At 70.7% G+C, this 57,394-nt stretch carries 53 protein-coding genes and 1 pseudogene (2 of these 54 cut by a window edge); 14 read left to right on the forward strand and 40 right to left on the reverse strand.

All coding sequences use genetic code 11. The features are described from left to right. Positions 1-484 carry the 5' portion of a tRNA dihydrouridine synthase DusB gene (gene dusB, locus AB0P25_RS17315; protein WP_363809006.1) on the reverse strand. The gene continues 707 nt to the left of window position 1, outside the view, so only the first 484 of its 1,191 coding nucleotides appear in the window; the start codon lies at positions 482-484; the stop codon falls past the left edge of the window. A gap of 32 nt (positions 485-516) precedes the next feature. Between dusB and AB0P25_RS17320 the strand changes: the two genes are divergently transcribed. Next, entirely contained in the window at positions 517-1,044 is a 528-nt protein-coding gene (locus AB0P25_RS17320) for a YbaK/EbsC family protein (RefSeq protein WP_363809007.1), read from the forward strand. Positions 1,045-1,166: 122 nt separating this feature from the next. After that, entirely contained in the window at positions 1,167-2,093 is a 927-nt protein-coding gene (locus AB0P25_RS17325) for a DUF559 domain-containing protein (protein ID WP_363809009.1), read from the forward strand. Between the two features lie 24 nt (positions 2,094-2,117). Here AB0P25_RS17325 and AB0P25_RS17330 read toward each other — a convergent pair whose 3' ends face one another. The 4 genes from AB0P25_RS17330 to recO are packed head-to-tail and all read right to left on the reverse strand — an operon-like array spanning position 2,118 to position 4,520. Continuing rightward, on the reverse strand, positions 2,118-2,267 hold the full coding sequence (locus AB0P25_RS17330) for a hypothetical protein (protein ID WP_363809011.1): 150 nt from the start codon (positions 2,265-2,267) through the stop codon (positions 2,118-2,120). Continuing rightward, positions 2,264-2,935 carry a DsbA family oxidoreductase gene (locus tag AB0P25_RS17335; protein WP_363809012.1) on the reverse strand — a complete coding sequence of 224 codons (672 nt, stop codon included), beginning with the start codon at positions 2,933-2,935 and terminating at the stop codon, positions 2,264-2,266. Before AB0P25_RS17335 ends, AB0P25_RS17330 begins: the two co-directional genes overlap by 4 nt. Before the next feature lie 29 nt (positions 2,936-2,964). Then, positions 2,965-3,783 carry an isoprenyl transferase gene (locus AB0P25_RS17340; RefSeq protein ID WP_363809013.1) on the reverse strand — a complete coding sequence of 273 codons (819 nt, stop codon included), beginning with the start codon at positions 3,781-3,783 and terminating at the stop codon, positions 2,965-2,967. Then, a complete protein-coding gene (gene recO / locus AB0P25_RS17345; protein WP_363809015.1) occupies positions 3,780-4,520 on the reverse strand; it encodes a DNA repair protein RecO in 741 nt (246 codons plus the stop codon). Before recO ends, AB0P25_RS17340 begins: the two co-directional genes overlap by 4 nt. A gap of 144 nt (positions 4,521-4,664) precedes the next feature. On the opposite strand from recO, the gene AB0P25_RS17350 reads away from it, so the two are divergent. After that, positions 4,665-5,414, forward strand: a complete 750-nt coding sequence (locus AB0P25_RS17350; RefSeq protein WP_363809017.1) for a TRIC cation channel family protein — start codon at positions 4,665-4,667, stop codon at positions 5,412-5,414. Between the two features lie 101 nt (positions 5,415-5,515). Here the strand turns inward: AB0P25_RS17350 and leuA are convergent, their stop codons facing one another. The 16 genes from leuA to hrcA all read right to left on the reverse strand — a co-directional run bounded on the left by leuA (position 5,516) and on the right by hrcA (position 24,736). Further along, positions 5,516-7,288 (reverse strand): 2-isopropylmalate synthase, encoded by a 1,773-nt coding sequence (gene leuA / locus AB0P25_RS17355; RefSeq protein ID WP_363809019.1) that lies wholly within the window; start codon positions 7,286-7,288, stop codon positions 5,516-5,518. A 227-nt stretch (positions 7,289-7,515) separates the two neighbouring features. Further along, positions 7,516-10,014: a DUF2156 domain-containing protein gene (locus AB0P25_RS17360; protein WP_363809020.1), complete on the reverse strand. Its 2,499-nt coding sequence runs from the start codon at positions 10,012-10,014 to the stop codon at positions 7,516-7,518. Further along, positions 10,011-11,180 carry an alpha/beta hydrolase-fold protein gene (locus tag AB0P25_RS17365; RefSeq protein WP_363809021.1) on the reverse strand — a complete coding sequence of 390 codons (1,170 nt, stop codon included), beginning with the start codon at positions 11,178-11,180 and terminating at the stop codon, positions 10,011-10,013. Before AB0P25_RS17365 ends, AB0P25_RS17360 begins: the two co-directional genes overlap by 4 nt. Positions 11,181-11,450: 270 nt before the next feature. Continuing rightward, positions 11,451-12,899 (reverse strand): ABC transporter permease, encoded by a 1,449-nt coding sequence (locus AB0P25_RS17370; protein ID WP_363809022.1) that lies wholly within the window; start codon positions 12,897-12,899, stop codon positions 11,451-11,453. After that, positions 12,896-13,651, reverse strand: coding sequence for an ABC transporter ATP-binding protein (locus AB0P25_RS17375; protein ID WP_363809023.1), 756 nt, complete (start codon positions 13,649-13,651; stop codon positions 12,896-12,898). Before AB0P25_RS17375 ends, AB0P25_RS17370 begins: the two co-directional genes overlap by 4 nt. 10 nt (positions 13,652-13,661) lie before the next feature. Further along, positions 13,662-14,705: an acyltransferase family protein gene (locus AB0P25_RS17380; RefSeq protein WP_363809024.1), complete on the reverse strand. Its 1,044-nt coding sequence runs from the start codon at positions 14,703-14,705 to the stop codon at positions 13,662-13,664. Between the two features lie 145 nt (positions 14,706-14,850). Continuing rightward, positions 14,851-15,546, reverse strand: coding sequence for a response regulator transcription factor (locus AB0P25_RS17385; protein ID WP_363809025.1), 696 nt, complete (start codon positions 15,544-15,546; stop codon positions 14,851-14,853). Next, the gene (locus tag AB0P25_RS17390) at positions 15,543-17,489 is read right to left on the reverse strand and encodes a histidine kinase (protein WP_363809026.1); all 1,947 of its coding nucleotides are present in this window, start codon (positions 17,487-17,489) and stop codon (positions 15,543-15,545) included. The genes AB0P25_RS17385 and AB0P25_RS17390 overlap by 4 nt, the downstream gene beginning before the upstream one ends. Positions 17,490-17,586: 97 nt before the next feature. Beyond that, positions 17,587-18,480: a GTPase Era gene (gene era, locus AB0P25_RS17395; RefSeq protein WP_363809027.1), complete on the reverse strand. Its 894-nt coding sequence runs from the start codon at positions 18,478-18,480 to the stop codon at positions 17,587-17,589. Next, the gene (locus tag AB0P25_RS17400; protein ID WP_363809029.1) at positions 18,477-19,838 is read right to left on the reverse strand and encodes a hemolysin family protein; all 1,362 of its coding nucleotides are present in this window, start codon (positions 19,836-19,838) and stop codon (positions 18,477-18,479) included. The genes era and AB0P25_RS17400 overlap by 4 nt, the downstream gene beginning before the upstream one ends. Positions 19,839-19,846: 8 nt before the next feature. Then, a complete protein-coding gene (gene ybeY / locus AB0P25_RS17405) occupies positions 19,847-20,308 on the reverse strand; it encodes an rRNA maturation RNase YbeY (protein WP_064109068.1) in 462 nt (153 codons plus the stop codon). Positions 20,309-20,316: 8 nt separating this feature from the next. Further along, positions 20,317-21,405 carry a PhoH family protein gene (locus AB0P25_RS17410; protein WP_363809030.1) on the reverse strand — a complete coding sequence of 363 codons (1,089 nt, stop codon included), beginning with the start codon at positions 21,403-21,405 and terminating at the stop codon, positions 20,317-20,319. Then, complete coding sequence (locus AB0P25_RS17415) at positions 21,392-21,748, reverse strand: histidine triad nucleotide-binding protein (protein ID WP_064109070.1); 357 nt, start codon at positions 21,746-21,748, stop codon at positions 21,392-21,394. The genes AB0P25_RS17410 and AB0P25_RS17415 overlap by 14 nt, the downstream gene beginning before the upstream one ends. A gap of 71 nt (positions 21,749-21,819) precedes the next feature. Continuing rightward, on the reverse strand, positions 21,820-22,548 hold the full coding sequence (locus AB0P25_RS17420; protein ID WP_363809031.1) for a 16S rRNA (uracil(1498)-N(3))-methyltransferase: 729 nt from the start codon (positions 22,546-22,548) through the stop codon (positions 21,820-21,822). Positions 22,549-22,550: 2 nt separating this feature from the next. Next, positions 22,551-23,663: a molecular chaperone DnaJ gene (gene dnaJ, locus AB0P25_RS17425; RefSeq protein WP_064109072.1), complete on the reverse strand. Its 1,113-nt coding sequence runs from the start codon at positions 23,661-23,663 to the stop codon at positions 22,551-22,553. Between the two features lie 50 nt (positions 23,664-23,713). Next, positions 23,714-24,736 (reverse strand): heat-inducible transcriptional repressor HrcA, encoded by a 1,023-nt coding sequence (gene hrcA / locus AB0P25_RS17430; RefSeq protein ID WP_363809034.1) that lies wholly within the window; start codon positions 24,734-24,736, stop codon positions 23,714-23,716. Between the two features lie 158 nt (positions 24,737-24,894). On the opposite strand from hrcA, the gene AB0P25_RS17435 reads away from it, so the two are divergent. Together AB0P25_RS17435 and AB0P25_RS17440 are read left to right on the forward strand one after the other, a co-directional pair. Further along, a complete protein-coding gene (locus AB0P25_RS17435) occupies positions 24,895-25,329 on the forward strand; it encodes a DUF4870 domain-containing protein (protein ID WP_363809035.1) in 435 nt (144 codons plus the stop codon). Positions 25,330-25,420: 91 nt separating this feature from the next. Beyond that, positions 25,421-25,804 carry a DUF4870 domain-containing protein gene (locus AB0P25_RS17440; RefSeq protein ID WP_363809036.1) on the forward strand — a complete coding sequence of 128 codons (384 nt, stop codon included), beginning with the start codon at positions 25,421-25,423 and terminating at the stop codon, positions 25,802-25,804. Between the two features lie 12 nt (positions 25,805-25,816). Here AB0P25_RS17440 and hemW read toward each other — a convergent pair whose 3' ends face one another. Continuing rightward, positions 25,817-27,052, reverse strand: coding sequence for a radical SAM family heme chaperone HemW (gene hemW / locus AB0P25_RS17445; protein WP_363809038.1), 1,236 nt, complete (start codon positions 27,050-27,052; stop codon positions 25,817-25,819). Then, on the reverse strand, positions 27,052-27,699 hold the full coding sequence (locus AB0P25_RS17450; protein ID WP_363809041.1) for a DUF1990 domain-containing protein: 648 nt from the start codon (positions 27,697-27,699) through the stop codon (positions 27,052-27,054). The genes hemW and AB0P25_RS17450 overlap by 1 nt, the downstream gene beginning before the upstream one ends. 104 nt (positions 27,700-27,803) lie before the next feature. On the opposite strand from AB0P25_RS17450, the gene AB0P25_RS17455 reads away from it, so the two are divergent. Continuing rightward, entirely contained in the window at positions 27,804-28,412 is a 609-nt protein-coding gene (locus AB0P25_RS17455) for a dihydrofolate reductase family protein (protein ID WP_363809042.1), read from the forward strand. Positions 28,413-28,415: 3 nt separating this feature from the next. On the opposite strand, the gene lepA is transcribed toward AB0P25_RS17455, so the two are convergent. Further along, positions 28,416-30,266, reverse strand: a complete 1,851-nt coding sequence (gene lepA / locus AB0P25_RS17460; RefSeq protein ID WP_363809043.1) for a translation elongation factor 4 — start codon at positions 30,264-30,266, stop codon at positions 28,416-28,418. Positions 30,267-30,336: 70 nt separating this feature from the next. Further along, on the reverse strand, positions 30,337-31,557 hold the full coding sequence (locus tag AB0P25_RS17465) for an amidohydrolase (RefSeq protein WP_363809045.1): 1,221 nt from the start codon (positions 31,555-31,557) through the stop codon (positions 30,337-30,339). Positions 31,558-31,645: 88 nt separating this feature from the next. Here AB0P25_RS17465 and AB0P25_RS17470 point away from each other — a divergent pair, with 88 nt between their 5' ends. Together AB0P25_RS17470 and rpsT are read left to right on the forward strand one after the other, a co-directional pair. Beyond that, complete coding sequence (locus AB0P25_RS17470; RefSeq protein WP_363809047.1) at positions 31,646-32,524, forward strand: NAD-dependent epimerase/dehydratase family protein; 879 nt, start codon at positions 31,646-31,648, stop codon at positions 32,522-32,524. Positions 32,525-32,674: 150 nt separating this feature from the next. Continuing rightward, on the forward strand, positions 32,675-32,935 hold the full coding sequence (gene rpsT / locus AB0P25_RS17475) for a 30S ribosomal protein S20 (protein WP_363809048.1): 261 nt from the start codon (positions 32,675-32,677) through the stop codon (positions 32,933-32,935). 173 nt (positions 32,936-33,108) lie between these two features. On the opposite strand, the gene holA is transcribed toward rpsT, so the two are convergent. The 6 genes and pseudogenes from holA to pabB all read right to left on the reverse strand — a co-directional run bounded on the left by holA (position 33,109) and on the right by pabB (position 42,351). Further along, a complete protein-coding gene (gene holA / locus AB0P25_RS17480; protein ID WP_363809050.1) occupies positions 33,109-34,149 on the reverse strand; it encodes a DNA polymerase III subunit delta in 1,041 nt (346 codons plus the stop codon). 602 nt (positions 34,150-34,751) lie between these two features. Continuing rightward, a pseudogene (locus tag AB0P25_RS17485) lies at positions 34,752-36,629 on the reverse strand (ComEC/Rec2 family competence protein); the annotation flags it as partial. Next, positions 36,629-37,276 carry a ComEA family DNA-binding protein gene (locus tag AB0P25_RS17490; protein ID WP_363809051.1) on the reverse strand — a complete coding sequence of 216 codons (648 nt, stop codon included), beginning with the start codon at positions 37,274-37,276 and terminating at the stop codon, positions 36,629-36,631. The pseudogene AB0P25_RS17485 and the gene AB0P25_RS17490, both read right to left, overlap by 1 nt. 105 nt (positions 37,277-37,381) lie before the next feature. Beyond that, positions 37,382-38,239 (reverse strand): PHP domain-containing protein, encoded by an 858-nt coding sequence (locus AB0P25_RS17495; RefSeq protein WP_363809053.1) that lies wholly within the window; start codon positions 38,237-38,239, stop codon positions 37,382-37,384. A 14-nt stretch (positions 38,240-38,253) separates the two neighbouring features. Then, positions 38,254-40,839, reverse strand: a complete 2,586-nt coding sequence (gene leuS, locus AB0P25_RS17500; RefSeq protein WP_363809054.1) for a leucine--tRNA ligase — start codon at positions 40,837-40,839, stop codon at positions 38,254-38,256. A 138-nt stretch (positions 40,840-40,977) separates the two neighbouring features. Next, the gene (gene pabB / locus AB0P25_RS17505; RefSeq protein ID WP_363809056.1) at positions 40,978-42,351 is read right to left on the reverse strand and encodes an aminodeoxychorismate synthase component I; all 1,374 of its coding nucleotides are present in this window, start codon (positions 42,349-42,351) and stop codon (positions 40,978-40,980) included. Between the two features lie 17 nt (positions 42,352-42,368). Between pabB and AB0P25_RS17510 the strand changes: the two genes are divergently transcribed. Continuing rightward, a complete protein-coding gene (locus AB0P25_RS17510; protein WP_363809057.1) occupies positions 42,369-43,166 on the forward strand; it encodes an aminotransferase class IV in 798 nt (265 codons plus the stop codon). A 136-nt stretch (positions 43,167-43,302) separates the two neighbouring features. Here the strand turns inward: AB0P25_RS17510 and cydC are convergent, their stop codons facing one another. Genes cydC through AB0P25_RS17530 form a run of 4 tightly spaced genes read right to left on the reverse strand, consistent with a single transcriptional unit; the run spans position 43,303 to position 49,088 of the window. After that, the gene (gene cydC, locus AB0P25_RS17515) at positions 43,303-45,009 is read right to left on the reverse strand and encodes a thiol reductant ABC exporter subunit CydC (protein WP_363809059.1); all 1,707 of its coding nucleotides are present in this window, start codon (positions 45,007-45,009) and stop codon (positions 43,303-43,305) included. Next, positions 45,002-46,636 (reverse strand): thiol reductant ABC exporter subunit CydD, encoded by a 1,635-nt coding sequence (gene cydD, locus AB0P25_RS17520; protein WP_363809061.1) that lies wholly within the window; start codon positions 46,634-46,636, stop codon positions 45,002-45,004. The genes cydC and cydD overlap by 8 nt, the downstream gene beginning before the upstream one ends. A 1-nt stretch (position 46,637) precedes the next feature. After that, positions 46,638-47,666, reverse strand: a complete 1,029-nt coding sequence (cydB, locus tag AB0P25_RS17525) for a cytochrome d ubiquinol oxidase subunit II (RefSeq protein WP_363809062.1) — start codon at positions 47,664-47,666, stop codon at positions 46,638-46,640. Between the two features lie 12 nt (positions 47,667-47,678). Then, on the reverse strand, positions 47,679-49,088 hold the full coding sequence (locus tag AB0P25_RS17530) for a cytochrome ubiquinol oxidase subunit I (protein WP_363809063.1): 1,410 nt from the start codon (positions 49,086-49,088) through the stop codon (positions 47,679-47,681). 92 nt (positions 49,089-49,180) lie between these two features. Here AB0P25_RS17530 and AB0P25_RS17535 point away from each other — a divergent pair, with 92 nt between their 5' ends. The 3 genes from AB0P25_RS17535 to AB0P25_RS17545 all read left to right on the forward strand — a co-directional run bounded on the left by AB0P25_RS17535 (position 49,181) and on the right by AB0P25_RS17545 (position 51,310). Then, positions 49,181-49,549: a BlaI/MecI/CopY family transcriptional regulator gene (locus AB0P25_RS17535; RefSeq protein WP_363809064.1), complete on the forward strand. Its 369-nt coding sequence runs from the start codon at positions 49,181-49,183 to the stop codon at positions 49,547-49,549. Further along, on the forward strand, positions 49,546-50,502 hold the full coding sequence (locus AB0P25_RS17540) for a M56 family metallopeptidase (RefSeq protein ID WP_363809065.1): 957 nt from the start codon (positions 49,546-49,548) through the stop codon (positions 50,500-50,502). Before AB0P25_RS17535 ends, AB0P25_RS17540 begins: the two co-directional genes overlap by 4 nt. Before the next feature lie 115 nt (positions 50,503-50,617). Further along, positions 50,618-51,310 (forward strand): DedA family protein, encoded by a 693-nt coding sequence (locus AB0P25_RS17545; RefSeq protein WP_363809066.1) that lies wholly within the window; start codon positions 50,618-50,620, stop codon positions 51,308-51,310. A gap of 3 nt (positions 51,311-51,313) precedes the next feature. Here the strand turns inward: AB0P25_RS17545 and AB0P25_RS17550 are convergent, their stop codons facing one another. The 5 genes from AB0P25_RS17550 to AB0P25_RS17570 form a co-directional block, all read right to left on the reverse strand. After that, positions 51,314-52,240, reverse strand: a complete 927-nt coding sequence (locus AB0P25_RS17550; protein WP_363809067.1) for an ABC transporter substrate-binding protein — start codon at positions 52,238-52,240, stop codon at positions 51,314-51,316. A 62-nt stretch (positions 52,241-52,302) separates the two neighbouring features. Then, on the reverse strand, positions 52,303-53,043 hold the full coding sequence (locus AB0P25_RS17555) for an ABC transporter permease (RefSeq protein WP_363809069.1): 741 nt from the start codon (positions 53,041-53,043) through the stop codon (positions 52,303-52,305). Then, positions 53,040-53,729, reverse strand: a complete 690-nt coding sequence (locus AB0P25_RS17560; RefSeq protein ID WP_363809070.1) for an ABC transporter permease subunit — start codon at positions 53,727-53,729, stop codon at positions 53,040-53,042. The genes AB0P25_RS17555 and AB0P25_RS17560 overlap by 4 nt, the downstream gene beginning before the upstream one ends. After that, positions 53,726-54,616, reverse strand: a complete 891-nt coding sequence (locus tag AB0P25_RS17565) for an ATP-binding cassette domain-containing protein (protein WP_363809072.1) — start codon at positions 54,614-54,616, stop codon at positions 53,726-53,728. The genes AB0P25_RS17560 and AB0P25_RS17565 overlap by 4 nt, the downstream gene beginning before the upstream one ends. 263 nt (positions 54,617-54,879) lie before the next feature. After that, complete coding sequence (locus AB0P25_RS17570) at positions 54,880-55,536, reverse strand: TetR/AcrR family transcriptional regulator (protein ID WP_363809073.1); 657 nt, start codon at positions 55,534-55,536, stop codon at positions 54,880-54,882. Between the two features lie 201 nt (positions 55,537-55,737). Between AB0P25_RS17570 and AB0P25_RS17575 the strand changes: the two genes are divergently transcribed. Together AB0P25_RS17575 and AB0P25_RS17580 are read left to right on the forward strand one after the other, a co-directional pair. Continuing rightward, entirely contained in the window at positions 55,738-56,835 is a 1,098-nt protein-coding gene (locus AB0P25_RS17575) for a phosphatase domain-containing protein (protein WP_363809074.1), read from the forward strand. A gap of 34 nt (positions 56,836-56,869) precedes the next feature. Further along, positions 56,870-57,394, forward strand: partial view of a winged helix DNA-binding domain-containing protein gene (locus tag AB0P25_RS17580; protein ID WP_363809075.1) — the start only. Its footprint extends 585 nt past the window's final position; the window shows 525 of its 1,110 coding nt (coding positions 1-525); its start codon is at positions 56,870-56,872; its stop codon lies beyond the right edge, outside the window.

The raw sequence follows: 57,394 nt of genomic DNA on the forward strand, positions 1-57,394 counted from the left end.
GGTCGCTGTCGATGCCCTTGCGCATCTTGATGGTCAGCGGGATGTCACCCGCCGCCTTCACGGCGCCCTCCACGATCTCGCGGAACAGGCCGAGCTTCCACGGGAGCGCCGCTCCCCCGCCCTTGCGCGTGACCTTGGGCACCGGGCAGCCGAAGTTCAGGTCGATGTGGTCGGCGCGGTCCTCCGCGACGAGCATCGTGACGGCTTCGCGCACGGTGACGGGATCGACGCCGTAGAGCTGGATGGAGCGCGGCGTTTCGGACTCGTGGTGCGTGATGAGCCGCAGTGATTCGGGCGTGCGTTCGACGAGCGCGCGCGACGTGATCATCTCGCTGACGTAGAGGCCCGCGCCGAACTCGCGGCACAGCCTCCGGAAGGCGGTGTTGGTGATCCCGGCCATCGGCGCCAGGACGACGGGCACGTCGAGTCCCAGCGGACCGATGGTCAGCTGCGGGGCGTGGCTTAGGGTGGCTGTGGTAGACATCTCATTCGATTCTCCCAGAAACGTGCTGAGCCATGGCCGAGAGCCCGGAATCGGTGGACAACTCATCCACTTCACCCATCGGTGTAGAACTCCCGCCCGGCCGCGAACGTGTGAGCGCGGACGCGGCAGCGCGCGGTGTGGACATCCGCATCGTCGAGCGCCCGGCCGCCCGCAGCCTGGAGGAGGCGGCCTCCCTCCTCGGCCTGCAGCCGTCGGACATCGTCAAGACGCTGGTCGTCAAGCGCAGCGACGACACGTTCGTCTTCGCGCTGGTGCCGGGCGGACGCAAGATCGCGTGGCCGAAGCTGCGCGCGGTCCTCGGGGTCAACAAGCTGCAGCTGCCGGATGCGTCGGTCGCCCTCGCCGCCACCGGCTACGAGCGCGGCACGATCACGCCCTTCGGGAGTACGACCGCGTGGCCCGTCGTCGCCGACGCGACCATCCCGGGCCGGACGGTCTCGATGGGCGCCGGCGAGCACGGCTACTCCCTCTTCGTCGACGCCGACGCCCTCATCGCCGCCTACGGCGCCACCGTCGCCGACATCACCGACCCCGAATAACGTCTCACCTACTCGTCCCAACACGCCGTTAAAGCCTGGCCCATAACGGCGTGTTGGGCCCAGTAGATGATGGCCTGTGGATACTTCCGGCGCGCTTTCCGCGCGTCGGGCAGGGTGGCGGGATGAGAACCGCCCAGCCTCTTCCCCCGGCGTTGCAGCTGTCCGCCTTCTCGGTGGCCGCGGCGCGGCGCCAGGGCGTCCCCCTACAGCGCCTAAGGCGCACCGATCTGGCATCGCCCTTCCACGGCACGCGCCTTCCCGCAGAGGTGGTTCCGGACGTCCACCTCCGCTGCGAGGCGTACCGGACGGTGATGGTTCGGGGAGCCTTCTTCAGCCATGCCACCGCTGCTGCGCTGTACGGTCTGCCGCTCCCGACCCGTTTCCGCGATGCCGCGATAGACCTCGGCTGTGTGCTCCCCGCGAGAGCGCCGAAGGGACGCGGGGTGAAAGGGCACGCCCTCGCGATCGGCCCGGCACTGACGGCGATCGATGGTCTTCCCGTTCCGGAACCAGCAGAGGTGTGGTGCCAACTGGCAGCCGTCTTGACAGTCGACGAGTTGGTGATCGCCGGCGACGCGCTTGTCCGTCGCACTCACGCGCTGTGCGAGCTGCAAACGCTGCAGGATGCCGTGGACGCCGCCGGATTCCGGCCGGGAGTACGGAAGCTTCGACAGGCGATCGAGCTGGTGCGGGCTCGGACGGATTCGCCGATGGAGTCCATCCTCCGCCTGGCGATCATCCGCGCCGGATTGATGGAACCGGCCGTCAACTACGCCATCGCGGACGCAACGGGACGGATACGGGCCTCAGGCGACCTCGTTTTCCCGGCTGCGCGGGTCGTCGTCGAATACGACGGGGACCACCACCGTTTCGACCGTCGCCAGTGGCACACGGATATCGACCGCTTGTTCGTCATCGAGTCGCTCGGCTGGCGGGTCGTGCGCATCAACAGCGCGCACATGGCCGACGGCGCGCGCGAAGCACTTGCGCGCATCCGCTCCGCGCTGCGAACTAGTGGGCCCAACACGCCGTTAAGCGATGGCCGATAACGGCGTGTTGGGACGAGTAGATGGCTACGGGAGGGCGCAGGTGTCGCCGTCGCAGACGGCGGCGGCGGCACCGAGCGGGATGAGGGACGGGCGCGGGGTGGGCGCCGTAGGCGCGGGCGCCGCGGGCGCAGCAGGCGCCGCAGCCGCGGCTGCCGCCGCCTCGGCGGCGGTCACGCGGTCACCGCGGCGCGCTCGGTCCAGACCTGCTCGAGGACCTGGGCGAACGTCTGCGCGTCCTGCGCGCCGGAGACGCCGTACTTGCCGTCGATCACGAAGAAGGGGACGCCGTTGATGCCGTACTCGGCTGCGGTCGCCTGGTCGGCGCGCACCGCGTCCACGTACTCGCCCGACTCGAGCGCCGCGACCGCCTCGGCGCGGTCCAGCCCCACCTCTGCGGCGAGATCGGCCAGGTCCTCGATGCAGCCGACGTGCCGGCCCTCGACGAAGTAGGCGCGGAACAGGCGCTCCGAGAGCTCGAGCTGCTTGCCGTGCGCCTTCGCGAAGTGCAGGAGCTCGTGGGCCTTCACCGTGTTGGTGTGCTGGAGGTTGTCGTAGTCGTACTCGAGGCCGACGGACGACGCGATGCCGGTCACGCGCTCCAGCATCTGCTCGACCTGCGCGGCCGGGATGCCCTTGTGGCCGGACAGGAAGTCGATCTCGCTGCCGTCGAAGTCGACCGGCGTGTCCGGCGACAGCTCGAAGGAGTGGTACTCGACCTCGACGTCGCGGCCCTCGCCGGCGCCGGAGAACAGGCCGCTGCCCGCCTCGAACTTGCGCTTGCCGATGTAGCACCACGGGCAGGCGATGTCGGACCAGATGTCGATCTTGATGGGTTCGCTCACCTCAGGCGCAACATCCTGCACGGCTGCAGTTATTCCGGCACGGACGAAGCCGTCGGCGCGTCCACCGCTCCCCCGAACCGGCGGCTGCGCCCCAGGTACAGCGAGATCGCGTCCCACAGGTCGGTCCGACTGAAGTCGGGCCACAGCGTGTCGAGGAACACCATCTCGGCGTAGGCGCTCTGCCAAAGCAGGAAGTTGCTGGTCCGCTGCTCCCCCGAGCTCCGCACGAACAGGTCGACATCGGGCATGTCCGGGAGGTACAGGTGGCGCTGGATGGTCTTCTCGCTCACGGCGGACGGCCGCAGCCGACCCGCGGCGACGTCCTCCGCGATGGTCCGCACCGCATCCGCGATCTCGGTGCGCCCGCCGTAGTTGACGCACATGGTCAGCGTCAGCACCTCGTTGCCCGCGGTCAGCTGCTCGGCGTACTGCAGCTCCTTGATGACCGACGACCACAGCCGCGGCTTGCGCCCGGCCCAGCGGACCCGCACGCCCCACTCGTTGAGCTGGTCGCGCCGACGGTGCAGGACCTCGCGGTTGAACCCCATGAGGAACCGCACCTCGTCCGGCGACCGCTTCCAGTTCTCGGTCGAGAACGCGTAGACGCTGAGGTGCTTGACCCCCGCCTGGATGGCGCCCGCCACGACGTCGAGCAGCGCCGCCTCGCCCGCGCGGTGGCCTTCGATGCGGGTCAGGCCCTGCCGGTTCGCCCAGCGGCCGTTGCCGTCCATCACGATGGCGACGTGGTTCGGCACGCTGCCGGCCGGGTACGCGGGCGGGTACACCCCGGTCCAGTCGAGCGGGCGGTACTCCACCGCATCCTTGTGCGTGTACGGCTTCGGACTCATCCACTCGCCTTCGTGTCGTGCTGGACGTGCTGCAGGGAGCGCAGGCCGCGCTCCAGGTGCCACTGCGTGTAGGCGGCGACGACGCCGTTGGCGCGGTTGCGCGTGGTCTCGGACGCCGCCTCGGCCGTGTCCCAGTCGCCGGTGAGCAGCGCGCCGAGCACGGCGATGGTGTCGGCGTCGACCTTGGGGGCGCCCTGCGGCGCGCAGTCGGCGCAGACCACGCCGCCCAGCTGCACCACGACCGCGGTGTGCGGGCCGGGCGCGCCGCAGCGGGAGCAGTCCTGGAAGCTCGGCGCCCATCCCGCGAGGGACAGGGCGCGCAGCAGGTAGGAGTCGAGCGTCAGCGCCGGGCCGTGCTCGCGGCGGGACAGGGACCGCAGAGCACCGACCAGCAGGAGGTACTGCTGGAGGGACGCCTCGGCGTCGGTCAGCCGGTCGGCGGTCTCGACCATCGCGTTCGCGGCGGTGTAACTGGCGTAGTCGTCGGCGATGAGAGCGCCGTACGCACCCAGCGTCTCGGCCTGGGTGATGACGTCGAGCGAGCGGCCCTCGTACAGCTGCACGTCGGCGACCATGAACGGCTCGAGCCGGGAACCGAAGCGGGACGCGGTGCGCCGCACTCCCTTCGCCACCGCGCGGATCTTGCCGTGCTGCCGGCTGAGCATGGTGACGATGCGGTCGGCTTCGCCCAGCTTGTGGGTGCGGAGCACGACGGCTTCATCACGATAGGTCGGCACACTCGATTATCTCGCTTTGGGCTGACAGTGCGTCGAACCTCGGTCGCAGGCTCCCTCGGCGCTGGGGTCGCGGCATCGCTCCGCGCTGCTCCTAGCTCCACCGCGCTGACAAACCGGCGGATGCCGAAGTGATACACATAGGTGGTGAGCAGCACGACCGTCCTGGCCATCCCACTGTGGGGCGACCTCCTCGCCGTCGGCATCGGCAGCCTCCAGGGCGCGATGTTCGCCTCCGGCTTCCGCGACCGGCGGCTCGACCTCCTCGGCGTCGCGATCATCGGCGTCGCCACCGGCGTCGGCGGCGGACTCCTGCGCGACATCCTGCTCAACGTCACCCCGGTGGCGCTGCAGTCGAACTGGTACCTCCCGAGCACCGTCGTCGCCGCCCTGCTCGGGATGCTGCTGATCCGCCTGTTCCGGAGGCTCGACCCGCTCATCACCTTCCTGGACGCGCTCACGATCGGCCTCTTCGGCGCGATCGGCGCGAGCAAGGCGCTGGCGCTCGGGCTGCCGGAGGTCCCTGCGGTGTTCGTCGGCGTCGTCTCGGCCGTCGGCGGATCCATCCTGCGCGACATGCTGCTGAACCTGCCGATCGCGCTCATGCACGTCGGCTCGCTCTACGCCGTGGCGGCGGGCGCGGGCACGATCGTGCTGGTGGTCATGATCGACCTCGGCGTCCCGCTGACCATCGCCGCGATCGTCTGCGTCGTCGTCACGACGGTCATCCGGCTCCTCGCAGTCCGCTTCGGCTGGAGCCTGCCGGAACAGCGGGAGCTCGGACGCATCCCTCGGATGCGCTGGCCGCGGTTCGCCCGGCGGCAGAGCGCGGCGCAGACGGCCGAGCGCACCGAGACCGGCGCCATCCCCCGCTACCGCATCGACAAGGGCGAGTAGCGAACGGAGGAGACGCCTCGCCGATACGCCGCGGAAAGCGACGAACGGAGGCGATCACCGCCCGTCAGGGCAGCGAACGCCTCCGTTCGTGACGAGGATCGTCAGGCCGAGACCAGCTCGTCGGCCGTGTGTCCGGCGGAGGTCCGCACTGCGCGGTTGACCGCCGAGACGACCGCTTTGAAGGACGCGGTGGTCGTGTCCGCGTCGATGCCGACGCCCCAGCGGCGCTGGCCGTCCACATCCACCTCAACGTACGCGGCCGCCAGCGCGGACTCGCTGGCCGACAGCGTGTGCTGCGAGTAGTCGTAGAGGTGGGCGTCGACGCCGTGCTGGTGCAGGATGTCGAAGAACGCCGCGATCGGGCCGTTGCCCTCTCCCGTGGCCTTCGAGACGGTGTCACCATCGCGCAGCGTCACGGTGAGGACGACGTGCTCGCCCGTCTCGTTCGACGTCGTCGTGGCGCCCAGCTCGAACCGTCCCCACTTGGCGTCCGGGTCGGAGGCGGGAGCCGGCAGGTACTCGTCCTGGAAGATGTCCCAGATCTGGCCGCTGGTGACCTCGCCGCCCTCGGCGTCGGTCTTCGCCTGCACGACGCCCGAGAACTCGATCTGCAGCTTGCGCGGCAGGTCGAGCGAGTGGTCCGTCTTCAGCAGGTACGCGACGCCGCCCTTGCCGGACTGCGAGTTGACGCGGATGACCGCCTCGTACGAGCGGCCCAGGTCCTTCGGGTCCACCGGCAGGTACGGCACGGCCCAGACCAGGTCGTCGACCGAGACGCCCTCGCGCTCGGCGCGCGCCTCCATCGCCTCGAAGCCCTTCTTGATCGCGTCCTGGTGCGAGCCGCTGAACGCGGTGAAGACCAGGTCGCCGCCCCACGGGCTCCGCTCCCCGACCGGCAGCTGGTTGCAGTGCTCGACCGTGCGCTTGATCTGGTCGATGTCGCTGAAGTCGATCTGGGGGTCGATGCCCTGCGTGAACAGGTTGACGCCCAGCGTGACCAGATCGACGTTCCCGGTGCGCTCGCCGTTGCCGAACAGGCAGCCCTCGATGCGGTCGGCGCCGGCCATGTAGCCCAGCTCCGCGGCGGCGACGGCCGTACCGCGGTCGTTGTGCGGGTGCAGCGACAGGATGACGTTCTCGCGGTGGTTCAGGTGGCGCGACATCCACTCGATCGAGTCGGCGTAGACGTTCGGCGTCGCCATCTCGACCGTCGCGGGCAGGTTGATGATGACCTTGCGCTCCGGGGTCGGCTCGAAGATCTCCAGCACCTGGTTGCAGATGTCGGCGGCGAACTCCAGCTCGGTGCCGGTGTACGACTCGGGCGAGTACTCGTAGTAGATCGTCGTGCCCGGGACCAGCGACTCGAACTGCCGGCACAGCCGCGCGCCGCTCAGCGCGATGTCGACGATGCCCTGCTGGTCGGTGCGGAACACCACGTCCCGCTGCAGGATGCTCGTCGAGTTGTAGAGGTGCACGATGGCCTGCTTGGCGCCGACCAGCGACTCGTAGGTGCGCTTGATCAGGTGCTCGCGCGACTGCGTCAGGACCTGGATGGTGACGTCGTCCGGGATCGCGTTCTCCTCGATCAGGCTGCGGACGAAGTCGAAGTCGGTCTGGCTCGCGGACGGGAAGCCGACCTCGATCTCCTTGTAGCCCATCCGGACCAGCAGGTCGAACATGATGCGCTTGCGCTCGGGGCTCATCGGGTCGATGAGGGCCTGGTTGCCGTCACGCAGATCGACGGCGCACCAGCGGGGGGCCTGCGTGATGTGCTGCGACGGCCAGGTTCGGTCCGGCAGGTCGACGCGGATCTGCTCGTGGAACGGCTTGTACTTGTGGATCGGCATGGCGCTCGGCGCCTGCGTGTTCTTCATGGTCTTCTCGAATCCTTCACTCGTGTGCTGGGGAGAGCCGACGACGAACTCCGCGACGAGTGAGGCCCGGGATTAGGACTCGTCGCGGCAGCTAAGAAGGAGCAGACCGTACACAGGACCGAGAGTACCACGCGCGGTGGAGCTTGGAGCAGCGCGGAGCGATGCCGCGACCCCAGCGCCGAGGGAGCCTGCGACCGAGGTCACGGATCGCCGAGCGACGGAGCCGTTCAGTTTCGTCCCCGCACGAACGACGCGGTCTGCCGCACGGACAGGCCGGGGAGGTACGCGCGGGTGAGCGCGATGCCGATCGCCGGCAGCGCCACCGGGTCCGGGTAGGCCATGATCAGCGGGTGCAGCTCGGGCTGGAACTTCCGCTTGAACTTCAGCAGCGACCGGAACCCGTACACCGGCTCCAGCGACGAGCTGAGGTAGCCCAGGACGCGGTCCATGGCATCCTTCTCGTCGTCGGGCGTCGCCGCCGTATGCGCGAGCGGCGCAGCGGAGAGCGACATGAACTCGATACCGTCCTCCTTCATCCGCGTCGCGGCCTCGGCGATCAGGAACTCCATCACGCCGTTGATGCTGTCGGGGCGGCGGCGCATGAAGTCGAGCGTCCATCCGACCACGATCCCGTTGCGGTAGGTGGGAAGCCAGCTCGTCACCGCCTCGATGCGGCCGTGCTGCTCGCCGTCGCCCTCCCCGATGGCGAGCATGAGCCGCACCTCCGGATCGCGCAGCTCGTCGATCCCGCCGAGGGTGAACCCCATCTCGGGGAGGTCCTTCTCGGCGACCCACTGCTCGGAGATGTCGGAGAGCTGCAGCGCGTCCGCGAGCGGGAGCGCGCTGTAGGACGTCCACTCGGCCCGGATGCCCGCCCGCTGCGCGCGGTTGATGGACGACCGGACGTCCTGCCACTTCTTGCCCGTCGTCGCCCAGAGCTGCGGCCGGATCACCGTCTCCTCCGCCACCGTCATGGTCGACCAGCCGAGCCGTTCGAACAGGCCGCGGTAGCGGGATTCGACGCTGTAGAAGACCGGGATCCACCCGTTGTCGTCGCAGAAGCGGGCGAAGCCCTGGATGGCGCCGTCGTGCGGGGTCGGCCCGCCGAACGGACCTCCGATGGTCAGCGCCACCCGGCCCTCCACGCGGTACGCGATCGCTGCGCCGCTGTCCGGGTCGAACCAGTAGGAGTTGCCCGGCCAGGTCGCCATGAACGAGATGGCGTCGCCGCCGCCCAGGTGGAGCAGTCTGCGGACGCGCGCGGAGTCGTCCGTGCCCCGGCGAAGACCCCGGCCGAGCATCGGCGGGAGGGCGCCGACGATGGCCACCAGCCAGAAGACCGTTCCGATGTTGTGGTAGACGATCGTCGCGAGCGGGGTGGTCGGCAGGTACTGCACCGGCTCACGCCGCAGGAAGCTGACCGGGACGAACCGCTCCAGCACGTCGGCGAGGAGGTCGCTCACATCCACCGGCCGGGTGAAGCCCGTGTCCTTCTGCAGCCAGCCGACCAGCACGTAGAGCAGGATCAGACCGAGTCCCGTGGCGACGAGGAGCACGACGTAGCGCCGCACCGCGCGCGCCGACGGCATCACCGTGAAGTGCCGCCGGAAGACCACCAGCAGGATCGCCATCGCCAACGGCACGAGAGTCGACAGTGCCAGGATGGCCGTGACCTCCCAGTACCGCGGCGTGACGGACGGGCGCGCGGACGCGATCGGCAGGATCCCGTAGTACAGCGCCGAGAGCAGGGCCAGCAGCCCGTTCACGGCGACCGCGAGCCACACGGCGAAGCGGCGACCGCGGAGAAGGCCGTAGGCGGCGACGAGCAGGAGCAGCAGGGGCAGGACCGACAGCAGCACCGGTCCGAGCCCGTTGATCCGCTCCAGGGTGAGGTCGCGCACGCACTGACGCGTCACCGCGAACGCCTGGCACCGCTCGACCACCGACGTCGCGCTCGGCGCCTCGTTGCTGAACAGGAGGCCGACCGGCGACAGCAGGCCGTAGCGCGTGGACCCCAGGAGGCCGATGACCGGCCCGAGCGCGGTGATGGTGACCGCGGAGGCGAGGAGCACCCGGACCTCATGGTGGGAGCTGCGGAGCCATCCGGCCGCGATCTTCCGCTGCCGCAGCAGCGGACCGAGCGCGAGACCGGTGAGCACCGCGAGGAGGCGGTACAGGTCGGACGGGAGTCCCGAGTACAGCAGGTACATCACCGCCACGAGCAGCGTGACGACCCGGATGCGGCGGCGCCACAGCGTCCCGGCGAACGCGCTCGCCGCCATGATGGTGCCGCCGATCGCGGTGAACGCGTCGAGCACGAGCAGGCCGTGCACGTTCCGTGCCCAGAGCTCGCCGACGTTGTTCGCGAGCACCTGCAGGATGACGCCGACGACGATCCCGACCACCGCCGTGCCGAAGAACGCGAGCGCCGTGCGCCAGGTGCCCATCAGGCGCTCGGATGCGCCCACCAGCACCACGGTCAGGACCAGCACGACGATCAGCTCGAGCAGGTCTTCGGTGAACAGCACCGCCGTGAACGGGGCCCACCAGTGCCCGTCCAGGAGCTGGACCGCGCCGGCACCGAGCCAGCCGCGCAGCGGGCGGTGGGGTCCGCGCAGCGGGCCGGTGGCGAGGGCGAGCACGAGGATGAGCAGCGTCACCCCGGCGGTGAAGGGGTGCTGCGCGATCAGCCGGCCGAGGCGTCCCAGGAGAGCCTTCGGTCTCACGATCCGAGGCCCATCTGCGCCGCGATGGCGGGGAAGCCGTGGGCCAGCACGTACCGCACCGTCTTCCAGTCGTGCGCGGTGCCCGGCGAATTCAGCAGCTGCGCGTGGATCCCGGCCTTCTCGGCGTCCTGGTAGAGCGTACGCGCGAACGCCGAGTACTTGGCGTCGTTCTGCCCGGCTCCGACCACCATGACGCTGTCGCGGTAGGGCGCATTGGCCTTCATCTGCGCCGCCGGCTGCGCCTTCTCGTACGCGGCCTTCGACCCGCCGAATCCCGTCGCGATGGTGAGCTCCTCATTCCCCAGCGTCGGCCCCAGTTCGCTCGACGACGCGAGCGCGGACCCGAAGAGGTCGGGCCGTTCCGTCGCGAACTGGACCGCGCAGGTGGCGCCCTGCGAGTAGCCGAACACCCCCCATCCTGCCGGGTCGCCGCTCACCCGCAGGTGCGAACGCACCCAGTTGCGCACATCCGCCAGTAGATACGTCGCCGAGTTGCCGTAGTCGCGGGAGTCCACGCACATCGGGTTGCGTCCCGGGCCGCCGAGCTGATCGGCGGCGACGACGATCGGGGCGTAGCCGCCGTGCGTCTTCGCGAAGTCGTCCATAGCCGTCGCGACCCCGCCGGCGGTGAACATGTCCGCGGGGGCGCCCGGCTGGCCGGAGAGCGCATACAGCACCGGCAGCGCTGGCGGATTCGGGGTGAGCGCGATCGGCGGGAGGTAGACGACCGCCTCGCGCGCCGGGAACCGCGACTCCGTGCCGGGGATGCGGACGGTCCCGACCTCGCCCTTGGCGGGAACCGCCGGTGGGTCGCCCGCAGGGTCGGCGACGGTCGCCTTCCAATCGATCCCGGTCACGACCTCCCCCCGCTCGGCGTGCAGTTGGAGACCCCGGTACGGAACCACCCCGAGCGTGTCGTTGAGGTTGCGGTACGCGCCGAAGTCGGCGTTGATCCCGCAGAACGCGGCAGCGACGAAGACGGGGATGCTGACCACCGCGATGAGCTTGCGCCACCAGCGGGAGCGGAACAGGTTCGCGACCGCGAGGCTCACGCCGCCGAAGCCGAGCGCCGTCCACAGGGTCGTGACCGGCGTCAGCGCCACCCCGAACACGTCCATCACATCGGTGACCAGCCACACCACGAACCAGCCGACGAGGCCGCCCACGAGCGCGGCGGTCAGCCCGGCGAGCGTGCGCTGCCAGGTGGGGCGGATGAGCAGGTACAGCGCGAGCGCGGCGGCGAGGACATCGAGCGCGATGAGGAACGGCGGCTTGTCGATCCTCAGGGTCAGGAGCCAGTTCAGGGGACGTTCCTCTTCTGTGCGGGCGATGCGTCGTCACGGTCGGTGCGGGCGGCGTCGGGACGCTTCATTATTCAGCGCCCAGTTCATCGATAGCTGAGGCTCTGTGAGAGTTCAGCCAACATTCAGGGCGCGTCACTCCACCACGAGCGCCTGCACCGGCGAGACGCGGGTGGCCCGGCGCGTGGGCGCGAGCGCCGCGAGGACCGCCAGCGCGGCCGCCGCGAGGATGATGGCGCCCAGGAACGGCCACGGCAGCACCGGGACGAGCAGCCCGCCGTCGGGGATCATCCCGAGCAGCGACTGAGCGCCGATCCAGCCGTATGCGGTGCCGAGGACCAGGCCGGTGAGCACGGAGGCGACGGTCAGCTGAGCGCTCTCGGCGAGGATCATCCGGCGCACCTGCGCTGCGCTGAAGCCGAGCGCGCGCAGCAGCCCGAGCTCCCGGGCCCGCTGCAGCACGCTCAGAGAGAGCGTGTTGACGACTCCGCAGGCCGCGATCACCGCGGAGAAGCCGACCAGCACCGTGAAGACCGCGAGGGTGCCGCCGATCACGCTCTCGGCGCCCGCGTACATCCCGGGCTCCTTCGCAGCGGCCGACCGGATGAGCTGGAGCCAGGTGGAGGCGGCGACCACGAACATCGTGATCAGGGTGACGCCGATGACCAAGCCGATCGCGGTGCGGGAGCTGCGCTCGGGATTGCGGACGGCGTTGGCCGCCGCGAGCCGGCCGGCGGCGCCGCGCCCGAACAGCAGCCCGACGCCGCGCAGCACCGCGGGCAGGAAGAACGGTGCGGCCAGCACGATCCCGGTGAACGACAGGATGCCGCCCGGCAACGCGACGAGCACGCCGTACGACGAGAGGTCGGCGAGCGGGCCGCCAACGCGGACGAACGCGCCGAGACCCAAGAGCAGGCCGAACGCGAGCAGCGCGGCGCCGCCGAGCACGAGGAGGAGCGAAACCGCCAGGCGGCCGCGGCTGCGCACGACGCGCGCCGGTCGTTCCTCGGCCGCGCCGAGCGCCTGCACCGGCGTGACCGCGAGGACGCGGCGGCTGCCGATCCAGGAGGCGAGCCACGTTGTCAGTGCGACCACGACAGCCGGGCCGACCATGGTGACGCTGAGCACGGGATAGAGCGCGTCGGGGAGGATGCCGACGGCGACCATCGCCCGGACGGCGACGAGACAGAGGACGGCCGCCGCCGCTCCCCCGATCACCGCGCCGACCAGACCGACCGCCAAGCCCTCGGAGGCGACCGAGCGGCGCTGGGTCCTGGCACTGGAGCCGATGAGGCGCAGGAGCGCGATGGTGCGCGTCCGGCCGGCGATCACGGTGGCGAACGTGTTGGTGGTGACGATGGCGCCGACGTAGACGGCGACCACGAAGAAGAGCCCGGCGACGATCGCGAGGGCGAGCTGGACGCTGCCGTGCTCCCCCATCGTGGACGCGCCGATGTACGCGCCGAGCACGTTCACGCCCCCGACGAGCGCGACGCCGAACGCGGAGCTCAGGGCCGCGACCAGGATGCCCGCCCGGTGGTCGCGGGCGTTGGCACGGAAGGCGGAGAACGGGCGACGGCTCACGCGCGCGCCTCCATCCCGAGCATGAAGGAGGAGATCTCCTCCGCCGACGATTGAGCGCGCTCGGCGACCACGCGGCCGTCGGCCAGGAAGACGATGTGGTCCGCGTAGCTCGCGGCGACCGGGTCGTGGGTGACCATCGCGATGCTCTGGCCGAAGCTGCGCGCCGCATCCTGCAGCACGGCGAGCACTTCGCGACCGGTCCGGGAGTCGAGGTTGCCGGTCGGCTCGTCGGCGAAGACCAGGTCGGGCCGCGTGGCGAGCGCACGGACGATGGCGGCGCGCTGCTGCTGGCCGCCGGATAGCTCGTGCGGGCGGTGCGTCAGCCGGTCGCGGAGGCCGAGCGTGTCGATGAGGTGGTCGATCCATTCGTTCTGGACGCGGGTCGGCCGGCGTCCGTCGAGCTCGAACGGGAGCAGGATGTTGCCGCGTACGTCGAGGGTCGGAACGAGGTTGAACGACTGGAAGACGAAGCCGACCCGGCGGCGGCGCAGCAGCGTGAGCTCCGCATCCCCGAGGCGGGTGATCTCGGTGTCGCCCAGGAAGACGCGCCCGCTGGTCACCGAGTCGAGCCCGGCCATGACGTGCATCAGCGTCGACTTGCCGGATCCGCTCGGCCCCATGATTGCCGTGAACCGGCCGGCGGGGATGCCGACGGTCACGCCGTCGAGCGCATTGACGCGTCCCGCGCCCGTGCCGTAGGTCTTCGTGGCCGCTTCGACGCGCGCCACCGTTTCGGTGAGAGTCAGCTCCATGCCTTCGACGCTACGGAGGCGACGACGCCGCCGTATCGGGCGCCGGGCCGATCCTGTGTCCTTCCTGAGGATGACGTGCGGCGGCCGACGACCGTGTGATCCGCCACTGTGGAGCACCGGTGAGGAGACGGGAGGCGGGCGTCAGGTGCACGAGCAGCGCGAGCATCCAGGGCACGATCAGGGCTGTCACGAAGACGAGCGCGGACGGCGGGGCGCCGCCGACCCGCCACGCCTGGATGACGACCGCATGGGTGAGCACGACCATCAGCGACGGGACGGCCAGGCGCGAGATGCCATGCCCGAGCCGGCCGTTCACCCCGGCGAACAGGCGTTCAGCCACGAGGATCAGCCCCGCGCAGATCGCGAAGGAGACGACCACGGTCACCGCGGGCAGCCCCGTGTCGGCCCTCTTGAGGTCGACCGGCGGAACCAGCCGGGCGGCCACCGCCGCAAGCCCGGCCGCGGCGAGGAGCGCCCCCGTCAGCGTCGGGTACGGGATGCGTTGGCGGTAGCGCACCAGCAGACGGCCCGCCAGCACGAAGACGAGGCACGCCAGAGCGGTGCCGGCGGACAGCGGCGCCTTGTGGAGCGGTAGCCGGAACACCCAGAGCGAAACGAGAGCGGCCAGGGGCACGCACCACTGCAGCCACGGCGGAAGGTTCTCCAGCAGCCGGGCGACGACAGCGGCGACGAAGAGGGCGGTGACGAACCAGAACGCGGCGAACTGCCCGCCGAGCGCGGTTCCGCCCCGGAGGGCGCTCTCGATCGGGAAAGACGCCTGGCCGCGCAGGAGCAGGTCGCCCACCAGCGGGGACATGACGATCACCAGCCAGGCGACGTACGGCACCAGCAGGCTCCCAGCGCGTCGCCGTACTTCGCCGCCGATGCTGCGGCCCGGCCTCCACAGGTACCCGGTCACGACGAAGAACAGCGGCACGTGCCAGGCGAAGAGCACGTCGCGCAGCGGGTCGGCGCCGAAGACGTGCGTGTACACGACGGCCGTGACGCCCACCACCCGGAGGGCGTCGACGCCGACGGACCGGGACCCGCTCATCCGCCGCTCCGTCCGCCGCGCGAGCCCGCGGGCGTGCGAGCCGCGCCGGGCGACGTGCCGGGTGGCCCGTCACTGATAGAGACGGAGGCGCGGCCGGTTCATGACGCGGTCGGGACGCTTACGCACGCCGTGCCACGGATGCAGGCTATTCGGCCGCGGTGAGACCGTGCTCGAACGCGTAGACGACCATCTGCACGCGGTCGCGCAGCCCGAGCTTCGCCAGGATGCGGGAGATGTGCGTCTTGACCGTCGCCTCGCTCAGGAACTCGGACCCGGCGATCTCGGCGTTGCTCAACCCGCGCGCAGCCAGCACGAAGATCTCGCGCTCGCGGGAGGTCAGCGATTCGAACTCCGGCGGCGTCTGCCGCACCGGCTGCGCCGCCGAGAAGTACTCGAACAGCTCGCGGGTGGCGCCCGCCGCGATCACCGCGCTGCCCGCGTGGACCGTGCGGATGGCCGCGAGCAGGAACTCGGGCTCGGCGTCCTTCAGCACGAACCCGCTCGCCCCGCCGCGAATGGCGCGGGCGGCGGCCTCGTCGAGGTCGAACGTCGTGAGCACCACGATGCGCGGCGGCGTGCGCCCGGCGCGCTCGGCATCCGCGATGATCGCGCTCGTCGCGGCGATGCCGTCCATGACCGGCATGCGGATGTCCATCAGCACGACGTCCGGCCGGGTCTCGGCGGCGACCCGGACGCCCTCCTGCCCGTTGCCCGCCTCCCCCGCGAACTCCAGGTCGTCCTGCGAGCCCAGCAGCATCCGCACGCCCGCGCGGAACAGCGGCTGGTCGTCGACCAGCAGCACCCGGATGCAGGCGCCGACCGCCGCCTCCGCCCCGCTCACGTCGTCGCCCCGACCGGAGCGCCCGGCAGGAACGCCGACACGACGAACTCCCCCTCGACCGGTCCCGCTGTCAGCGAGCCGCCAGCGAGGGAGGCGCGTTCGCGCATCCCGGGCAGCCCGTGGCCGACCCGGGGCACCGAACCGGTGCCCCCGGGCCCGGTCGACGTGGACTCGATGCTGTCTCTCATGGTGTTCCTCACGGTGATGACGAGGCCGGGCGGACGTGCGCCCGGGCCGGAGCCGCCGTCGGCGGGCTCCTCGGCGAGCACGACGCTCGCCGGACGACTGGTGTCGCCGTGCCGGAGCGCGTTGGTCAGCGCCTCCTGCACGATGCGGTAGGCGGCCAGCTGCTGGGCCGATCCCAACCGCTCGACCGCTCCGGTGCGTTCGAGGCGGACGTCGAGCCCGGCGGAGCGGATGTGGTCGACGGTCAGCTCGAGGTCGGCGAGCGACGGCTGCGGGCCGTCGTGAGCGACGGGGCGGTCCGGGTCGCCGGGAAGCCCGGGGCCGGTGGGACCGGACGCACGCAGTTCGGCGAGCAGTACGCGCACGTCACCGAGCGCCGAGCGGGCGGTGGACGCGATGGTCGCCAGCGCCTCGTCCACCGCATCCGGATCCGATTGCCGCGCGTACCGTGCGCCGTCCGCCTGGGCGATGACCACCGCCAGCGAGTGCGCGACGACGTCGTGCATGTCGCGCGCGATCCGCGTGCGCTCCTGCTCGACGACCACGTCTTCGACCGCACGGTCGCGCACCAGCTCCGCCTCGTCGCGAGCGCGCCGCGCCGCGCGGGCGTTCCGCCAGGTGCGCACGAGGAGCCCGAGCACCCAGGACAGACCGAGCACGGTGACGCTCACCACGAACAGGAAGGCGAACTGCAGCGCGACGCTGGCGATCTGGCTGGAGAGCAGGTCGTAGTACCCCTGCGCGACCGCGGCGGTGACAGTCAGGTACAGCGCGGCGACGAACGCGCCGATGCCGGCAGAGATGAGTCCGGCGGCGCGCACCACCCGGTCGCCGTAGGCCGCCGTCGCGTACAGCACGATCAGCACGCCCAGGTCGCTGACAAGGATGCTGTGCCCGGTGGTCATCTGCAGCACCGCGGCCAGCCACGCCAGCGACAGCGCGACCGCCGGCGACATCCGCCTCAGTGCGACCGCCACCGCGAACACCGTGATCACCAGAAACGCCGCCGCGCGGTCTTGCTCCCCCACGAGCAGGCAGAACACCTGGAAGAGGACCGCTCCGACGATGTCGACCGTGAGCTGGGTGCGCGTCAGCCGCCGCACCAGTTGTGCCCGGTCGGCGTCGTCCTCGGCGACCTCCGCTCCCCCGCTGGAGGCCAGCCAGACGAGCACCGACGGCCCCTGGCCGCCGACGACCCCGCCCTCGGCCGAGCCAGCCTGCGCTGCGCGCTGCCGCGCCACCAGGAAGCCGAGCAGCCACGCCGCCACGAAGATGACCGCGAGCAGCAGGCTCATCAGCAGGAAACCGACGCCCTGGCTGGTGTAATACCCGCCGATGACCGGCCCGAACTGCGGGAACTTCAGGTCTCCACGCACCGTGAACAAGTACGCCGTCGCCGGCGCGAGCAGGATCGCCGACGCGAGGTCGAGCCAGCGCAGCACCCGCCCGCCGTGCGAGGCGACGCCGACCAGCGCCACCACCACCGCGATGGCGGCGATGACGCGGAAGGACCCGCGAAGTGACGACTGCTCCGTCAGCTCCAGCAGCACCGCCACCCAGATCAGCCCCAGGGCGACCCCGGGCAGCGTCCGCGACAGCGCCACGGCGGCGCAGTAGAACACCAGCGCCAGCGCGGCCGCGATGTCGAACGGCAGCCCCGTGACGAACCACGCTCCGAACAGCACGACGGCCAGGGCGGGCTCGAGCACCCAGCGGTGCGGCGCGAGCGCGCTCAGGAGTCGGCGGCGGGAGGACATGCTTCTACCGTACGGTCCCGCCACCGCGGGCGCGGCGACTATCCACAGGAATCATCCTCGGGATGTAGCCGGGCCGTGCCTGTGGACGACTCCGGTGCTAGAACCCGAGCCGCCCCAGCTGCTTCGGATCCCGCTGCCAGTCCTTCGCGACCTTGACCCGGATCGACAGGAACACGTGGCGCCCCAGCAGCTCCTCGATCGGCTTCCGCGCCGCCGCGCCGACCTCCCGGATGCGGCTGCCGCCCCTGCCGATCACGATCGCCTTCTGGCTGTCGCGCTCGACGAAGAGGTTCGCGTAGATGTCGACGAGGTCCTTGTCGTCGCGCTCGACCATGTCGTCGATGGTGACGGCGAGCGAGTGCGGCAGCTCGTCCTCGACCCCCTCCAGCACCGCCTCGCGGATGAGCTCGGCGATGCGGTCCTCCAGGCCTTCGTCGGTCGTCGCCTCCTCCGGGTACAGCGGGGCGGGCGAGACCGGGAGCAGCTTCATGAGCTCGGTCGTCAGGGTGTCGAGCTGGATGGCGCTGGCCGCCGACACCGGGACGATCGCCTCCCACTCGCGCAGCGCCGACACGGCGAGCAGCTGTTCGGCGACCTGCGCCTTGCCCGCCGCGTCCACCTTGGTGACGATGGCGATCTTCTTGGCGCGCGGGTAGTCGTCGAGCTGTTCGTTGATGAACCGGTCGCCGGGGCCGATCTTCTCGTCGGCCGGCACGCAGAAGCCGATCACGTCCACGTCGCCCAGCGTCGACTGCACGAGGGTGTTCAGCCGCTCCCCCAACAGGGTCCGCGGGCGGTGGATGCCCGGCGTGTCGACCAGGATGAGCTGGCCGTCCGGGCGGTGCATGATGCCGCGGATCGCACGGCGCGTGGTCTGCGGCTTCGAACTCGTGATGGCGACCTTCTCGCCGACAAGAGCGTTGGTCAGCGTCGACTTGCCCACATTGGGGCGGCCGACGAACGAGACGAATCCGGCGTGGTACTCGGTCACGATCGGCTCTCCTGGGTGGTGTGGCGGTCGGAGCGGTGCTTGTCGGGGCGATCCTGGTCCGCGGGCATGGGGACGTCGTCGCCGTGGGGCTCGGGCAGCAGGGCGACGTCCCCCTCCACCAGCACCGAGGCGACGTGCTTGTGCCGGCCCTCGATGCGGTCGACCGTGAACCGCAGGCCGTGCACCGTGACGGTCGAGCCGACTTCGGGGAGTCGGCCGAGCGCCTTCGTGACGAGCCCGCCGACGCTGTCGACGTCCTCGTCCTCGATCTCGAGGTCGAACAGCTCGCCCAGGTCGTCGATCGGCAGGCGCGTGGCGATGCGATAGCGGCCCTCGCCCAGCGGCTGGATGAGCGCGACTTCGTGGTCGTACTCGTCCGAGATGTCGCCGACCAGCTCCTCGATGAGGTCTTCCAGCGTGACGAGGCCCGCGATGCCGCCGTACTCGTCCACCACCATGGCCAGGTGATTGGACTCGCGCTGCATCTGCGCGAGGAGCGCGTCGGCCTTCTGCGACTCCGGCACGAACAGCGCCGGCCGTGCGAGATCGCGCACCGTCAGCTCGTCCGCGCCGAGCGGGCGCTCGAAGCTGAGCTTCGCCGCGTCGCGCAGGTACAGGATGCCGACCACCTCGTCCGGGTCGCCGCCGTCGATCACCGGCATGCGCGAGACACCGGTCGAGAAGAACAGCCCCATCGCGGTGCCGAGCGTCGCGGTGGAGTCGACCGTTATCATGTCGGTGCGCGGGATCATCACCTCGCGCACGACCGTCTCGTTGAACTCGAAGATCGAGTGGATGAGCTCCCGGTCGTCCTCCTCGAGCACGTCGAATTCGGTCGCCTCGTCGACGATCGAGAGCAGCTGCTCCTCGCTCGTGACCGGCGCCGACCGGGCTCGGGACGGCGTCACCTTGTTGCCGAGAGCGACCAGGCCGCCCGGGATGGGCCCGAGGACGATGCGGATGAAGTGCACCAGCGGTGCGGTCAGACGCAGCAGCAGGGTCGAGTTCGCCCGACCGACGCTGCGCGGGCTCACCCCCACCAGCACGAACGACACCGCGGTCATGATGATCGCGGCGAGGATCAGGGAGACCCACCACTGCTCGAAGATCTGCTCGAACGCGAGCGTCACCAGCACGGCGGCGGTCGTCTCGGCCAGGAGTCGCGTGAAGTTGATCGCGTTGAGGTACGCGCCCGGGTCCTCGGAGATCGCCTCGAGCGACCTCTTCGCCCGCGAGGTCGCGGCCAGGTCTGCGATATCGCCGCGCGACCGGACGGCCAGCGCAGCATCGACGGCGGCCATGAGGCCGCCGAACGCCACCAGCAGGAACGCGGCGATGAAGAACAGCGCCTGCAGCATCCCGGCTCCTACCGCTGTCGGTCGTAGCGGCCGAAGCCGACCAGGATGTCGCGCTGGATCGCGAACATCTCGCGCTCCTCCGCCGGCTCGGCGTGATCGAAGCCGAGGAGGTGCAGGATGCCGTGCGTCGTCAGCAGCAGCAGCTCGTCCTGCAGGCTGTGTCCGGCGGTCTCCGCCTGCACCTGCGCGACCTGCGGGCAGAGCACCACGTCGCCGAGGAGCCCGGCCGGGGACGGCTCCTCCTCGGTGCCCGGGCGGAGCTCGTCCATCGGGAAGCTGAGGACGTCGGTCGGGCCGGGCTCGTCCATCCACTGCACGTGCAGCTGCTCCATGGCCGCCTCGTCGACGAGCACGATCGCGAGCTCGGCGTCCGGGTGGACGTGCAGGATGTCGAACGCGTACGCGGCGAGCCGCTGCAGGGCGGACTCGTCCACCTCGATGGTCGACTCGTTGTTGATCTCGATGCTCACGGCGGCCCTTATCGTCGCTTCGGCAGATGGTCTCGCGGCGAGCCGGCGCGCCGCTCGGCGCGGTTGGCGAACTCGGCCGCCTGCTCGCGCTCGAAGTGGCGGGCCTGCTGGCGCGCGTCGTATTCGGTGTAGGCGTCGACGATCCGGCCGACGAGGCTGTGACGCACGACGTCTTCGCTGGTGAGGCGGGCGAAGTGGATGTCGTCGATGTCGTTCAGGACGCGGGTGACCAGCCGCAGGCCGCTCGCCGCGTTGGGCAGGTCGATCTGCGTGATGTCGCCCGTGACGACCATCTTCGAGTTGAAGCCGAGACGCGTCAGGAACATCTTCATCTGCTCCGGCGTCGTGTTCTGCGCCTCGTCGAGGATGATGAACGAGTCGTTGAGCGTGCGTCCGCGCATGTACGCGAGCGGTGCGACCTCGATCGTGCCGGCGGCCAGAAGCTTGGGCACGAGGTCCGGGTCGAGCATCTCGTTGAGCGCGTCGTAGAGCGGGCGGAGGTACGGGTCGATCTTGTCGGTCAGCGTGCCGGGAAGGTAGCCCAGCCGCTCGCCGGCCTCGACCGCCGGGCGCGTCAGGATGATGCGGCTGACCTCTTTGCGCTGCAGCGCCTGCACGGCCTTCGCCATCGCGAGGTACGTCTTGCCGGTACCGGCCGGGCCGATCCCGAACACGATCGTGTTGTGGTCGATCGCGTCGACGTACTGGCTCTGGCCGAGCGTCTTCGGCCGGATGCTCTTGCCGCGTGCGGTCAGGATCGCCTGCCCGAGCACGTCGGACGGGCTCAGGTTGAGGTCGGTGCCGAGCATCTTGGCCGAGCTGGTGACCTCGGCGGGAGAGAGATCCTGTCCGTTGCGGACCATCTGCAGCAGCTCCTCCACGAGCCGCTGCGCTGCCGCGACCTGCGTCGCGTCGCCGGTCAGGGTGATCTCGTTGCCGCGCACGTGCACGTTCACCAGCGGGTACTGCCGCTCCAGTGTGGTGAGGAGGCGGTCCTGCGGGCCGAGGAGTCGGACCATCTGCACGCCGTCGACGCTGAGACGCGCCTCGGCGCCGGACTCGGCCGGGGTCGGCTGGGTGGATTCAGAGCTGGGCAAGTGATCCTTCCTGGAGATCGCCGCTGAGGACGTGCGCGTGGACGTGGAACACGGTCTGGCCCGCGCCCGCGCCGGTGTTGAAGATGAGGCGGAAGTCGCCGTCCGAGTGCTCGTCGGCGAGCTTCTGCGCCGTGGCGACGACCTCGGCGAGCAGCGCGGGGTCGCCGGCGGCGAGCTCGGTGACATCGCGGTACTGCTCGGTCTTGGGGACGACGAGCAGGTGCACCGGGGCCTTCGGCGCGATGTCGCGGAACGCGATCACGCGCTCCGAGTCGTACACCACGTCGGCCGGGATCTCGCCCGCGATGATGCGGGAGAAGATCGAACGCTCTTCGTCTGCCATGGCTCCATCCTATTCGCGCAGGGTGACATGCGGCCGGGCTGTCCGCTGTCGGCGTGACGTACGGATGCGGCCTACCAGCGCCCGAGGGCCGCGTTGAGCACCGCCAGCGCCGCCGGACCCGCGGTGGACGTGCGGAGCACCGTTTCGCCGAGACGGACGAGCTCCGCCCCGGCGGCCCGGAAAGCGTCGAGCTCCTGGGGAGCGATCCCGCCCTCCGGGCCGACGACGAGCACGAGGTCGCGGCCGTCCGGCGCGATCCCCGTGAGCGGCGCCTCGGCATCGGGTTCGAGCACGAGCACGCGCGCGCCCGCAGCCAGTGCCGCGATCTGCTTCGTCGTCGAGAGCTCGCCCACCTCCGGCGTCCAGGCGCGGATGGACTGCTTCGCCGCCTCCCGCACGATCGTCGCCCAGCGCTCTCGGCCCTTCACGACCTTGGCACCTTCCCAGCGCGACACCGAGCGGGAGGCGGACCACGGCACCACCGCATCCACCCCCAGCTCCGTCGCCGCCTGGATGGCCAGCTCGTCGCGGTCGCCCTTGGCCAGTGCCTGGACCAGCGTGATCGCCGGCGTGGGACGCGGCACGCGCGACACCGACTCCACGTCGATCGTCAGCTCGGTGTTCGTCGACACCAGCACCTCGCCCGACGCGACGAGACCGCGGCCGTTGCCGATGAGCACCGACTCCCCGGGCCGCGTGCGGTTCACGGTCGCGGCGTGCTTCGCTTCCGCGCCGGTCAACGACAGCCGGCCTCCGACCTCCACATCGGCCAGGTCTTCGCGCAGGTAGAGCGACGCCACGGTTACAGGTTGAGGAACCGGTCGCGGAGCTTGGCGAACAGCCCCTGCTGGAAGTGCGCCAGCGACGGCTGCGACCCCTTGTAGGTGGAGGCGAACTTCTTGATCAGCTCCTTCTCCTTGTGGTCGAGCTTGGTCGGCGTGACCACCTGGATGCCGACCCGCAGGTCGCCGCGGCCGCTGCCGCGCAGGTGCGTGATGCCCCGGTCCTTGACCGTGACGATGTCGGCGGACTGCGTGCCGGGCTTGAGCTCGAGGCGGATGTCGCCGTCGAGCGCCTTCACCGTCGCGGTCGTGCCGAGGATCGCGTCCGTCATCGACAGCTCCAGCGTGCAGAGCAGGTCGTCGCCGTCGCGACTGAACACCTCGTGGTGCTTCACCTTGATCTCGAGGTAGAGGTCGCCGTTCGGGCCGCCGGCGGGGCCGGCCTCGCCGCTGCCCGGCATCTGCAGGCGCAGGCCGGTGTCGACGCCGGCGGGGATGTCCACCGGAACGGTGCGGCGGGCGCGCACGCGACCCTGGCCCTGGCAGGTGACGCACGGCGTGGCGATGACCGTGCCGTAGCCGCGGCAGGTGCCGCACGGGCTCGAGGTCATCACGTTGCCGAGCAGCGAGCGGACGGACCGCTGGATGCTGCCGGTGCCGTGGCAGATGTCGCAGGTCACGGGCTGGGTTCCCGGCTGGCAGCAGGAGCCGTTGCAGGTCTCGCAGACGACGGCCGTGTCGACCTCGAGGTCGCGGTGCGTGCCGAAGACGACCTCGTCGAGGTCGACCTCGACGCGCAGCAGCGCATCCTGACCCCGCTCGCGGCGCGACCGCGGCCCACGGCCCCCGCCGCCTCCCCCGCCGAAGAACGTCTCGAAGATGTCGCTGAAGCCAGCGAAGTCGGCCCCGCCCGCTCCGCCGAAACCGCCGGAGCCGCCGAGGTCGTACTGCTGACGCTGCTGCGGGTCGCTGAGGACGTCGTACGCGTGCGTCACCAGCTTGAACCGCTCCTGCGCCTCGGCGCTCGGGTTCACATCCGGGTGCAGCTCGCGCGCGAGGCGGCGGTACGCCTTCTTGATCTCGTCGGGGCTGGCGTCTCGCTCGACACCGAGGACTTCGTAGTGGTCGGCCACGTGGGCTGTTCCTTCTTCTTTCGTCGTGCTGTGATTCGGGCTGCCGGCGCCTATTGGTCGCCGAGCAGCCGGGAGAGGTAGCGGGCGACGGCGCGGACGGCCGCCATGTTGCCCGAGTAGTCCATGCGGAGCGGACCGAGCAGGCCCACGCGGGCCACATCCGCTCCTGCCGCACTGTAACCGCTGGAGACGATGGATGCTTCCGTGAGCCCGAAGACGGCGTTCTCTCGGCCGATGCTGACGGCCACGCCGTGCTGGTCGGTCGCCATCTCGTCGAAGAGCCGCAGGAGCACCACCTGCTCCTCGATCGCCTCCAGGACCGGCGTGATGCTGCCCGGGAAGTCGAGCTCGGTGCGGACCAGGTTGGCCGCACCGGCCATGACCAGCTTCTCCTGCCGGTTGGCGGCGATCTGATCGAGCAGGGCGCTCGCGACGGGCTCGACCAGCGCGCGGGTGCGGTCGGTGAGTGCGGCGGGCAGGTCGCGCATCCGGGTGGTCGCCTCGGTCAGGGTCAGGCCGGCGACCGCCCCGTTGATCGCGCCGCGGATCTCGGCCACATCCTCGTCGCTCAGCTCGGCCGGCAGCTCGATGACCCGCTGCTCCACCGCACCGGAATCGGTGATGAGCACGCTGAGCAGCCGCCGCGGCGCGAGCGCGACCAGCTCGATGTGCCGGATGCGCGAGCGCGTCACCGAGGGGTACTGCACCAGCGCGACCTGGTTGGTCAGCTGCGAGAGCAGGCGCACGGTGCGCGAGAGCACTTCGTCGAAGTCGCCGGACGCGCCGAGGAACGTCTCGATGGCCGTGCGCTGCGCGGTCGACAGCGGCCGCACTTCGGCCAGGTGGTCGACGAACAGGCGGTAGCCCTTGTCGGTGGGGACGCGCCCGGAGGAGGTGTGCGGAGCCGCGATCAGCTCCTCCTCCTCGAGCAGGGCCATGTCGTTCCGGATGGTCGCGGCGGACACGCCGAAGGAGTGCCGCTCCACGATGCTCTTCGATCCCACCGGCTCCCGCGACGCCACGTAATCCTGAACGATGACGCGCAGCACTTCGAGACTGCGTTCCGAGACCATGCCCGCCTCCCGTCGACCGATTAGCACTCGCTGTTCCTGAGTGCCAATCCTACCGCGAGGAAACGCGGTCAGGATGATTGTCGGCTGTGACACGGCGGCAGTACCGTATGTGCACCGGTTCGACGCGTGTCGCAACCGATCATGAAAGGGCTACGCCGATGTCAGACCCGAATCAGCCCGCCGACCCCGCCGGCGGCGTCCCCCCGCAGCAGCCGTACGCCTCGACCCCCGCCGCCCCGCTCGATGCCGCGCAGGACAAGCAGTGGGCCGCCTTCGCCCATCTGGGAGGCATCCTGTGGATCCTCCCCTCCCTCATCATCTACCTCGTGTTCAAGGACCGCGGACGTCTCACCAACCAGGAGGCCAAGGAAGCCCTGAACTGGCAGATCACCTGGATCCTCGCCTGGATCGCCTCGCAGATCATCGGGGTGATCATCGGCAGCTTCACCTACGGGATCGGCTATCTGCTCTTCGGCCTGCTCATCCCGTGGGCGCTGTACATCGTGAACCTGGTGTTCTCGATCCTCGGCTTCGTGCGCGTGAACAGCGGCGGCACCTATCGCTACCCGGTGAACTTCCGCTTCATCAAGTAACCGACGCGTTCAGACTCTTCTCAGGCTGGGGCTTCACGCCCTAGGCTGAGGCCGACCATGTCCACCCTGTCCAACAAGGGAGAACAGCACCATGTCCGCGACACCTCCGCCGCCCCCGCCGCAGCAGCCCTACGGCGGCGCCGCGCAGCAGCTCAGCCCGGCCGACGAGAAGCTTTGGGCGACCCTCATCCAGATCGGCGGCATCCTGTTCAGCTGGATCCCGGCGCTCATCGGGTACCTGGTGCTGAAGGACCGCGGTCCGTTCGTCCGGGCGCACGCGGCGACGGCGCTGAACTTCCAGATCACGATCTTCATCGCCTACGTCGTCGGCGGCATCCTGTCGATCGTCGTCATCGGCATCTTCATCATCATCGCCGCGTGGGTGCTCGACATCGTGTTCAGCATCATCGCCGCGATCAAGGCGAACCAGGGCGAGTACTACACGTATCCGATCGCGATCAAGTTCGTCAGCTAGCGACTCGGCCGCTCACGCGGCCTCGTCCGCGAGCAGCCGGCGCACCACAGCGTCGGCCAGGAGCCGCCCCCGCAAGGTCAGCACGATCGACCCGCGGAGGGCGGCTCTTCCGTCCACCAGGCCGTCGGCGATGAGGCCGGGGATCTCGTGGCGGCTGGCGTCTCCGAGCTCCGCAGTCGACACGCCTTCGCGGATGCGGCTGAGCAGCAGGACGCGCTCGACGTGCCGCGTTCCCGCGTCCAGCGTCTCGCGCCCGGCTGCCGGGGACTCGCCCGCCAGCACCCGCTGGGCGTAGGCGGCCGGGTGCTTCACGTTCCACCAGCGGACGCCGCCGACGTGGCTGTGCGCGCCCGGGCCGATCCCCCACCAGTCGTGTCCGAGCCAGTAGGCGAGGTTGTGCCGGGAGCGGTGGGTCTGATCCGTTGCCCAGTTGCTGACCTCGTACCAGTCGTACCCGGCGTCGGCGAGGCGCTGGTCGGCCAGCTCGTACATGTCGGCTTCGAGGTCGTCGTCCGGCTCGGGCACCTGCCCCGAGCGGATCTGCCGCGCGAGCTTGGTGCCCGGCTCGACGATCAGCGCGTACGCCGACAGGTGGTCCGGCTTGCAGGCCAGCGCGGTGTCGAGGCTCTGCGACCAGTCGTCCAACGACTCCCCCGGCGTGCCGTAGATGAGGTCGAGGCTCACCTGGAGTCCGGCCTCGCGCGCCCAGCCGACGACGAGCGGGATGCGCGCCGGGTCGTGGGTGCGCTCCAGCGTCTCCAGGACGTGCGGGACGGCGGACTGCATCCCGAACGACACCCGCGTGAAGCCGGCGTCGGCGAGGCGGCGGAGGTCGTCGGCATCCACCGAGTCGGGGTTCGCCTCGGTGGTCACCTCGGCGCCGTCGGCGAGCCCCCAGGCGTCGCGGACCGCGCCCAGCATGGCCGCGAGGTCGCCCGGCGGGAGCAGCGTGGGAGTGCCGCCGCCGAAGAACACGGTGGAGACGGGGCGATGCGGGAGGCCGCTGTCGCGGAGCACACCGGCCGCGAACTCCACCTCGCGGACGGCGTGGCCTGCGTACTCGGACTGGGAGACGCCGCGCAGCTCGGTCGCGGTGTACGTGTTGAAGTCGCAGTAGCCGCAGCGGACGCGGCAGAACGGGACGTGCAGGTACACGCCGAAGTCGCGGTCGCCGGCGCCGTCCGCCGCGCTCGCGGGCAGCAGACCGTCGGCGGGGGCCGGGTCGCCCAGGGGCAGGGTGCTCGGCATCAGGCGGAGCTCGCGGGGTGAAGCGCGCGGAGGTACTTGGCGGTGTAGCGACGCTGCACCATCCCGAGCACGGGCGACACCAGCCGGTAGAAGGCGTTGGAGGGCCGGGAGAGCGCGCGAAGGACGAACCACACGGTCCCGTCGTCGTGGCGTTCGACCAGGAACAGCTCCTCGCCGCTCTCTGGATGGCCGTGCAGCGTCCCATAGGCGAAGCCGCGCCGGTGCGGCTCGTCGATCACATAGACCACGCGGATGGGTGCGGACACCTTGAACGGGCCGAACGGGATCTTCAGCACCGCCGTCATCCCGTTGCGGACGAACGGGGTGCCATCGTCGGCGAAGACGTCCTCCTCGGGCCGGTTGGCGCGCATCCGCATCGGTGTGCCGTCGGGCCCGAACTCGACGCCCTCGTACTGCACGCCGGTGCCCTCGTTCACGTCGGTGACGAGGATGCCGCTGCCCTTCTGCACGCCCCACGCCATGAGCGCGGTCGCCGCGGCGTCGAAGCGCTCGTCGCCGCTGCCCAACCGGATGCTGCGCTCCAGCGGCTTGTAGCCCTTCGGCGGGTAGTACAGCAGATCCGCCGCCTGGGTGGCGCCGACCGCCCCGTACGTGACGGGTTGGTCGGTGAAGCTGGAGCGCCGCATGTCATCCATCTTCCGCCATCCGGCGCAGGTTCGCGAAACGGGGGTCTGGAGCCCGGGAGGCGGCCGTGCTGTAGTGGACAGGACTCGCAGCGAAGGGAGCACCCATGGGCAGGATCGTGCTGCAGGCGTTCATCACGCTCGACGGCGTGGTGCAGGGCGGCGGCGGACCGGAGGAGGACCCCTCGGGCGACTTCCCCTACGGCGGCTGGGCCCTGGACTGGGACGCGGAGCACGACGACGGCTCCGACGACTCGCTCGTGCTCGACTGGGAGAGCCGCACCGAGGCGCTGCTGCTCGGCCGGACCACCTACGACATCTGGGCGCGCTCGTGGGGCGTGTGGGATGAGGACGCACCGGGGCTGGAGGGTGAGCTGACCCGCCGGTACAACCGCGTCCCGAAGTACGTCGTCTCGCGGACCGTCACCGAGCTGGGCTGGCAGAACTCGTTTCTGCTCGGTCCGGATGTCGCCGACGAGGTCGCGCGGCTCCGGGACGAGATCGACGGCGAGATCCGCATCTGGGGCAGCACGGAGCTCGTCCGGACGCTTGCCGCGGCCGACCTCATCGACGAGTACCGGCTGATGGTCTACCCGCTGGTGCTCGGGACGGGGAAGAAGCTGTTCCCGGACGGCTTCCCGCACCAGCGGCTCACCCTGGAGTCGACCCGGCCGCTCGCGTCGGGGGTGCTGGTGAACGTGTACCGGCGAGGGTGACCGCTACTTCTTGTCCTTCTTCTCCGTGTCGCCGGAGAGCGCGGCGATGAACGCCTCTTGGGGGACCTCGACGCGGCCGACCATCTTCATGCGCTTCTTGCCCTCCTTCTGCTTCTCGAGGAGCTTGCGCTTTCGGGTGATGTCGCCGCCGTAGCACTTGGCGAGGACGTCCTTGCGCATCGCGCGGATGTTCTCGCGCGCGATGATCCGGGCGCCGATCGCGGCCTGGATGGGCACCTCGAACTGCTGCCGCGGGATTAGCTCCCGCAGGCGGGAGGCCATCATGGTGCCGTAGGCGTAGGCCTTGTCGCGATGCACGATCGCGCTGAACGCGTCGACCGTCTCGCCCTGGAGGAGGATGTCGACCTTCACGAGGTCGGACTCCTGCTCGCCGTAGGGCTCGTAGTCGAGGGAGGCGTAGCCGGCCGTCTTGGACTTCAGCTGGTCGAAGAAGTCGAAGACGATCTCGCCGAGCGGCATCGTGTAGCGGATCTCGACGCGGTCCTCGCCCAGGTACTCCATGCCGAGCAGGGAGCCGCGGCGGCTCTGGCAGAGCTCCATGATGACGCCGACATAGTCCTTCGGGGCGAGGATGGCCGCCTTGACGATCGGCTCCTCCACCTTGTCGATCTTGCCGCCCGGGAACTCGCTCGGGTTGGTGACCGTGACGGTCTTCTTGTCCTCGGTCGTCACCTCGTAGATCACGCTCGGCGCGGTCGTGATGAGGTCCAGGCCGAACTCGCGCGACAGGCGCTCGGTGATGATCTCGAGGTGGAGCAGCCCGAGGAAACCGCAACGGAACCCGAAGCCGAGGGCGACCGAGGTCTCGGGCTCGTAGACGAGCGCCGCGTCGGAGAGCTTGAGCTTGTCGAGCGCTTCGCGCAGCTCCGGGTAGTCGCTCCCGTCGATCGGGTAGAGACCGGAGAACACCATCGGCTTGGGCTCGGTGTAGCCGGGCAGCGCGTCGGTCGCCGGCTTCGCGGCGGAGGTGATCGTGTCACCGACCTTCGACTGGCGGACGTCCTTCACACCGGTGATCAGGTAGCCCACCTCGCCGACGCCGAGGCCGTTCGACGGGGTCGGCTCGGGCGAGGAGACGCCGATCTCGAGGATTTCGTGCGTTGCGCGGGTCGACATCATCTGGATGCGCTCGCGCGGCTGCAGCTTGCCGTCGACCATGCGGACGTAGGTGACGACGCCGCGGTAGCTGTCGTAGACGGAGTCGAAGATCATGGCGCGGGCGGGTGCGTCGGCCACGCCGACCGGGGCGGGGATCTCGGCGACCACCCGGTCGAGCAGCGCTTCGACGCCCATGCCCGTCTTGCCGGACACGCGCAGGACGTCCTCCGGCTTGCCGCCGATGAGGCTCGCCAGCTCTTCCGCGTACTTGTCGGGGTCGGCCGCAGGCAGGTCGATCTTGTTGAGCACCGGGATGATCGTCAGATCGTTCTCGAGCGCGAGGTAGAGGTTCGCGAGCGTCTGCGCCTCGATGCCCTGCGCGGCGTCCACCAGCAGGATCGCGCCCTCACAGGCGGCGAGCGACCGGGACACCTCGTATGTGAAGTCGACGTGCCCGGGGGTGTCGATCATGTTCAGCGCGAACGTGTCGCCGTCGACCGACCACGGCATCCGGACGGCCTGGCTCTTGATGGTGATGCCGCGCTCGCGCTCGATGTCCATGCGGTCGAGGTACTGCGCCCGCATGTCCCGATCGGAGACCACGCCGGTGATCTGCAGCATGCGGTCGGCCAGCGTCGACTTGCCGTGGTCGATGTGCGCGATGATGCAGAAGTTGCGCAGGGAGGCCGGGTCGGTCGCGGCGGGCTCGAGGGCCTGAAGAGCTCGTGGTGACATCGTCCGGCCATTCTCCCATGAACCCCCGGCCCCCGGACGCACGCGCGGTGACGCGCACGTCCGGACGTGCTCAGACGAAACGCTCGGCGCGCTCCACGACGTGACCATGCCCGTCTTCGAACCGGTAGACCTCCGAACCCTGGATGAAGACCCGCTCCGCACGCGAGTTGACGTCGAGCGGGTCGCCCGACCACACCACCACGTCGCCGTCGAGGCCGGCGGTCAGCGAGCCGACCCGGTCGTCGAGCCGCAGGAAGGCGGCCGGGTTGACCGTCAGCGCCTCGAGCGCGGTCTCGCGTGGGAGGCCGTCCTTCACCGCGAGGGCGGCCTGGTAGATGAGGAAGTTGATCGGCACCACGGGGTGGTCGGTCGTGATCGCGACCCGCACACCCGCCTTCGCGAGCACGGCAAGGTTGGCGATGGCCCGGTCGCGCAGCTCGACCTTCGACCGCGAGGTGAACATCGGCCCGAAGATGACCGGGATGTCGCGCTCGGCGAGCACGTCGGCGATCTTGTGCGCCTCGGTGCCGTGGTTCACGACGAGCCGGTAGCCGAACTCGTCGGCCAGCCGCAGCGCGGTGGCGATGTCGTCGTGGCGGTGCGTGTGCTGGTCCCACGCCAGCTCACCGTCCAGGACGCGCACCAGCGTCTCCTTGGACAGGTCGCGGTCGAACGGCTTGCCCTCGGCCGCTGCGCTGTCGCGCGCAGCCCGGTAGTTCTGCGCCGCGACGAACGCCTCCCGGATGATCATCGCGACCCCGAGCCGCGTGCTCGGCGTCTGGTTCTTGCCGCCGTAGACTCGCTTCGGGTTCTCGCCGAGGGCGGACTTCACGCTGACCGCCTCGTGGATGACCTGCTCGTCGATGGTCCGACCGCCCCACGTCTTGATCGCGACCGTCTGCCCGCCGATGGGGTTGCCGGAACCGGGCTTGACCACCACCGAGGTGACCCCGCCCGAGAGTGCGTCGCGGAAGCCCTCGTCGTCGATGTTGATCGCGTCGATCGCCCGCACCGCGGCCGTGTTCGGTGTCGTCATCTCGTTGGTGTCGTCGCCCGCAGGACCGTTCGCCTCTTCGTGGATGCCGACATGGCCGTGCGACTCGATGAAGCCCGGCAGCACCCATTTGCCGGCGGCATCCACCACCTCCACGCCCTCCGGCACCGATACCTCATCGGCGGCGCCGACCGCTTCGATGACGCCGTCTCTGACCAGGACGACGCCGTTCTCGATGGGCTCCGCGGAGACCGGGACGACATAACCGTTGACGATGGCGATGGTGGTGGAAGTCATGGATCGAGCCTACGCGCGGCGCAACCCGCATCTGGGGCGGAGCCCGGATCTGGGGAATGCGGGCTCTCCACAGGCGTTGTGGACGACTATGACCATCCTCCTCACCGGTGCCACCGGCTTCATCGGATCCTCTGTCCTCCCCCGCCTTCTCGACGAGGGCCACTCCGTCACCGCGCTCGTCCGCGACGCCGAGAAGGCGGCCGCGGTCGAGGCCGCCGGCGCTACCGCGCTGATCGGCGACGCCACCGACGCGGCCCTCGTGGAGCGGGCTGCGCGAGAGAGCGACGGCGTCATCCACCTGGCGTCGGCGCAGGACGTGGACGCGGTGCTGGTGCCGGCGGTGCTGGCCGGGCTTGCCGGAACGGGCAAGCCGTTCGTCCACACCGGAGGCGTCTGGACCTACGGGTCCAACGACGACATCGCCGAGGACTCCCCCGCTGCCCCGCCGGCGCTCACCGCCTGGCGCGGCGCCGCCGAAGCGCTCGTGCGCGAGGCGGACGGGGTGCGGGGCATCGTCGTCGTGCCGTCGATCGTCTACGGGTACGGCAAGGGGCTCGCGAACGTGATCGCGGACGCTCCTCGCGGGAGCGGTGTCGAGGCCCTGCGGCTGATCGGCGATGGCTCGCAGCACTGGGCGACGGTCCACGTCGACGACCTCGCGGCGCTCTACGTGCTCGCGCTGGAGCACGGCTCGGCGGGTGCGACCTACATCGGCGCGGGCGGCCAGAACCCGACCGTGCGCGAGCTCGGCGAGGCCGCCGCCCAGGCGGCGGGCGTAGCCGGCGGTGTGGCCGGCGAGTCCGTGGAGGAGTCGCGGTCGCGACTCGGAGAACAGCTCGCGGACGCGCTGCTGCTCGACCAGCAGGCGCGCGGGACGAAGGCGCGGATCGACCTCGGCTGGGAGCCGAACGGCCCGTCGCTGCTCGAGGAGCTGCTCGTCGGCAGCTACGCTCCCGCCCGCGTCTGACCTGCGCCGCGGCGGGTTTTGGCGGGAGCGCAGGGCGCTGGTAGAGTTGTTTGTTGGCTTGCGTGTGGATGTGTCCGCACGAAACGCCGCAAGGCGCCCTCTCCGCTGAGCGGCACATCCCTACTCACTCAGAAACGAAAGTGACCACTCGTGGCAAACATCAAGTCGCAGATCAAGCGCAACCGCACGAACAAGAAGGCGCAGGAGCGCAACAAGGCCGTCAAGAGCGAGCTCAAGACCGCCATCCGCGCCACCCGTGAGGCCGTCGTGGCGGGCGACAAGGAGAAGGCGAGCGCGGCGCTGCGTCTCGCCGCGAAGAAGATCGACAAGGCGGCCAGCAAGGGCGTCATCCACAAGAACCAGGCGGCGAACCGCAAGTCTGCGATCGCCAAGCAGGTCGCCGCGCTCTAAGCGACGACCGACCGCGGGACCTGTCCCGCGCCGCTAGCGAGCCCCCGCTCAGGACCACGGTCCGGGCGGGGGCTCGCTGCATGTGCGGCCACGAGCACGGCCTGCGGGACGTCGCACGGCTGGGCAACGCACCAGGCCTGCGGGGACGTCGCCGGCCTGCGGGCGGGCGCGACTCAGTCGCGGCCGCGGGCGCTCACGATGCGGATCATCCGCTCGAGCGCGAACACCGGGTCGCGGCCTCCGCCCTTGACGTTCGCATCGGTCTCGGCGAGGAGTTCGATGCAGCGGCCGAGGCCGTCCTCCGTCCACCCCTGGAGGTCGCGGCGGGCGCGGTCGACTTGCCACGGTGCCAGGCCGAACTGCTGCGCGAGCTGGCCGGAGCCGCCGCGCGAGCCGGAGATCTTCGCCATCGTGCGGATCTTGCTCGCGAAAGCCGCCACCATGGGGACCGGATCCGCCCCGGAGGCGAGCGCGTGCCGCATGGTGACAAGCGCCTCCCCGTGCCGCCCCGCGATCGCTGCGTCGGCGACCTGGAACGCGTTCGTCTCGACGCGGCCGCCGTAGTACTTGTCGACGGTCGCCTCGGTGATCTGCTCGGCGGAGTCGGACAGCAACTGCTGGCAGGCGGCCGCCAGTTCGGCGAGGTCGTCCGAGAACGCGGAGGTGATGGCACGGAGCGCCCCCGGCGTGACCTTGCGGCCCGCCGCAGCGAACTCCGCCTGCGCGAAGTCGTACTTCTCGGCGTCTTTCTTCAGCTCGGCGCACACGATCTCGATGCCGCCGCCCGCACCCGACCGGATCGCGTCGAGCAGCTTCTTGCCGCGCACGCCTCCGCCGTGGCGGAGGGTCACCACCGTGCCGTCCGCAGGGGCGTTCAGGTAGTCGAGCATGTCGGCGAGGAACGCATCGTTGCACTTCTCCACGGCCTCGACGCGGATGAGCCGCGGTTCGCCGAACAGGGAGGGGCTCGCGACGGTGAGGAGTTCTCCCGGTGCGTAATCGCCGGCGTGAACATCGCTGATCTCGAGACTGGGGTCGTCGGCCTTGAGGGCGTCGCGCAGCGTGCGCACCGCACGGTCGGCGAGGAACCCTTCCGATCCCGTGACCAGTACGACCGGCGCCGCGCGCACCTGGCTCCACGAGAGCTGCGGGATCGCGCTGGCGGCGGCGCGCGCCTTGGTCGCTCCGCCTCTGCTGCCGCCTCGGGTCGCCACGTGTCTCCTCGCTGGTCCGCGGCCAGGGCTCGTCCCGGCGCCGCCTCTCCAGGATACGGGCGACCACCGTCAGTCGCCGCCGCACCGCGTTCGCTCCAGACCCGGACGCCGGCCGGTCCCGCAGACACCAGGAGCAACCCGCGTTCGTCCGTGCGCACCGGGACGGTGCCCGCAGCGGCCAACATGCGGAGTGCCGATGCGGTCGGATGGCCGTAACCGTTCCGCGCGCCCACGGAGACGAGACCCACCCGGGCGCCGAGCGCGCGATAGAGCGCGGGACTCTGGTCGGCCGAGCCGTGGTGGGCGACTTTCACCACGTCGACCGTACGGACGCTCCGGCTGGCGAGCAGCGCATCCTGCGCCTCTTCTCCCAGGTCGCCGAGGAAGATCGACCGGAGGCCGCCGCCCTCCGCCTCGAGGGTGATGCTGCCGGCGTTGCCGATGCCCGAATCGGCCGGTCCGGGGCTGCCTGGCGCTGGCGGCCAGATCAGCCGCCAGCTGGTCGAACCCAGCTGACCGCTCATTCCCGCGCTGCCGCGCTCGACCGGGACCCGGTGCTCGGCGAGCACGGCCAGCGTGCGGTGGTCCGCGTCCCGGGCGGGCTCCTGGCTGATCGCGCGCCGGACACGCGACGCGATGCCGGCGATCCCACCGACGTGGTCGGCGTCGAAGTGGGTCAGCACCAGCAGGTCGATGGTGCGGACTCCGAGCCGGTCGAGGCAGGCGGCTGCCGGCTCGGGATGACGGCCGACGTCGATCATCGCCACCGCGTCGCCGTCGCGCAGCAGGACACCGTCACCCTGGCCGACATCGCAGGCGGCGATCCGCCAGTCGCCGGGGATGGCCAGGGCGCGTCCGACGACTCCCCCAGCGAGGACGGCGACATAGACGACTCCCCCGGCGACCAGCGCCAGCGCCGACACCAGCGCGAGCAGCCTCGGCGCGCCCCGCATCACGACCAGGACCACGGCGACGAGCACGACAGCGCACAGCACCACACCGGCGACGCCCGGAGCCCACGGCAGAGCGCCGCCCGGCAGCCCGTTCGCCAGCGTGGCGACCTGCGCGATCCAGGCGGACGGAACCCAGGCGAGTCGCACGAGCAGGTCGCCGAGCCCGGGAGCCCACGGCAGGACTGCGCAGGCGAGGCAGCCGAGCAGCGTCGCCACCGGGGCGGCCGGTTCGGCCAGGAGGTTGGCCGGGATCCCCCACAGCGGAAGCGACGGGGTCAGCAGGATCAGGACCGGCTGACACGCCAGCTGCGCGGCGGTCGGCACGGCGATCGCGATGGCGAGCGAGCGCGGCATCCATCGACGGAGGAGGACGCTGAGCGGTCCGGCGAGGACGAGCAGGCCCGCCGTGGCGAGGATCGAGAGCGCGAAGCCGTAGTCGCGCGCGAGCCACGGGTCGTGCACCAGGAGCACCACGGTGGCGAGCGACAGCGCGGGGACGCCGTCCGCCGGGCGGCCGCGAGCGAGCGCCAGCAGCAGGACGCCCGCCATGGCCGCCGCCCGGATGACGCTCGGTCCCGGACCGACGAGACCCACGAAGGCCAGGAGCGCGGCGGCGGCGAGACCGACCCGAAGCCGGCGTCCCGCTCCCACCGCGCGCGCCAGGAGGAAGACGAGCCCGATGACGAGCGCGCAGTTCGCGCCCGAGACGGCGGTGAGGTGGCTGAGCGAGGATGCCTTCATCGCCGCGTCCAACTCGGGCGGGAGGGAGGTCTCGTCCCCGATCGCGAGTCCGGGAAGAAGAGCGCCGCCGTCACCCGGTGTCCGGGAGGCGGAATCGGCGAACGTCGTCCGGACGGTTGCGGCCCACGCCAGCCACGGCGGCGGCTCTCGCTCGACACCGGGAGATTCCCGGGCTGCGGCACGGACGGTGTACGTGGTCGCTTCGCCTGGTTCGTTGGGGAGGACCGTGCCGCGAACACGGACCACCGCGCCGTTCGCGAGCCGACGCGCGTCGCTCATCGCGGCGTCGAACTGGAGGGTGACCGGAACCCTCGCCGAAGAGTCCACGGTGGTGCCACGTGCCGACCACCTCGGCTCTTCGCCGAAGCCGGAGGAGATGCGCTGGGGTGTCCGCTCGACGCGGACCAGCAGCTCGACCGAGTCGCGGTCGCGCGCAGCTGCATCGAGCTCGGCGCTCGCGCGTCCCGGGCTCTCCACCGCTACGAGCGAGGATCCGAGTGCGATCGCGGCGAGGACGATGGCCCCGAAAGCAAGACGGCCGCGGCCCATTCCGGCGCGCCTCGTCGCCGACGGAACGGACCCGCTCCGAGACGCGACGCCTGCGAGTCCCCCGGCACGCGTGGGAGCACGCCCGCGCCGAGGTGCGGCTGCCGCGAACACAAGACACACGAGCGCTCCCATCCCGGCTGCCCAGGCAGTCCACCCGGCCGCGGACGGCGCCCCGGTCAGCACGGCGCAGGCGATCCACAGCGCGATCGCGGGCAGCGCGAGGCGCAGGTCCGGCATCAGACGGCCACCCGGTCCTTGAGCCCGTCGAACAGCTTCTGGCCGATTCCGGAGACCTTGAGGAGGTCCGTGACAGCGGCGAAGCGGCCGTTCGCCTGACGCCAGTCGAGGATGCGCTGTGCGAGCGCCGGCCCGATGCGGGGAAGCGTCTCGAGGTCGGCCTGCGTGGCCGTGTTGAGGTTGACCGTTCCGCCGGCAGCGACCGTGCCGCCGGGGGCAGCGGCGGGGGCGGGCGCCTCTCCCACCCGCAGGACCACCAGCTGCTCGCCGTCCACGAGAGGGCGCGCGAGGTTGACGGCAGCGGGATCGGCATCCTCGGTCAGTCCGCCGGCCGCCGCGACCGCGTCGAGCACGCGCGAACCGGCAGGAAGCGAAGCGATACCCGGCTTCCGCACCGCTCCCGTGACGTGCACGAGCAGCGTCGCACCGCCCGCCGATTCCGTCGAAGCGGGCAGGGACGACGCCAGCTCGCTCGGCCGCGCCTCCACGGGGACCTCGCTCCCGCCCTGCGCCGCAGCCGACACGAGCACCCCGACGACCGCCACCAGGATGACCAGCACCACGGCGGCGCCCACACCGACCCGGACGCTCGCCGAACGCCGCTCCGGCGCGTCTGCGTCGGTTACGGATTCGGCTCGGTGTCGCATCCCTCCACGCTAGGAACGCCACCCCGTCGCCGGGTCACGGCGCCGAAATCTGTGGATAGGCGACCACGGCGCCCGCTTGTGCACAGGTGGCGGCACGCAGCTCCGTCAGGCTCTCCGCGACCACAGATCCGCCGGAGTCCGACCCGGACGGAACCCGAAGCACTCCGCCAGGATGACCGCTTCCGGGAAGTTGCTCGCGAGCGCGTCGGGGGTGTGCGCATCGCTCGCGAAGCTGATCGTGCGTCCCCCTTCCTCCGCCCACCACTGCACCACCCACGACCACAGCCGCCGGGTGTTCACCTCGAGCGCCCGCCCGCTCTGCGCGATGGCACGCATCGCACCCCGGATGCCCTCTTCGAACTCCCGCGGATCGAAGGGACCGACCTCGGCGGCAGGCCAGTGACGGAGCGCATAGTCGATATGCGTGAAGACGTCGAACGCATCCGACCCGGCCACCATGACCGGGATCTCCGCCAGGTACGCAGTCATCACGTCCGCCGCCGGGTGCTCCTGCAAGAGCCGGCTGGGTTCGGCGCGCCCGCCTCCCATGTCGAGCGTGTGCAGCGACCCGTTCACCCGGTCGAAGCGGCCGAGGTCGACGAGCGCGCGGGCCTCGGCCTCGAACAGGTGCGGCTGACCGAACTCCACGCCGATGAAGACACCCAGCTCCGGGAACTCGTGCCGCATCCGGTCGATCGCGTCGAAGTAGCCGTCGACGTCCAGGATGTCGAAGACCATGGAGCCGTCGGGTTGCACGTAATGACGCTGGTGCGGCATCAGGTCACCCGGCTCGGCGCGCCACGTGCCCGGGATGTCCAGGTGCTCGGTGAAGAACAGCGCGGGCAGGCCGATGCGCACGGCCTGCTCGCACGTCGCCCGCATCCGGCCGACGGCGCCGGAGTGCGGGCCGCCCGTGTCCCACGACCACTCGCTGTGGACGTGACTGTCGGCGGGCAGCGTCATCGACGTGCTCGAACTCAGCCCCGCGGCTTCGTCGCGATGTTCACCAGCCGGGGCGCGCGAACGATCACGTTCACGACCTCGCGGTCGCCCACCGACCGGATGACGACCTCCGACTGCCGGGCCAGCGACTCCAGGTCGTCCGGCGCGATCTTCGGCGAGACCTTCAGGCGGTCGCGCACCTTGCCGTCGACCTGGACGATCGCGGTCACCGACTCCTCGATCAGCAGGGTCGGGTCGGGCTTGCGCCACTGCGCCAGCGCCACCGACGGCTCGTAGCCCAGCTTCGCCCACATGTCCTCGGCGGTGTACGGCGAGAACAGGTTCAGCGCCATGGCGACCACCTCGGCGGCCTCGCGCACGGCGGCGTCGGCGGGGCCGGCTCCCGAGTCGATGGTCTTGCGGGTCGCGTTGACCAGCTCCATCAGCCGGGCGACGACCACGTTGAACTTGAACGACTCCACCAGGCCCGGCGCGTCGGCCAGGAAGCGGTGCGTGACACGGCGCAGGGCCGCATCCCCCGTCTTCCAGACCACATCCGGGGCGCTCGTCACGTCATCCGCGATGCGCCAGGCGCGCGCCAGGAACTTCGCCGAGCCGGACGGCGACACGTCCGCCCAGTCGATGTCGTCCTCCGGAGGTCCGGCGAACGCCATCGTCAGGCGCACGGCGTCCACGCCGTGCTCGTCCAGCTGCTCGGACAGCTTCACCAGGTTGCCGCGCGACTTCGACATCGCGGAGCCGTCCATCAGCACCAGGCCCTGGTTCAGCAGCGCCGTGAACGGCTCCGTGAACGAGATGTAGCCCAGGTCGAACAGCACCTTCGTGATGAAGCGCGCGTACAGCAGGTGCAGGATGGCGTGCGTCACGCCGCCGACGTACTGGTCGACCGGCGCCCACTTCTCCGCCTCGCGCGGGTCGAACGCCTGGGTGTCGTCGTTCGGGTTCAGGAAGCGCAGGAAGTACCACGAGCTGTCGACGAACGTGTCCATCGTGTCCGTGTCGCGCTTCGCCGGCCCGCCGCAGTTCGGGCAGGAGACGTTGACCCAGTCGGTTGCCGCGCCCAGCGGGCTGGTGCCCTTCGGTTGCAGGTCCAGGCCCTCGGCCGGCGGCAGCAGCACGGGCAGGTCGGCCTCGGGGACCGGCACCTCGCCGCACTCCTCGCAGTGGATGATCGGGATGGGCGTGCCCCAGTACCGCTGGCGCGAGATCAGCCAGTCGCGCAGGCGGAAGTTCTTCGCCGGCGCACCCAGGTGCGACGCCTGCAGCGCCTCGGTGACGCGACGGATCGCGTTCGACTTGCTCAGACCGTCGAACGGCCCGGAGTTGATCAGCCGGCCCTCGCCGGTCAGCGCGACGCCCGTCTCGGACGGGTTGGACAGCTCCACATCGTCCGGCAGGATCGGCTCGCCGGTCTCGGGGTCTGTGTGGATCACCGGGATGGCGCCGGTCACCGGCTGCGTGGTGTCGACCACGACGCGCACCGGCAGGTCGAACGCACGGGCGAAGTCGAGGTCGCGCTGGTCGTGCGCGGGCACGGCCATGATCGCGCCGTGACCGTAGTCGCTCAGCACGTAGTCGGCGGCCCAGATCGGCAGCTTCTCGCCGGTCAGCGGGTTGATCGCGTGCCGCTCCAGGAAGACGCCGGTCTTCTCGCGCTCGGTGCTCAGGCGGTCCATCTCGGTGGTGCCGCGGACGACGTCCAGGTAGTCGTCGAACCGCTTCTTGACCTCGGGACGCGCGTCCTTCACCAGCTCGGCGGCCAGATCGGAATCGGGGGCGACCACCATGAAGGTGACGCCGTACAGCGTGTCGGGACGGGTGGTGTAGACCGTCACCGGCTCGTCGCGGCCCTCGATCTGGAACGTCACGTCGGCACCGGTCGAGCGCCCGATCCAGTTGCGCTGCATCGAGATGACCTTGGACGGCCAGGCGCCCTCCAGCTGGTTCAGGTCGTCCAGCAGGCGGTCCGCGTAATCGGTGATGCGGAAGTACCACTGGGTCAGCTTCTTCTTGGTGACCAGGTTGTCGCACCGCTCACAGCGGCCGTTGACGACCTGCTCGTTCGCCAGCACCGTCTGGTCGAAGGGACACCAGTTGACCTGGCTCGCCTTGCGGTACGCCAGTCCCTTCTCGTACAGCTTCAGGAACAGCCACTGGTTCCAGCGGTAGTAGCCCGGGTCGCTCGTCTGCAGCACGCGGTCCCAGTCGAAGCTGGGCGCGTAGCGGCGCATCGACGCCTTCTGCTGCGCGATGTTGTCGTTGGTCCAGCCGGCCGGGTCCAGGCCGCGCTTGATCGCCGCGTTCTCCGCGGGCAGGCCGAAGGAGTCCCAGCCGATCGGGTGCAGCACGTTGAAGCCCTGCTGACGCCAGTAGCGCGCGATGACGTCGCCCAGCGCGTATGCCTCGGCGTGACCCATGTGCAGGTCGCCGGAGGGGTACGGGAACATGTCGAGGATGTACTTCCGCGGCCGCTTGTCGGCGGGGTCGTCGGTCGCGAACGGGCGCAGCTCCTCCCACACCGGGAGCCACTTCTCCTGGATGGTCGCGAAGTCGTACTGCCCGCGCTCGGGCTGCGTCTGCTCGTCGTGCTGGTCTGCCACGTGACTCTCAATCTCGGTTCCGTCGTGCCTGCGCCTGCTGCGGGAGGGCACGGAAGAGGTCCGGGCGACAGGGCCCGGGTCTCCAGAGTACTAAACGTCGGACGCGTCCAGACCGTTCCCAGCGCGCTCCCGGTTCGCCTACGGCGTGATTCCGGCGGCCGCGAGCACCGCTGCGGCCTTCACGCGGACCTCCTCCAGCTCCTCCTCCGGCACCGAGAGCGCGGTGATGCCGCCGCCCGCGCCGATGGCGGCGACGCCGTCCGAGAAGTGGATGCTGCGGATCACCATGGCCAGGTCGGCGCTGCCGTCGACGCCGAGATACCCGAAGCATCCGGCGAACGCGCCGCGCGGACCGCCCTCCAGCCGGTTCAGGATGCGCATCGCGCTGAGCTTCGGCGCGCCAGTCATGGACCCCGCCGGGAAGCACGCGGCCAGCGCGTCCACCGCGCCGAGGCCCGGGCGCAGCGTCCCCTCGACCGTGGAGACGAGCTGGTGCACCTGCGCGTAGCTCTCGACGGCGAGCAGGTGGCTGACCTCGACGGACCCGGTCACGCACACGCGGCCGAGGTCGTTGCGCATGAGGTCGACGATCATGACGTTCTCGGCGCGCTCCTTCTCGCTGGCCTCCAGCTCGGCGCGCAACTCGACGTCGGCGGCGATGGTCGCGCCGCGCGGGCGCGTGCCCTTGATGGGCCGGGTGCGGACGCGGCGGCCGTCGATGCGCAGGAATTCCTCCGGCGAGGAGCTGACGAGGACGTCGCCGCCGATCCGCAGGAAGCCGGCATAGGGCGCGGGGCTGGCTCGGCGCAGGCGGAGGTGGACCGCGAGCGGGTCGGCGGCGGTGCGGCCGCGCACGCGGTTGGTGAGGCAGAGCTGGTAGGCGTCTCCCGCGCGGATGGCGTCCTGGCAGGCCGCGATGAGGGCGAGGTAGGCGGGGGCGTCGTGGCGCCAGGTCGCCGCGGCGGCGGGGACAGGGTGATCGACCTCGTGGGCACGGGCGGCGCCGGCGGCGGTGCGGAGGCGGGAGGTGGTGGTGCGGACCCAGGCACGGGAGTCCGGGGCGTCGACCGCGACCAGGTCGACCGTCCGGGTGGCGTGGTCGAAGGCGATCAGGCGGTCGACGAAGAGGAGGGCTGCGTCCGGTGCCGCATCGGGGGCGTCGGGGGTGGCGACCGGTGCGCCCGCAGCGGTGGCCCCGGCCTCGTACCCGAGTCGTCCCCACCAGCCGAGCGGGTGGGCGGCAGTCTCGGGATGCGGGCGCTTCCCGAGGTCGTCCCGCAGCGCGTCCAGGATGCCGCCCGACCGGGTCTCGCCGGCGAGCGTGACCGTCCCTCCTGCGACGTCGGCCGTCGCCGTGAGCGTGCCGGTGCCGATGAAGGAGCGCCCGGCCACCGCATCCGGACCGCTGTCGAGCCAGACCGCGTCCGCGTCGTCGCGGCCGAACAGGGTCGCGAAGGCGTCCGCCGGATCGACCCAGGCGTCGAGCCGGTGAACACGGAGCGGGTGGGCCACCGCACTAGCCTAGGCGAGTGGATGCACGCAGCGCCGGTCCCGTGAACACCCTCGCCGACTGGGCGAAGGGCGCGCTCCGCGTGCGCGACGACTGCGAGCTGGTCGAGACCGAGCTGCTGGGAGCGGACTCGTTCCTCGTCCGGCACGGCCGGGTGCTGGCGCTCGGGCTGCATCGGGCGCGTTTCGTGGAGACGGTGCGCGAGCAGGGCTATGCGGCCGACGACCTGGAGGCCTTCTGGGACGCGGCGATCGCCTCCGTGCCCCGGGACGGTGCCTGGTTCCCGCGGTTCGAACTCGTGCGGGCGCGGGAGGCGCTGCGGCTGCGGTTCCGGCTGCGGCCGGCGCCCGCGCTGACGGAGTCGCTGGTCGTGGCGACCGCGGAAGGCGACCCGCGTCGCGTGCCGCACCTCAAAGGTCCGGACATCGACCGGTTGAGCGCGCTGCGACAGCGGGCGCAGCGGGTCGGGGCGCAGGAGGCGGTCATCCTCGACGGCGGACGCGTGTCCGACGGAGCGACCTCGGCCTTGCTGTGGTGGCGGAACGGGACGCTGTTCGCGCCGCCGTTCTCGCTCCCCCGGGTCGACAGCGTGGCCGCGCGGACCGTCCGCGGCATCGCGGCGGCGGTGGGCGTGCCGGTCGAGGAGGAGGCGGTGCGTCCCTCCGAGCTCGGCGGCGCCGTCGTGTGGGCGGTCAACGCGCTGCACGGGATCCGTGCGGTCACGTCGTGGGTCGACGGTCCCGCACTGGCGCCGGACCCCGCGCGCACGGACGCATGGCGCGCCCGCTTCGCGGCGCTCGCCCGCCCGCTGCCCTGACGGCTCCCGTTCCAAGGGCCGACGGTCCGGCAGCGGATCTAGTCGTCCCAACACGCCGTTATGGGCCGGTGCTTAACGGCGTGTTGGGACCACTAGATGGCGGATGAGCGAGCCGAAGGGCGGCACGGCGGGCGCGTCAGGGGACGAGGGCGCCGTTCTCCAGGCGGAGGGTGCGGTCGACGAGGTCGGGCGGGACGTCGGCGTGCGAGATCAGGAGGACGGTGCGGCCGTCCTCGGCGGCGGTGGTGAGCACGTCGCGGACGATCGCGTCGGCGGCCGCGGCGTCGACGTTGGCGGTCGGCTCGTCCACGACCAGCACCGGGAAGTCGGCGAGAAGGGCGCGCGCGAGCGCGATCCGCTGCGCCTGACCGCCCGAGACCAGTGCTCCCCGCTCTCCCACCGCGGCTCCCAGCCCACCGCGCTCGCCCACCCACTCGCGCAGGCCGACGCGATCGAGCACGGCCAGCAGGTCGTCATCCGTCGCCGCCTCTTGCGCGAACAGGAGGTTCTGCCGCACGTCGGCGTCGAAGAGGTACGGACGCTGCTCCACCAGCCCGACGACGCGGCGGACGTCGTCCTGCCGGAAGCGCTCCACGTCGTCCCCGCCGAGACGGTAGCCGCCGGTGTGGTCGATCAGGCGCGTCAGCACGTGCGCGAGGGCGGTCTTGCCCGCGCCGGTCAGGCCGGTGAGGAGGACGCGCTCCCCCGGCTCGAGCCGCAGGGTCACGTCGCGCAGCACGGGCGCATCCGCATCCGGCCAGTGCGCGGACACTCCCTCGAGCACCACCTCCGGGGCGACGGCTACCGCATCCAGCGACAGCGCATCGACCGTGTCCACCGGGATACCGTCCGGCACCACCGCCGGAGCGGCCGACGCGATCCGCTCGGCGCTCGCGCGCACGCTCCGCCACGCGCCGAACGCGAGCGGCACCGTCCCGAACACCTCGAACACCGCGATCGGGAGGAGCGCGATCACCGCGAGCCCCGGCGCGGACAGCGTCCCGCCGCCGAGCGCCGGAACACCCACCGCCAGCGCCCACACCGTTGCACCGCCCGCGAGGAGCGAGACCACCCCCGCCGTCACACCGAGCCCGATGGCCCGCGACCGCACGGCGGACGTCAGACGTGCGCTCGCCTCGCGCACCCGCCGCTCCCCCGCCCCCAGCGCGCCGAAGGCGGTCAGCACGTCGAGGTTCGCGACGAGGTCGTGCAGCGCGTCGTTCAGGGCGGCGCGCAGCGGCGCGATCCGTCGCTCGGCGGAACCGGCCGCCCAGCGGTTCAGCAGCACACCGCCGGCGAGCGCGATCACCAGCATGACCAGCAGCCCCAGCCCGGCGGCCGGCAGCACCATGACGGCGACCACGACACTCCCCGCCACCACGATCCCGGCCGTGACCAGCGGCTGGATGACTCGGAGCGCGAGGTTCTGCAGCTCGTCCACGTCGTCCGCGAGCCGCGTGAGCAGGTCGCCGGAGCGGATGCCGCGGAGGCCGTCCGGCGCGAGCGGCACCAGCCGTGCGTACAGCCGCGACCGCACGGTGCCGAGCTGGCGGAACGCCGCATCATGGCCCGCCAGCCGCTCGAGGTACCGGAAGAAGGCGCGCCCGAGGGCGAACGCCCGCACGCCCACCACGGCCATCGACAGGTACATCATCGCCGGCTGCTCCGACGCTCGCGTGATGAGCCAGGCGGACACCCCGAGCAGGGCGACGGCGCTCCCGCCGCTCAGCACGCCGAACGCGATCGCCGTCCACAGGCGTCCCGCGGGCGGGAGCGCCAGCCTCAGGATGCGGCGCACCTCCGCGGAGTTCGCGGCCGGCACCACGACGCGCGCCTCAGACACGGGACACCTCCGCCTCCATCGTCAGCACCGTATCCGCGGCCCCGGCGACCGCGTCCCGGTGGCTCACCACCAGCACCGCCGTCCCCTCACGCGCGATCCGGCGCAACGACTCCAGCAGGCGCGCCTCGGTCGCCGCATCGAGTGCGGAGGTCGGCTCGTCCAGGAGGAGGACGGGGCACCCGCTCGACCGCAGCCGGTACAGCGCCCGCGCCACCGCGACCCGCTGAGCCTGACCGCCCGAGAGGCCGGCGCCGCCTGCGTCCACGGGAGTCGCCGGGTCGAGTTCGTCCGCCGCCGCCTCCCGCAGGGCCGCCGCGACACGCGTCGCGGACGGCGACGGGTCGCCGAGCGCCACGTTCGAGGCGATCGTCCCGGCCATCAGCCCGCTGCGCTGACCCGCCCACGCGATCCCGTCACGCCGCGCGGACAGCTCGGCCCGTCCGTCCACGAGGATGCGTCCCTCGTACGGCACGAATCCGAGCGTCGCCGCGAGCAGCGTCGACTTGCCGCTCCCGCTCGGCGCCCGCAGAACGGCCAGAGTCTCCGGTGCCACGACAGCGCTGAACGCGCCGACCACCTCCCGGCCGTCGTATCCGACGGTGACCCCGTCGAACATCAGCCCGCGCGACCCCTCCGACGCGACAGCGGCCGGCGCAGCCGGACCCTCCGCGCCTTCCGCCTCCTCGATGATCGCGAACGCATTGGCCGCGGCCTCGATCCCCTCCGTCGCCGCGTGATACGCCGCTCCGACGTTGCGCAACGGCAGGAACGCCTCGGGCGCGAGCAGCAGCACGAACAGCCCGACCGACAGGTCGAGCGATCCGCCGAGCAGCCGCAGACCGATCGTGACCGCGATCACCGCGACCGACAGGCTCGCGGCCAGTTCGAGCACGAACCCGGACAGGAACGACATCCGCAGCACCTTCATGGTGTGCACGCGGTACTCCTCGCTCACCTCCCGGATGCGCGCCTCCTGCCGGTGCTGCCGCCCGAAGAGCTTCAGCGTCGACAGGCCCGCCACGACGTCGAGGAACGCGCTCGACAGGCGCGACAGCGCCACCCACTGGCGCTGCTGCGCGGCCTGCGTCGCCCAGCCGACGAGCACCATGAACAGCGGGATGAGCGGCAGCGTCACCACGAGGATGATGCCGCTGGTGAGATCCCGCCAGCCGATCACCAGCACGAGCAGCGGCATCGCCACCGCCGTCGCGATCAGCTGCGGCAGGTACTTCGCGAAGTAGCCGTCCAGCGCCTCCATCCCGCGCCCTGCGACAAGGGTGACCGAGGCCGTGCTGCGGCGGGAGACCCATCCCGGTCCCAGCCGGCCGATGGATGCGACCAGCCGCTCCCGCAGCTGCCCCACCACCCGCGCGCCGCCGCGCGACGACACGGCTTCCACCGCCCAGAACAGCACCGCGCGCACGGCGACTACGACACCGAGGAGCACGAGTGTCCCGCTCAGGGCCGACACCGACTCCCCCGCGATCGCCCGCACCACCACGTCCGTCACGAGCCACGCGAACGCGACGACGGTCGCGGTCTGGAGCACGGCGAGCAGGGCGCCGGCGACGAGCGTGCCGCGGGTCGCGGACGCGTAGCGGAGAAGGCGCGGGTCGAGCGGGCGCACGTCAGGCCTTCACGGGTTCCGGAGCGCCCTCGGGCTCCTGCGGGATGTGCGCCCGGGTCACCCGCTTGCGGAAGATCCAGTATGTGAACCCCTGGTACACGAGGATGAGCGGCAGGAAGATCGCCGCCACCCACGTCATGATCGTCAGCGTCGTCTGCGAGCTCGACGCATTCGCGATGGTCAGGCTGTTCTCCGGGTTCGGCGACGAGGGCATGACGTCCGGGAACAGCGCCGCGAACAGCGACACCACGGCCAGCGCGATCGTCGCCGCCATGAAGCCGAACGCCCAGCCCTCGAGGCCGCGCAGGTTGGCGATCCAGGAGGCGATGAGCGCGACCGCGGCGAAGACCGCCAAGGCCAGGAACACCGGCGAGAAGTGGGCGACGGCCGTCCAGCCGAGGAAGGAAGCGGCGACGACGATCGCCGCGAGCCCCGACCAGATCGCGAGCCGCCGCGCCCGGAGCCGCAGGTCGCCCTCGGTCTTGAGGGACACGAAGACGACGCCGTGGGTGAAGAACAGCAGCAGCGTGGTCAGCCCGCCGAGCAGCGCGTAGCCGTTGAGCAGGTCGAACAGGGTGCCGGTGTAGTCGTGGTTGGCGTCGAGCGCGACGCCCTGCACGATGTTCGAGAAGGCGACGCCCCAGAGGAACGCCGGGATCGCCGACCCCACGACGATCATCCCGTCGAACCACTTCTTCCAGCGCGCGCCCGCCCGCTGGTGGCGGTACTCGAACGAGACGCCGCGGACGATGAGGGCGAGCAGGATGAGCAGCAGCGCCAGGTAGAACCCGCTGAACAGAGTCGCGTACCACTCGGGGAACGCCGCGAAGAGCGCAGCGCCGCCGACGATGACCCAGGTCTCGTTGAGGTCCCAGATCGGGCCGATGGTGTTGATCATCACGCGGCGGTCGGTGTCGTCGCGGCCGAGGAACGGCAGCGCCATCCCGACGCCGAAGTCGAAGCCGTCGAGCACGAAGTAGCCGACGAAGAAGAAGGCGACGATGCCGAACCAGAGAACTGCGAGATCCATTGCCTGCTCCTCCTAGTAGACCGTGGTGACGGGGATGGGCTCGCCCGCCTCGTCGAGGTGCTTCGAGGCGTCGTCCGGGCCCTTCTGCGCCGCCTTCTTGATGAGCTTGAACTCGACGACGGCGAGGGTGCCGTAGATCGCGGTGAAGGCGATCAGCGAGATCAGCACCTCCAGCCCGCTCGTGCCGGGCGAGACGCCGTCGGCGGTCTTCATGAGGCTGAAGACGATCCACGGCTGACGGCCCATCTCGGTGAAGATCCAGCCGACGATCATGGCGAGCAGCGACAGCGGCATCGCCCAGATCGCGACCTTCCACATCCACGGCTTGGGGGTGCGGCCCTTGCGGGTGAACCACAAGCCGGCGAGCGCGACGAGAATGTGCGCGGCGCCGAGGCCGATCATCCACCGGAACGCCCAGTACGTGACCCAGATGATCGGCGTGTAGTCGCCCGGCCCGTACAGCTGCGAGTACTGCGCCTGCAGGTCGTTGATGCCCTCGACCGTGCCGGTCAGCGTGTGCGTCGAGAGGAACGACAGCAGGTACGGGATGCGGATGCTGAACAGCTCGTGGACGCCGTCGGGGGTTCCGAGGGTGAAGATCGAGAACGAGGCGTCCGCGCCGGTCGAGGTCTTGTACAGCGCCTCTGCCGCGGCCATCTTCATCGGCTGGGTCTCGACCATCGCCAGGCCCAGCTGGTCGCCGCTGAGCACCGTCCCGATGCCGGCGCCGATCATCAGCCAGAGGCCGAACTTCAGCGCAGGGCGCATGGTGTCGAGGTGCTGGTTGCGCGACAGGTGCCAGGCGGCGACCGCGATGATAAGGCCGGCCGACACCATGAAGCAGCCGAAGATCGTGTGCGGGAAGGCGGCGAGGGCCACCTTGTTCGTGAGCACCGCCCACAGGTCGGTGAGCTCCGCGCGGCCCTTCGCCTCGTTGAGGTGGTAGCCGACCGGGTTCTGCATGAACGCGTTGGCGGCGAGGATGAAGTAGGCCGACAGGATGCTGCCGACCGAGACGATCCAGATCGTCGCCAGGTGCAGGCCCTTGGGGAGCTTGTCCCACCCGAAGATCCAGAGGCCGATGAACGTCGCCTCGAGGAAGAACGCGAGCAGACCCTCCAGCGCCAGCGGGGCGCCGAAGATGTCGCCGACGAACCGGGAGTAGTCGGACCAGTTCATGCCGAACTGGAACTCCTGCACGATGCCGGTGACCACGCCCATGGCGAAGTTGATGAGGAAGATCTTGCCGAAGAAGTGGGTGAGCTGCAGGTACTTCGGCTTGGCCGTGCGGTACCAGGCGGTCTGGAAGATCGCGGTGCAGGTGACCATGCCGATCGTGAGCGGCACGAACAGGAAGTGGTAGATCGTGGTGAGCCCGAACTGCCAGCGTGCCAGCAGGAGCGGGTCCAGCAGTTCGTTCACGTGCATCCCTCCGGATCACTTCTACGTTCTGTAGAACAACAACTTCTACGAAGTGTAGAACATTCCCAGCCCATTCGCGCTACCCTGGGATCGTGGCGAACCTCGGAGAACTGGAACGGGCTGTCATGGACACCCTGTGGGACGGCGACGCCCCCATCGCGGCCGGTGAGCTACGCGACAAGCTAGCGGCATCGCGCGAGGGTGGGAAGCCACCGGCTCTGACGACGGTCCTCACGGTGCTGTCGCGCCTGGAGTCCAAGGGATTCGTCGGCCGCGACCGCGACGCCCGTCCGCACCTCTACTACGCCGCGCTCACGCGCGCCGGCCACGTCGCCGACCTGATGCGCGAAGTGCTGGAGTCGTCCTCCGACCGCACCGAGGCGCTGGCGTACTTCGTCGGCTCCGTCGACGAGTCCGAGGCCGAGGTGCTGCGCCGCCTGCTCGACGCCCGCAGCGTGTGAGCACCGATCCCGTCGCGCCGCTCGCCGGGGCGATCTTCCTCGGCGCGCTGGCCGTCGCGCTCGCGTGGCCCGTGCCGCTGCTGCTCGCGCGCGCCAAGTGGCCGGCCGCCGCCCCCGTGCTGGCCGTCGCGCTGTGGCAGTCCATCGCGCTCGCCGGCGGCATCTCGATGATCGGGTCGCTCCTGCTCGCCGGGCTCCTGCCCTTCGGCGACGACCTGTGGAGCCGGATCCAGGGCGCCGCCGCGTCCCTGTTCAACGGCCCGCTGCCGCCGGGCGTCAGCCTGCTCAACGCGTTCCTGCTCAGCGCGGCGATCCTCCTCACCGCGCACCTCCTCCTCAACCTCGCGCTCACCGCGGTGCGCAGCCGCAATCAGCGCCACCGGCACATGGAGCTGCTGCGCCTGCTGTCCTCGCCGCTGCCGGACACCCCCAGCACCCGCGTGATCGACCATCCCGCGCCCGCCGCCTACTGCCTCCCGGGCGCGCGCAGTGTCACCGTTCTCTCGGAGGGCATGATCGAACTGCTCTCCCCCGCCGAACTGGACGCGGTGGTCGCCCACGAGCGCGCGCATCTGCGGCAGAAGCACCATCTGCTGCTCGACGCGTTCCGCTCCTGGAAGCGCGCGCTCCCCTGGTTCCCCATCGCGACCCGGGCGCAGGATGCCGTGGCGCTGCTCCTGGAGGAGCTGGCGGACGACACCGCCCGCAAGGCCTCCGGCGACGCCGTGCTCGCCGACGCGATCCGGCTCGTGGATGCGACCGGTCCGGCCGGCGCCGCGCTCGGCGCGCCCAAGGACAAGCGGACGCCCGAACAGCGCCGCGCGGCCCTGCTCGCCCGCGAGGAACGGCTCACCGCCGGGCGCCGGACCGTCGGCCCGGCGCTCCGCGCGGCCGTCGTGGTGGCGACCGCGCTGCTGGTCGTCGTGCCGCCGCTGGTGATCCTCCTCAGCTGACGGGGCTCCTCAGCGAACGGGGCTGCCGGGCTGACGGGGTCCTCGCCGCCGCTCTGCAGCGCCGGGTCAGGGTCCACCGCTACGCTTCGAGCATGCCGCGACGGATGCCGACGACATGAACGACGCCCTGACCTGGATCCTCGACCTCGTCCAGAGCGTCGACCCGGTGCTGCGGACGCTGCTGGCCGGCGTCGCGATCATGCTGGAGACGTCGATCCTGGTCGGCCTCGTCGTCCCGGGAGACACCGTCGTGCTCGTCGCGAGCACCGGCGTCTCTAGTCCGGTCGAGTACGTCGCCCTGGTGGTCGCCGTCATCGTCGGCGCGCTCTGCGGCGAGTCCATCGGCTTCGCTCTCGGCCGGTTCTTCGGTCCGCGCATCCGCGCCAGTGCGCTCGGCCGCAAGATCGGCGTCCGCAACTTCGATCGCGCGGAGGCGTACCTGGCGCGGCGCGGCGGCATCGCCGTGTTCCTGTCCCGGTTCCTGCCGGTCCTGCACTCCCTCATCCCGCTGACCGTCGGCATGAGCCCCATGCGGTACCGCACCTTCATGGCCTGGACCGTGCCGGCCTGCATCCTCTGGGCGTTCGCCTACGTGAGCGTCGGCTCGGCGGCGGCCGGCGGCTACCGCGAGCTGTCCCGCGAGCTGCACTGGGCGGGCTACATCTTCGTCGCGGTGATCGCGCTGTTCATCGTCGCCGTCTACCTGGTCAAGAAGGTGCTGGGCAAGCGCGAGGCGCGGCACATGGAGTCCGCAGACGCCGACGCGGCGGCCCGGGAACCCGAGCCGCCGCGTGGTGGAGCCGCCTGATCCTTACTTGATCGGGTGGTCCTGCAGCCACTTCTTGGCGACCTGGTCGGGCTGGGTCTTGCTCGCACCCTGGTTCTCGCCGTTCATGTCGATGAGGTCGGCAGTGGTGAGCTCCTTGGAGACCTTGTTCAGGACCTCCTTCACCTTGTCGGACGCCTTCTTGCTGTTGATCAGCGGCACGATGTTCTGCGCGGCGATCAGGCTCTTCGGGTCCTTCAGGGTGACGAAGCCGTTGTCCTTGATGGCCGGGGTCGTCGTGTAGATGTCGGCCAGCTGCACGTCGCCGTTCTTCAGCGCCGCGACGGTGAGCGGTCCGCCGGAGTCGCTGATCGGCTTGAGCGTCGCGGTGACGCCGTAGGCCGACTTGAGGCCCGGGATGCCGTACGGCCGGGTCTCGAACTCCGGGTTCGCGCCGACGGTCAGCGGAACGGTGACGTTCTTGAGGTCGTCGAGGCTCTTGACGTTGTACTTGTCCGAGAACTCCTTGGTGACGTTGTACGAGTCGGCGTCCTGCGCCTCCGACTGGTCCAGCACCTCGTAGCCCTTCGGCAGGGCGTCGTTGAGGGCGGCGTAGACGTCGTCGCTCGAGGTCGCGGTGCTGCTCTTGTCGTAGAACTGGAGCAGGTTGCCGCTGTACTCGGGGATGAGGTCGATGGAGCCGTCCTGCAGCGCCTTGAGGTAGACGTCGCGCTGGCCGATGCTCGGCTTGTAGGCGACCTTCACGCCGTTGGCCTCGAGAGCCTGGCCGTAGACCTGCATGAGGATCTCGGACTCGCCGAACGCGGCCGAGCCGATGGTGACGGTGTCACTCGAGGACGAGGCGGAGCCGGTGCTGAATGCGCCGCCTCCGGAGGAGCAGGCGCTGAGCGCGAGCAGCGCCCCGGCGGCGAGCACGCCGGCCGCGACGCGGCTCTTCTTGGATGCGAACATGATCTCTTCTCTCTTGGTGTCCCGGTGCGGGAGCTCGGTGTGCGGGTAGGAGGTGGTGCGGGTCAGGTGGTCGGCGCGCTCTCGCGGGCCGGCGTGCGGGTGGAGCGGCGGTCGCCCTCGCCGGTGTCGCGGACGCGACCGGCGACGACGCCCCGTGGGACGACGAGACGCTGGACGATGGCGAACAGCCCGTCGGAGACCAGCGCGAGCGCGATCACGATGATGGAGCCGCCCAGCATCTCGGGGTAGTTCTGCACGGCGATCCCGTCGATGAGGAACCGCCCCAGTCCGCCGACGGGCAGGATCGCCGCGACCGTCCAGGTCGCGATCACCTGCAGGGCGCCGGAGCGGAGGCCGCCGATGACGAGCGGGAGCGCGAGCGGCAGCTCCACCTTGCTGAAGACCTGCCAGCCGGTCATCCCGATCGCGCGCGCCGCGTCGATGGGGGCCCGGTCGACGGACTGGACGCCGGAGTAGGCACCGGCGAGCACCGGCGGGATGGCGAGGATCGTCAGGGCGATCAGCGGAGGCACGATCGTCAGATTGGTCGTGATGAGCGCCAGGTAGATGACGAGACCGAGCGTCGGCAGGGCGCGGAGGGCGCCGGAGACACCGACGGCGATGCCGCGGAAGCGCCCGGTGTGACCGATGGCGAAGCCGATCGGCAGCGCGATCACAGCCGCGAGCAGCAGGGTCAGCAGCGAGTACAGGATGTGCTCGCCCGTGCGGGCCGGGATGCCGCCGGGACCGGCCCAGTTGGCCGGGTCGGCGATCCACGCGAAGGCGGCGAGGATGTCGGTCATGCGCCGGTCACCGCCTTCACCGTCTCACGGTGCCGGAGGCGCTTGGCCCGCCGGTCGGCGCGCGCCCACGGCAGCAGCACGCGGCCGAGCCCGACCAGGAGCAGGTCGAACAGCAGTGCGAGGATCATGATGAGCACGATCCCGACGACCGCCTCCTCCGGGTAGTACCGGTTGAGGCTGTCGGTGAAGAGGAAGCCCAGATTCGGGACGCCGAGCAGAGCACCGACGCTGACCAGGCTGACCGTACTCACCGAGACCACCCGCAGACCGGCCAGCAGCACGGGTCCCGCGAGCGGCAGCTCCACCGACCAGAAGCGGCGCCAGCCGGAGTATCCGACGGCGGTCGCCGACTGCAGCACGTCGCCGGGAACGGACGCGAGCGCATCCGCCGCGGTCCGCACCATGATCGCCACGGCGTAGACGCTCAGGGCGACGACGAGGTTGAGCGGCGACAGGATCTGCGTGCCGATCAGCGCCGGCATCGCGAAGAAGAACGGCAGCGACGGGATGGCGTACAGGATGCCGCAGATCGTCAGCAGCACGCCGCGGCTCCAGCGGTATCGGTTCGCCACCCAGCCGATCGGCACCGACACGATGAACCCGATGACGATCGGGAGCGCGGCGAGCCACACGTGATTGACCGTGAGATTCCAGACAGGGCCGAGGTTCGACCACAAGAAGCTCACGACGCGTCCTCACCCTGCGCCGGAGCACCCGCGACCGAGACGGTCGCGGCCTTTGCCTCGGAGGGAGCGGCGCTCGCGCCGGAGAGCACGCCGGCGGCGCGCCCGTCGCTGTCGACCAGCACCGAGCCGGTCGGGGTCTGCTCGACATGCAGCACGCGGCGCCCGCGGTCGGCGCCGACGAACGACGCGACGAAGTCGTCGGCGGGGTTCGCCAGGATCTCGGCGGGCGTGCCCTTCTGGGCGACGATGCCGCCCTTGCGGAAGATGACCACCTGGTCGCCGAGCTTGAACGCCTCGTCGATGTCGTGGGTCACGAAGACGACCGTCTTGTCGAGGTCGCGCTGCAGGTGGAGCAGTTCGTTCTGGAGGTCGTCGCGCACGATCGGGTCGACCGCGCCGAACGGCTCGTCCATCAGCAGGATGTTGGGGTCGACCGCGAGACCGCGGGCGACACCGACGCGCTGCTGCTGGCCGCCGGAGAGCTGGCTCGGGTAGCGATCGGCCAGGGAGCGCTCGAGCCCCACGGTGTCCATGAGCTCCAGCGCGCGCTCCCGCGCCTCCTTCTTCTTGACGCCCTTGAGCAGCGGCACGGTCGCGATGTTGTCGACGACCTTGCGGTGCGGCAGGAGGCCGGAGTTCTGCATGACGTAGCCGATGGATCGGCGCAGGGCGACGGGCTTCAGCGAGAGGACGTCCTGGCCGTCGATCTCGATGGCGCCGGAGGTCGGGTCGACCATCCGGTTGATCATGCGCAGGATGGTCGTCTTGCCGCTGCCCGACGAGCCCACCAGCACGGTGATCTTGCGGGACGGGATGACGAGCGAGAAGTCGTCGACGGCGAGCGTCCCGTCCGGGAACCGCTTCGTGACGTCACGGAACTCGATCACGACAGCGCTCCCGTCGAACGGGTCACTGCGCGATCGGCGTCGCGGCGGGGTGCGAAGACTGTGGCGGCCATCACCCCCAGCCAAACAGCCAGGCGCTGTTTTGGCAATGAATTGCGTCGAATCGTGACGTTCAGGGTCGCTCTCACGCGGCCCCCCTTCGTTCGGTGACGGTGCCGTTCCGCGGCGTTCGCTCCCTGTTCGGAGCGCTCGCCCGTGTGGATGGCAACCTGCCACCGACCACCGACATTCCCGCGGCGGGCGGATCAGCCCTTGGGGTCGAACCGGCTCTCGAGGTATTCGCGGGCGACGGTCCGCGCCTCGGCGATGTACCGCTCGTCGCCGTCCGGGTTCTCCACGAAAGCCCGGTTGATCAGGGAGTCCATGATCTCCACGACGACCTCGAGGCGGAAGGCCAGGTCGTCGCCGGCCGGCAGTCCGTACTCGTCGGAGAGGATCTGCGCGAACTGCTGGGCGAACCCCGCCTCGCGCACCACCTCGTCCTCGGGCACGCCCGCACGCTCGGCGTCGGCGAAGCGGATGATGCGGAATCCGCGCTCGGTCCGGAACATGTCCACGAAGGCGTCGATGGCCGCCTCGACGGCGTTCCACCAGTGCTCCGGCGCCTGGGCGTGGATGGCGGCGACGACCGAGTGGCGGTAGCGCAGCAGGGCCCGGTCGCGCAGCGCCTGAAGCAGGACGATGCGGTCCGGGAAGTAGCGGTAGACGGTCCCGATGGACGCGCCGGCGCGCTCGGCCACCATGGCCGTGGTCAGCCGGTCGAAGCCGATCTCGTCGACGACGTCGGCGGCGGCATCGAGCAGGGCGTCGATACGGGCGGCGCTGCGCTCCTGGATCGGCTCGGTACGGACGAGCGGTGCTCCGACGCTGCTCTGTCCGGCGACCAGATCGTTGATGGGCACGAGGGCGACTCCTTCTCTCTCTGGATCAGTCGGTGGTGCGGGTCCCCAGCCCGGCGACGGGATCACCGTCGCACATACCTCGATCGTAGTCGGGGAAACCTCACTTCCGCTGGGTATTACTCTTCGACCCGCCGAAGAAAAGTCCCCCAGATCTGGGGGATGCATACGAATGAACCTTCACTCCATGAGAAAATGGATCAGATGCTCTCCCCCGAACAGCGCCCCGCTCCGGTCTCCGGCGACTCCGCTTCCCGTCGCAGCGCGGCGGTGGAGCCGATCATGCACCGGGCCGCCCGCATCGAGGACGCCTTCCACGACTTCCGTGCGCGCCGCGCCCGCAGACGCGGGTTCCTCCCGACGATCGTGCCGTACACCGGCTACGGCGCGCCCAGCTGGGTGCGCATCCTGGGCCGCGTGGTGCTGGCGAAGGACCCGCGCCCCGGCAGCCGCGCGGAACGGCTGCACCGCAAGCGCGAGGAGTCGGTCCGCGGCTGGCGCTCGTTCATCAGCGTGCCGCTCGCGAACACGACGGTCACCGTCGAGATCGAGGGCGACCGCCACGAGGTGGTCACCGATCGCGGCGGCGTCATCGACACGGTCGTGCCCGCGCAGCTGACGCCGGGCTGGCACACGGTCAAGCTGTCCACCTCGGAGTCGACCCGCGTGTTCGAGGCGCCGGTGTTCGTGGTCGACCCGAAGGCGACCTTCGGGGTCATCTCCGACATCGACGACACGGTCATGGTCACCGCTCTCCCCCGTCCGCTGCTCGCCGCCTGGAACACGTTCGTGCTCGACGAGCACGCCCGCGTGCCCACGCCGGGGATGTCGGTGCTGCTGGAGCGGCTGGCCACCGCGCATCCCGGCGCCCCCGTGCTCTACCTCTCCACGGGCGCCTGGAACGTCGCGCCGACGCTCACGCGGTTCCTGTCGCGGAACCTCTTCCCCGCCGGTCCTCTGCTGCTGACCGACTGGGGGCCGACGCACGACCGCTGGTTCCGGAGCGGACGCGAGCACAAGCGCACGAGCCTCGAGCGGCTGGCCCAGGAGTTCCCCGGCCTCAAATGGCTGCTGATCGGCGACGACGGACAGCACGACGAAGACCTCTACGGCGAGTTCACGGTGGCGCATCCCGACAATGTCGCGGCCGTGGCCATCCGGCAGCTCTCCAGCGGTGAGGCGGTGCTCGCCGGCGGCCGGTCGAAGGCCGAGAAGCACAGCGAGCTCTCCGGCACCCCGTGGGTGTACGCGCCCGACGGCGCCGGGCTGAGCGAACAGCTCACGGAGCTCGGCCTGCTCTGACGCACTGTCGGTGGTCTCTGGCAGGCTGGCCCCCATGCCCGCCAGCCGTGCCGCCACCCGCGTCTCCCGCGCCGACCTGCTCCGGATGCGGCGCCTCGCACAGGCGATCGACGGGCCGCGCGAGTCGGACGCCGCCTCCGTGGGCCGCCGCCTGCTCGCGCTCCAGGGGCAGGACTTCGCGGCGGGATGCTGGGCGCTCGCCCTGCGGACCACCGGCGCGACGCTGAGCGACGTCCTGGCCGACCTGGACGCCGGTCGGATCATCCGATCGTGGCCGATGCGCGGCACGCTCCACTTCGTCCCTCCGGAAGACCTCCGGTGGATGCTCTCGATCACGATGGATCGCATGGTCGCCGGCCTCGGTCGGCGGCAGCAGCAGCTCGGTCTCACCGCCTCCGACTTCGAGCGGGCAGCCGACGTCGTCACGGGCGCGCTCGCGGGCGGACGCACCATCGGCCGGGCCGAGCTGATGGAGGTGTGGGAGGCCGCCGGGGTCTCCACGACCGGGCAGCGCGGCTACCACCTCATCTACTTCCTCGCGCAGACCGGCCTGCTGTGC

The sequence above is a fragment of the Leifsonia sp. NPDC077715 genome (genome assembly GCF_040686855.1).
Classification (GTDB): Bacteria; Actinomycetota; Actinomycetes; order Actinomycetales; family Microbacteriaceae; genus Leifsonia.

Excerpts from the sequence above, each read along its gene's own strand:
- AB0P25_RS17320 (WP_363809007.1), top strand. The coding sequence starts at position 517 with ATGGCCGAGAGCCCGGAATCGGTGGACAACTCATCCACTTCACCCATC.
- AB0P25_RS17325 (WP_363809009.1), top strand. The coding sequence starts at position 1,167 with ATGAGAACCGCCCAGCCTCTTCCCCCGGCGTTGCAGCTGTCCGCCTTC.
- AB0P25_RS17340 (WP_363809013.1), bottom strand. The coding sequence starts at position 3,783 with ATGAGTCCGAAGCCGTACACGCACAAGGATGCGGTGGAGTACCGCCCG.
- leuA (WP_363809019.1), bottom strand. The coding sequence starts at position 7,288 with ATGAAGAACACGCAGGCGCCGAGCGCCATGCCGATCCACAAGTACAAG.
- AB0P25_RS17375 (WP_363809023.1), bottom strand. The coding sequence starts at position 13,651 with ATGGAGCTGACTCTCACCGAAACGGTGGCGCGCGTCGAAGCGGCCACG.
- AB0P25_RS17380 (WP_363809024.1), bottom strand. The coding sequence starts at position 14,705 with ATGAGCGGGTCCCGGTCCGTCGGCGTCGACGCCCTCCGGGTGGTGGGC.
- AB0P25_RS17390 (WP_363809026.1), bottom strand. The coding sequence starts at position 17,489 with ATGTCCTCCCGCCGCCGACTCCTGAGCGCGCTCGCGCCGCACCGCTGG.
- AB0P25_RS17400 (WP_363809029.1), bottom strand. The coding sequence starts at position 19,838 with ATGCTGCAGGCGCTGTTCTTCATCGCCGCGTTCCTGCTGGTGGCGTTC.
- AB0P25_RS17415 (WP_064109070.1), bottom strand. The coding sequence starts at position 21,748 with ATGGCAGACGAAGAGCGTTCGATCTTCTCCCGCATCATCGCGGGCGAG.
- hrcA (WP_363809034.1), bottom strand. The coding sequence starts at position 24,736 with ATGGTCTCGGAACGCAGTCTCGAAGTGCTGCGCGTCATCGTTCAGGAT.
- AB0P25_RS17435 (WP_363809035.1), top strand. The coding sequence starts at position 24,895 with ATGTCAGACCCGAATCAGCCCGCCGACCCCGCCGGCGGCGTCCCCCCG.
- AB0P25_RS17440 (WP_363809036.1), top strand. The coding sequence starts at position 25,421 with ATGTCCGCGACACCTCCGCCGCCCCCGCCGCAGCAGCCCTACGGCGGC.
- hemW (WP_363809038.1), bottom strand. The coding sequence starts at position 27,052 with ATGCCGAGCACCCTGCCCCTGGGCGACCCGGCCCCCGCCGACGGTCTG.
- AB0P25_RS17450 (WP_363809041.1), bottom strand. The coding sequence starts at position 27,699 with ATGCGGCGCTCCAGCTTCACCGACCAACCCGTCACGTACGGGGCGGTC.
- AB0P25_RS17455 (WP_363809042.1), top strand. The coding sequence starts at position 27,804 with ATGGGCAGGATCGTGCTGCAGGCGTTCATCACGCTCGACGGCGTGGTG.
- lepA (WP_363809043.1), bottom strand. The coding sequence starts at position 30,266 with ATGTCACCACGAGCTCTTCAGGCCCTCGAGCCCGCCGCGACCGACCCG.
- AB0P25_RS17465 (WP_363809045.1), bottom strand. The coding sequence starts at position 31,557 with ATGACTTCCACCACCATCGCCATCGTCAACGGTTATGTCGTCCCGGTC.
- AB0P25_RS17470 (WP_363809047.1), top strand. The coding sequence starts at position 31,646 with ATGACCATCCTCCTCACCGGTGCCACCGGCTTCATCGGATCCTCTGTC.
- AB0P25_RS17490 (WP_363809051.1), bottom strand. The coding sequence starts at position 37,276 with ATGCGACACCGAGCCGAATCCGTAACCGACGCAGACGCGCCGGAGCGG.
- AB0P25_RS17495 (WP_363809053.1), bottom strand. The coding sequence starts at position 38,239 with ATGACGCTGCCCGCCGACAGTCACGTCCACAGCGAGTGGTCGTGGGAC.
- cydB (WP_363809062.1), bottom strand. The coding sequence starts at position 47,666 with ATGGATCTCGCAGTTCTCTGGTTCGGCATCGTCGCCTTCTTCTTCGTC.
- AB0P25_RS17545 (WP_363809066.1), top strand. The coding sequence starts at position 50,618 with ATGAACGACGCCCTGACCTGGATCCTCGACCTCGTCCAGAGCGTCGAC.
- AB0P25_RS17550 (WP_363809067.1), bottom strand. The coding sequence starts at position 52,240 with ATGTTCGCATCCAAGAAGAGCCGCGTCGCGGCCGGCGTGCTCGCCGCC.
- AB0P25_RS17555 (WP_363809069.1), bottom strand. The coding sequence starts at position 53,043 with ATGACCGACATCCTCGCCGCCTTCGCGTGGATCGCCGACCCGGCCAAC.
- AB0P25_RS17575 (WP_363809074.1), top strand. The coding sequence starts at position 55,738 with ATGCTCTCCCCCGAACAGCGCCCCGCTCCGGTCTCCGGCGACTCCGCT.